The organism is Paenibacillus oryzae (assembly GCF_001675045.1).
GTDB lineage: Bacteria > Bacillota > Bacilli > Paenibacillales > Paenibacillaceae > Pristimantibacillus > Pristimantibacillus oryzae.
On record NZ_LYPA01000064.1, the window covers coordinates 1 to 57671 of the forward strand.

Annotated in this window: 49 protein-coding genes and 1 pseudogene (1 of these 50 running past the window's edge); 14 read left to right on the forward strand and 36 right to left on the reverse strand. The window is 49.8% G+C overall.

What is annotated here, in order from left to right; translation table 11 throughout:
- Nucleotides 1–79: 79 nt before the first annotated feature.
- A pseudogene (locus tag A7K91_RS13840) lies at nucleotides 80–538 on the reverse strand (recombinase family protein); the annotation flags it as partial.
- A gap of 414 nt (nucleotides 539–952) precedes the next feature.
- Between A7K91_RS13840 and A7K91_RS13845 the strand changes: the two are divergent.
- Entirely contained in the window at nucleotides 953–1975 is a 1023-nt protein-coding gene (locus A7K91_RS13845; protein ID WP_068683686.1) for a DUF2332 domain-containing protein, read from the forward strand.
- Nucleotides 1976–2355: 380 nt separating this feature from the next.
- Here the strand turns inward: A7K91_RS13845 and A7K91_RS13850 are convergent, their stop codons facing one another.
- The 3 genes from A7K91_RS13850 to A7K91_RS13860 are packed head-to-tail and all read right to left on the reverse strand — an operon-like array spanning nucleotide 2356 to nucleotide 3454.
- Nucleotides 2356–2925, reverse strand: coding sequence for a manganese catalase family protein (locus tag A7K91_RS13850; protein WP_068683688.1), 570 nt, complete (start codon nucleotides 2923–2925; stop codon nucleotides 2356–2358).
- Nucleotides 2926–2961: 36 nt separating this feature from the next.
- Nucleotides 2962–3225, reverse strand: coding sequence for a spore coat protein CotJB (locus A7K91_RS13855; protein ID WP_068683690.1), 264 nt, complete (start codon nucleotides 3223–3225; stop codon nucleotides 2962–2964).
- A 7-nt stretch (nucleotides 3226–3232) separates the two neighbouring features.
- A complete protein-coding gene (locus A7K91_RS13860) occupies nucleotides 3233–3454 on the reverse strand; it encodes a spore coat associated protein CotJA (protein WP_068683692.1) in 222 nt (73 codons plus the stop codon).
- 150 nt (nucleotides 3455–3604) lie between these two features.
- Between A7K91_RS13860 and ku the strand changes: the two genes are divergently transcribed.
- Nucleotides 3605–4453 (forward strand): non-homologous end joining protein Ku, encoded by an 849-nt coding sequence (gene ku / locus A7K91_RS13865; RefSeq protein WP_068683694.1) that lies wholly within the window; start codon nucleotides 3605–3607, stop codon nucleotides 4451–4453.
- Nucleotides 4454–4652: 199 nt separating this feature from the next.
- A complete protein-coding gene (locus A7K91_RS13870; RefSeq protein ID WP_245697508.1) occupies nucleotides 4653–5144 on the forward strand; it encodes a ferritin-like domain-containing protein in 492 nt (163 codons plus the stop codon).
- Between the two features lie 13 nt (nucleotides 5145–5157).
- Here A7K91_RS13870 and A7K91_RS13875 read toward each other — a convergent pair whose 3' ends face one another.
- Nucleotides 5158–5868, reverse strand: coding sequence for a DUF421 domain-containing protein (locus A7K91_RS13875; RefSeq protein WP_068683697.1), 711 nt, complete (start codon nucleotides 5866–5868; stop codon nucleotides 5158–5160).
- Between the two features lie 164 nt (nucleotides 5869–6032).
- Here A7K91_RS13875 and A7K91_RS13880 point away from each other — a divergent pair, with 164 nt between their 5' ends.
- Nucleotides 6033–6359 carry a translation initiation factor 2 gene (locus tag A7K91_RS13880; protein ID WP_156739555.1) on the forward strand — a complete coding sequence of 109 codons (327 nt, stop codon included), beginning with the start codon at nucleotides 6033–6035 and terminating at the stop codon, nucleotides 6357–6359.
- A gap of 129 nt (nucleotides 6360–6488) precedes the next feature.
- Here A7K91_RS13880 and glnA read toward each other — a convergent pair whose 3' ends face one another.
- The 22 genes from glnA to A7K91_RS13990 all read right to left on the reverse strand — a co-directional run bounded on the left by glnA (nucleotide 6489) and on the right by A7K91_RS13990 (nucleotide 33750).
- Nucleotides 6489–7817 carry a type I glutamate--ammonia ligase gene (gene glnA / locus A7K91_RS13885; protein ID WP_068683698.1) on the reverse strand — a complete coding sequence of 443 codons (1329 nt, stop codon included), beginning with the start codon at nucleotides 7815–7817 and terminating at the stop codon, nucleotides 6489–6491.
- Nucleotides 7818–7898: 81 nt separating this feature from the next.
- Entirely contained in the window at nucleotides 7899–8315 is a 417-nt protein-coding gene (locus A7K91_RS13890; RefSeq protein WP_068683701.1) for a MerR family transcriptional regulator, read from the reverse strand.
- 61 nt (nucleotides 8316–8376) lie between these two features.
- The gene (locus tag A7K91_RS13895) at nucleotides 8377–9627 is read right to left on the reverse strand and encodes a methionine gamma-lyase family protein (RefSeq protein ID WP_068684455.1); all 1251 of its coding nucleotides are present in this window, start codon (nucleotides 9625–9627) and stop codon (nucleotides 8377–8379) included.
- 139 nt (nucleotides 9628–9766) lie between these two features.
- The gene (locus A7K91_RS13900) at nucleotides 9767–10738 is read right to left on the reverse strand and encodes an AAA family ATPase (protein WP_068683705.1); all 972 of its coding nucleotides are present in this window, start codon (nucleotides 10736–10738) and stop codon (nucleotides 9767–9769) included.
- Nucleotides 10739–10840: 102 nt separating this feature from the next.
- A complete protein-coding gene (locus tag A7K91_RS13905; RefSeq protein ID WP_169833414.1) occupies nucleotides 10841–11446 on the reverse strand; it encodes a YdcF family protein in 606 nt (201 codons plus the stop codon).
- 68 nt (nucleotides 11447–11514) lie between these two features.
- Entirely contained in the window at nucleotides 11515–12072 is a 558-nt protein-coding gene (locus A7K91_RS13910; RefSeq protein ID WP_068683709.1) for a ribonuclease FAU-1 family protein, read from the reverse strand.
- Between the two features lie 324 nt (nucleotides 12073–12396).
- Entirely contained in the window at nucleotides 12397–12867 is a 471-nt protein-coding gene (locus A7K91_RS13915; RefSeq protein ID WP_068683711.1) for a VOC family protein, read from the reverse strand.
- 59 nt (nucleotides 12868–12926) lie between these two features.
- Nucleotides 12927–13580, reverse strand: a complete 654-nt coding sequence (locus A7K91_RS13920; RefSeq protein ID WP_245697510.1) for a peptidylprolyl isomerase — start codon at nucleotides 13578–13580, stop codon at nucleotides 12927–12929.
- A 47-nt stretch (nucleotides 13581–13627) separates the two neighbouring features.
- Nucleotides 13628–16102 (reverse strand): transglycosylase domain-containing protein, encoded by a 2475-nt coding sequence (locus tag A7K91_RS13925; protein WP_068683713.1) that lies wholly within the window; start codon nucleotides 16100–16102, stop codon nucleotides 13628–13630.
- Between the two features lie 298 nt (nucleotides 16103–16400).
- Nucleotides 16401–16640 (reverse strand): RNA chaperone Hfq, encoded by a 240-nt coding sequence (gene hfq, locus A7K91_RS13930; RefSeq protein ID WP_068683714.1) that lies wholly within the window; start codon nucleotides 16638–16640, stop codon nucleotides 16401–16403.
- A gap of 6 nt (nucleotides 16641–16646) precedes the next feature.
- Nucleotides 16647–17675 carry a tRNA (adenosine(37)-N6)-dimethylallyltransferase MiaA gene (miaA, locus tag A7K91_RS13935; RefSeq protein ID WP_425415663.1) on the reverse strand — a complete coding sequence of 343 codons (1029 nt, stop codon included), beginning with the start codon at nucleotides 17673–17675 and terminating at the stop codon, nucleotides 16647–16649.
- Nucleotides 17665–18411, reverse strand: a complete 747-nt coding sequence (locus A7K91_RS13940) for a class I SAM-dependent methyltransferase (RefSeq protein WP_245697512.1) — start codon at nucleotides 18409–18411, stop codon at nucleotides 17665–17667. Before A7K91_RS13940 ends, miaA begins: the two co-directional genes overlap by 11 nt.
- A gap of 29 nt (nucleotides 18412–18440) precedes the next feature.
- Nucleotides 18441–20987: a DNA mismatch repair endonuclease MutL gene (gene mutL, locus A7K91_RS13945; RefSeq protein WP_068683719.1), complete on the reverse strand. Its 2547-nt coding sequence runs from the start codon at nucleotides 20985–20987 to the stop codon at nucleotides 18441–18443.
- A 28-nt stretch (nucleotides 20988–21015) separates the two neighbouring features.
- Nucleotides 21016–23892: a DNA mismatch repair protein MutS gene (gene mutS / locus A7K91_RS13950; RefSeq protein ID WP_068683720.1), complete on the reverse strand. Its 2877-nt coding sequence runs from the start codon at nucleotides 23890–23892 to the stop codon at nucleotides 21016–21018.
- A gap of 388 nt (nucleotides 23893–24280) precedes the next feature.
- Nucleotides 24281–25750, reverse strand: coding sequence for a putative amidoligase domain-containing protein (locus A7K91_RS13955; RefSeq protein WP_068683722.1), 1470 nt, complete (start codon nucleotides 25748–25750; stop codon nucleotides 24281–24283).
- A 173-nt stretch (nucleotides 25751–25923) separates the two neighbouring features.
- The gene (locus A7K91_RS13960; RefSeq protein WP_068683724.1) at nucleotides 25924–26493 is read right to left on the reverse strand and encodes an outer spore coat protein CotE; all 570 of its coding nucleotides are present in this window, start codon (nucleotides 26491–26493) and stop codon (nucleotides 25924–25926) included.
- Nucleotides 26494–27185: 692 nt separating this feature from the next.
- Complete coding sequence (locus A7K91_RS13965) at nucleotides 27186–28154, reverse strand: aromatic acid exporter family protein (RefSeq protein WP_068683725.1); 969 nt, start codon at nucleotides 28152–28154, stop codon at nucleotides 27186–27188.
- 42 nt (nucleotides 28155–28196) lie between these two features.
- Complete coding sequence (locus A7K91_RS13970) at nucleotides 28197–28994, reverse strand: ABC transporter permease (RefSeq protein ID WP_156739586.1); 798 nt, start codon at nucleotides 28992–28994, stop codon at nucleotides 28197–28199.
- Nucleotides 28995–29337: 343 nt separating this feature from the next.
- Nucleotides 29338–30129, reverse strand: a complete 792-nt coding sequence (locus tag A7K91_RS13975) for an ABC transporter ATP-binding protein (protein ID WP_068683727.1) — start codon at nucleotides 30127–30129, stop codon at nucleotides 29338–29340.
- Between the two features lie 30 nt (nucleotides 30130–30159).
- Nucleotides 30160–31170, reverse strand: a complete 1011-nt coding sequence (locus A7K91_RS13980) for an ABC transporter substrate-binding protein (protein WP_068683728.1) — start codon at nucleotides 31168–31170, stop codon at nucleotides 30160–30162.
- Nucleotides 31171–31487: 317 nt separating this feature from the next.
- Nucleotides 31488–33002 carry a carboxypeptidase M32 gene (locus A7K91_RS13985; protein WP_068683729.1) on the reverse strand — a complete coding sequence of 505 codons (1515 nt, stop codon included), beginning with the start codon at nucleotides 33000–33002 and terminating at the stop codon, nucleotides 31488–31490.
- A gap of 217 nt (nucleotides 33003–33219) precedes the next feature.
- Complete coding sequence (locus tag A7K91_RS13990; RefSeq protein ID WP_068683731.1) at nucleotides 33220–33750, reverse strand: DUF309 domain-containing protein; 531 nt, start codon at nucleotides 33748–33750, stop codon at nucleotides 33220–33222.
- A 144-nt stretch (nucleotides 33751–33894) separates the two neighbouring features.
- Between A7K91_RS13990 and A7K91_RS13995 the strand changes: the two genes are divergently transcribed.
- The 3 genes from A7K91_RS13995 (at nucleotide 33895) to A7K91_RS14005 (ending at nucleotide 37182) form a co-directional block, all read left to right on the forward strand.
- A complete protein-coding gene (locus A7K91_RS13995) occupies nucleotides 33895–34326 on the forward strand; it encodes a hypothetical protein (RefSeq protein ID WP_068683739.1) in 432 nt (143 codons plus the stop codon).
- A gap of 2 nt (nucleotides 34327–34328) precedes the next feature.
- Nucleotides 34329–34616 (forward strand): YxcD family protein, encoded by a 288-nt coding sequence (locus tag A7K91_RS14000; protein ID WP_068683741.1) that lies wholly within the window; start codon nucleotides 34329–34331, stop codon nucleotides 34614–34616.
- Nucleotides 34617–35196: 580 nt separating this feature from the next.
- Nucleotides 35197–37182 carry a glycosyl hydrolase family 18 protein gene (locus tag A7K91_RS14005; RefSeq protein WP_245697514.1) on the forward strand — a complete coding sequence of 662 codons (1986 nt, stop codon included), beginning with the start codon at nucleotides 35197–35199 and terminating at the stop codon, nucleotides 37180–37182.
- A gap of 119 nt (nucleotides 37183–37301) precedes the next feature.
- Here the strand turns inward: A7K91_RS14005 and A7K91_RS14010 are convergent, their stop codons facing one another.
- Entirely contained in the window at nucleotides 37302–38411 is a 1110-nt protein-coding gene (locus tag A7K91_RS14010) for an HD domain-containing phosphohydrolase (protein WP_068683743.1), read from the reverse strand.
- Between the two features lie 150 nt (nucleotides 38412–38561).
- On the opposite strand from A7K91_RS14010, the gene A7K91_RS14015 reads away from it, so the two are divergent.
- The 4 genes from A7K91_RS14015 (at nucleotide 38562) to A7K91_RS14030 (ending at nucleotide 44591) form a co-directional block, all read left to right on the forward strand.
- A complete protein-coding gene (locus tag A7K91_RS14015; RefSeq protein WP_068683745.1) occupies nucleotides 38562–41669 on the forward strand; it encodes a hybrid sensor histidine kinase/response regulator in 3108 nt (1035 codons plus the stop codon).
- A gap of 173 nt (nucleotides 41670–41842) precedes the next feature.
- Complete coding sequence (locus A7K91_RS14020; protein ID WP_068683747.1) at nucleotides 41843–43117, forward strand: serine hydrolase domain-containing protein; 1275 nt, start codon at nucleotides 41843–41845, stop codon at nucleotides 43115–43117.
- A complete protein-coding gene (locus A7K91_RS14025; protein WP_068683749.1) occupies nucleotides 43114–44199 on the forward strand; it encodes a nitric oxide synthase oxygenase in 1086 nt (361 codons plus the stop codon). Before A7K91_RS14020 ends, A7K91_RS14025 begins: the two co-directional genes overlap by 4 nt.
- Before the next feature lie 110 nt (nucleotides 44200–44309).
- Nucleotides 44310–44591 carry a hypothetical protein gene (locus A7K91_RS14030; RefSeq protein ID WP_156739557.1) on the forward strand — a complete coding sequence of 94 codons (282 nt, stop codon included), beginning with the start codon at nucleotides 44310–44312 and terminating at the stop codon, nucleotides 44589–44591.
- A 107-nt stretch (nucleotides 44592–44698) separates the two neighbouring features.
- On the opposite strand, the gene A7K91_RS14035 is transcribed toward A7K91_RS14030, so the two are convergent.
- Genes A7K91_RS14035 through A7K91_RS14060 form a run of 6 tightly spaced genes read right to left on the reverse strand, consistent with a single transcriptional unit; the run spans nucleotide 44699 to nucleotide 53207 of the window.
- Nucleotides 44699–45550: a GGDEF domain-containing protein gene (locus A7K91_RS14035; RefSeq protein WP_068683753.1), complete on the reverse strand. Its 852-nt coding sequence runs from the start codon at nucleotides 45548–45550 to the stop codon at nucleotides 44699–44701.
- Nucleotides 45543–47642 carry a cellulose biosynthesis cyclic di-GMP-binding regulatory protein BcsB gene (locus tag A7K91_RS14040; RefSeq protein ID WP_245697516.1) on the reverse strand — a complete coding sequence of 700 codons (2100 nt, stop codon included), beginning with the start codon at nucleotides 47640–47642 and terminating at the stop codon, nucleotides 45543–45545. The genes A7K91_RS14035 and A7K91_RS14040 overlap by 8 nt, the downstream gene beginning before the upstream one ends.
- A gap of 13 nt (nucleotides 47643–47655) precedes the next feature.
- Nucleotides 47656–48906 carry a glycosyltransferase family 2 protein gene (locus tag A7K91_RS14045; RefSeq protein ID WP_068683759.1) on the reverse strand — a complete coding sequence of 417 codons (1251 nt, stop codon included), beginning with the start codon at nucleotides 48904–48906 and terminating at the stop codon, nucleotides 47656–47658.
- Between the two features lie 10 nt (nucleotides 48907–48916).
- Nucleotides 48917–50488 (reverse strand): hypothetical protein, encoded by a 1572-nt coding sequence (locus tag A7K91_RS14050; RefSeq protein ID WP_068683760.1) that lies wholly within the window; start codon nucleotides 50486–50488, stop codon nucleotides 48917–48919.
- Nucleotides 50489–50525: 37 nt separating this feature from the next.
- Nucleotides 50526–52028, reverse strand: coding sequence for a glycan biosynthesis hexose transferase WsfD (wsfD, locus tag A7K91_RS14055; protein ID WP_068683761.1), 1503 nt, complete (start codon nucleotides 52026–52028; stop codon nucleotides 50526–50528).
- 24 nt (nucleotides 52029–52052) lie between these two features.
- Nucleotides 52053–53207, reverse strand: coding sequence for a glycosyl hydrolase family 8 (locus A7K91_RS14060; RefSeq protein ID WP_068683763.1), 1155 nt, complete (start codon nucleotides 53205–53207; stop codon nucleotides 52053–52055).
- A 279-nt stretch (nucleotides 53208–53486) separates the two neighbouring features.
- Between A7K91_RS14060 and A7K91_RS14065 the strand changes: the two genes are divergently transcribed.
- The 3 genes from A7K91_RS14065 (at nucleotide 53487) to A7K91_RS14075 (ending at nucleotide 56441) form a co-directional block, all read left to right on the forward strand.
- Nucleotides 53487–54356, forward strand: coding sequence for a class I SAM-dependent methyltransferase (locus tag A7K91_RS14065; protein WP_068683765.1), 870 nt, complete (start codon nucleotides 53487–53489; stop codon nucleotides 54354–54356).
- Nucleotides 54353–55063, forward strand: a complete 711-nt coding sequence (locus A7K91_RS14070; protein WP_068683767.1) for an RluA family pseudouridine synthase — start codon at nucleotides 54353–54355, stop codon at nucleotides 55061–55063. Before A7K91_RS14065 ends, A7K91_RS14070 begins: the two co-directional genes overlap by 4 nt.
- Nucleotides 55064–55202: 139 nt before the next feature.
- Nucleotides 55203–56441, forward strand: coding sequence for a CapA family protein (locus A7K91_RS14075; RefSeq protein WP_245697518.1), 1239 nt, complete (start codon nucleotides 55203–55205; stop codon nucleotides 56439–56441).
- Nucleotides 56442–56599: 158 nt separating this feature from the next.
- Here A7K91_RS14075 and A7K91_RS14080 read toward each other — a convergent pair whose 3' ends face one another.
- Nucleotides 56600–57004 (reverse strand): MarR family winged helix-turn-helix transcriptional regulator, encoded by a 405-nt coding sequence (locus A7K91_RS14080; RefSeq protein WP_068684467.1) that lies wholly within the window; start codon nucleotides 57002–57004, stop codon nucleotides 56600–56602.
- A 280-nt stretch (nucleotides 57005–57284) separates the two neighbouring features.
- Nucleotides 57285–57671, reverse strand: partial view of a DNA gyrase subunit A gene (gene gyrA / locus A7K91_RS14085; protein WP_068683768.1) — the end only. Its footprint extends 2067 nt past the window's final position; the window shows 387 of its 2454 coding nt (coding positions 2068–2454); the start codon falls outside the window, past its right edge; the stop codon is at nucleotides 57285–57287.

A 57671-nucleotide genomic window follows, 5' to 3' on the forward strand; every position in this document is an offset into this window, starting at 1 on the left:
CCTCAATCCCTCATATCTTTTTTGTAGATATATCGACGGGTCAATGGATTACTATTAGTTTGTTGGTTTACAGAGTACTAGGTCGACCAAACTTCACGCCATCTGTACGAGCTACCTCTATCCCTTCAGCATGTCGCTGCCTGTTCTTCTTTCTTTCCTGCTCAGCCACATAAGCCAGCATGCTGAGAAACTGATCCTCAAGCAACTTCCCCAGGTCACCCATTCTTTTGAATTTCCGCGAATCAAACAATGCTTCATTATCCAGACTGCTATCCGCGTTGAGCTCGCGCGTGATGTGCTTCCATTCCGAAATTATTCCATCGTAATCCCGACCCAACCTATCGAGCGCATCCATGTATACCAAATCACCTTCCCGAATCAGCAAACGCATTGCCTGATACTGCGGCCTGTCAAAGTTCTTACCGCTCTGCTTGTCGACAAATACATACCGTTCATCAACTCCCAGCTCCCGGAACTTAACGCGCTGTCGTTCCGGATTCTGATCCTTAGCCGATACACGACCATATGCCAGCTTCAATATAATTCCTCCCGTAAACGTTTCAAAAAGTGGTTGCGTCAGATGATACGTTCCAAATTACAACTTAAGGCATTTTGAAACACTAAAAGTAGGCAAAAAAACCGTCTCAAAAAGCATGCTTTTTGAGACGGGTTTTTTGGTAAGCCTGTTATGATAAATTGGGTATTTGGATTCTCTCCTTCATAGAAATTGAACGTTGCTTCGCTTTATCGTCGAACTGTGCAACAAGCACTCAATCTCTCGATGCAAAAGAATAAATCAATTAAACCAAATAGAAGAAAGCTCCAATCGTATTCATCATATTAGTTGTAGTTCTGTGATAAAGGAACTCTATCGATGAGATAGAAAGTTCAAGGTATTGTTTATTGATTATTCATGATACTATACCACTATATGGAAGGGGTGGTGATTGTGATGGATATCGATGTGCTATCGGAACGATTTAAGATTTTTGCAGAAAGGGAATGTAAAGACTCGAGTAGTCTTTATGAACATCTTGCAGGGCATATTGCAAATGACCTGGATTTGCTTAAAATGGCTGCTCATTCAAAGCCAGAACAACCTGTTCCTAACCTTTTACTTGGGGCGGTTCATTATTTGCTTTTAAGTGGGAGAGAACATGAGTTAACCGCGTACTATCCCAGCATTGTAGAAGAACCAAAGAAACCTTCAGGAGCTATACATTGTTTCAAGGATTTTTGTATACAGAACGAATATGAGATCATTCAGCTTTTAGAAAACAAACTTGTCCAAACTAATGAAGTCAGACGATGTGCATATTTATACCCGAGCTTTTGCCATATTTATAAAATAACTAAGAAGCCGTTAACACTTATAGAAATAGGAACAAGCGCAGGCCTCCAACTCTTGTGGGACAAATATAGTTACTCCTACCAATCCAACCAGAAGTACGGATCGAAGCAAGCGACTTTAGAAATAAGTGCCACAGTTAAAGGAGATAGATTCCCATTATTGTTTGAGCATAGTCCACCCGTCCAACGCAGGATTGGTTTAGATTTACACGTCAATAACCTAAATGATCCCGAAGATTACCTTTGGCTAAAAGCTTTGATATGGCCTGAACATAAGGAGCGTAATTCTTATTTTGAAAAAGCGGCTCATTACCTTAAAAGTCAGCCTTTGGAGCTAATTGAGGGAAATGGAGTATCTATTCTCCCGGAAATAATTCCAACCGTTTCTCACGATTCAACAATTTGTATATTTCATACCCATGTGGCCAATCAGATTCCGGCCGCTGCGAAGAAAAAATTGAGTGAGCAAATTCAATTCTTGGGTAAAGAGCGGGAAGTGTTTCATCTCTATAACAATATGTGGGATTTAGACCTTCATCTTGATTATTACGCCGATGGGAATGAACACAGTGAAACGTTAGCAGAAATAGACGGACATGGTCGTTGGTTTAAGTGGAAATTATAATGCTTGACTCAACTATCTGGGAACGTTAGTTTAACTACGCTGTATATGACTCTATTTTCTAATTCGGAGCTGCTGTCGATTAATTAGGGCCATCCCCCCTTCACTTACTGCACATTATGGATCGGCTGCGCAGCAGCTACGAACTGTTCATTAACCAATTAAGCGAAGTTTCTCATAAGAGTATTTATTTTATTACTAGAGCCTAATAGGTAACATTGAGTTAATTGTGTCCAATTGTAAAAGGCAACATGAACTCGCCCCTTTTCGACCATCAAAAAACTCCCATCATGGAAGCAGTAGAAGTTTGCTTAATCTACTGTCAACTATGATGGGAGTATATCATTCTACCCCACGGGCTCGCTTTTTTCTCCAAACTATAATCAATAAAAAATCCGCTCGTCCCGCTTCTCCTTCAAAATCTCCACCGCCTCGCGGAACCGCATGGAATGCACAATTTCCCGCTCCCGCAGGAACTTCAGGCTGTCCTGCAAATCGACGTCATCCGTCATGTCGATCAGCCATTGGTACGTTGCCCTCGCTTTTTCCTCTGCCGCGATGTCTTCATACAAATCCGCAATGGGATCGCCCTTGGCCTGTATGTAGCTGGCCGTCCATGGCACGCCGGATGCATTTTGGTAAAAGAGCGCTTTGTCATGATTCGCGTAATGATCGCCTAACCCCGCCGCCTTCATCTGCTCCGGCGTTGCGTCCTTTGTCAGCTTGTAGATCATCGTAGCGATCATTTCAAGGTGGGCGAATTCCTCCGTCCCTATATCCGTCAGCAGCCCTACAACCTTATCCGGAATCGTGTAGCGTTGATTCAAATAACGCAGCGCGGCCGCGAGCTCTCCATCCGAGCCACCGTATTGCTCGATCAGAAACTTGGCCATAAGTGGATCGCATTTGCTAACCCTGACGGGATATTGGAGCTTTTTTTCATACACCCACATGAATGCTTTCCTCCGTCTCCATCGTTATTGTTACAATCAAACCTGCCAAGGCCAAGGGGCCTCCTTCCACTGCCATGGGGTTTTGGATAAGCTATGGCCGAAGTGCATCAAGGGGCCGTATTGTGCTTCATATTGCGCCGCAATTCGCTTGCGCAGCTCGGCGTATTGATTATACTGCTGAATGGCTGCTTCATCATCGGGATGGGTATCCAAATATAGATTTAGTTCCACCAGCACAAAATCCGCTGCTTGCAAATCATGAAGCAGCTTATAATAAGCGTCGTCGAGCACAATGGACATGATACGGTCACCTGCCTTCTGTTCCAGTTGATGGATCAGGATATGGTGCAAACAATGCCGGCCACAACGTCCCTTTTTTCAACGCTTCATGAGGCGAAAATTGCGGCCAATTCGGCGGCTGAAATGCAATAAACAGCTGCGGGGGAACATTGTAGCTTTTAATCCTGATCGGCGGACAAGGATCAAGCGGACTAATAAAAGGCTTGTAGTAACGGAATTGATCATCCATTCCACCCACCCTCCTTTCTCACCTATTTCTCCTCATACATGGTATGTGCTGCGGGTTGTACGATATGTGCAGATTATTTTTCAAGCCAAAGAGAATACAAACTTTACCCGGACGGGAAAACTAACGAAAAGATGTGAATGGAGTGAGTGTATGCACACGGTATGGAAAGGCGCAATCAGCTTTGGGCTGGTTCACGTTCCCGTCAAAATGCATTCTGCAACGGAGGATCGGGACGTTCATTTCAGACAGCTGCACAAGGAATGCGGCATGCCGATCAAATATGAAAAAAAATGCCCTCATTGCGACAAAGAGGTTGGTCCTGAGGAAATCGTGAAGGGCTTCCAATATGAGAAGGACAAATACGTCATCATAAAAGAGGAGGAAATAGAAGCGTTAAAGCCAGAGGCGGCGCGTAATATCAAAATATTGGATTTTGTCGACCTTACAGATATTGATCCCATTTATTTCGAAAAGCCTTATTATCTTTCGCCCGATATGGCGGGATCGGGAGCTTATTCCTTGCTGCTGGAGGCGATACGTCAAACCGGGAAAATAGGCATTGCCACCATCAACATCCGGGCAAAAAGCAGCTTGGCCGCTATACGCGTTGTTGATAATTGCCTCTGTCTGGAAACGATGCTGTTCCCTGACGAAATCCGCTCCATCAGCCAGGTTCCCAACTTGCCGGAAGCGCCGTCGATCAATGAAAAGGAGCTGTCTATGGCCAAAACGCTTGTTGAACAGCTAAGCGAGCCGTTTGACCCTGCAAAATATACCGATGAGTACCGCGCCAATCTGCTTGCGCTTATTGAAGACAAGGTAGCGGGCGAAAATCCGGACCTGGTGGCGGCTCCACCAGCAGCCGGCCCAAGTAAGGTCATCGACCTGATGGCTGCCCTTCAAGCCTCGCTTCAGGCCGTACAAAGTCCCGCCGATACCGGTGGCGCCGCGCCCAAAAAGCGAAAACAGCCAAAACAGAAGGCGGCCAAAACTTCCTGATCCATTAAATGAAATAACGAAATAAATGGCAGTAATCAAATGAATCACAATGGCACCGGGTCAAGAAAAAACAGAATCCATTTAAACAAACCACTTGAAACCATTTGTCTTGTCCTGGTTGAACAAAATGACACTTAGGAACCAATATAGGCAACTATGCATATACTTCCAGCAAAAACTGTGTTGGGAGTTGTAGCCGTTGCACCCTACTTATCTGTATTGGCAATATTATGAATATCCGCATATCATGCGAATGCCATTTTCACCGGTATGGAATACAAATTATGATTCTTCATTACAGGGAATTAAGGAAGCTGTTCAGGGAGAAAGAAACGATGAACTATTTTATGATGAATTAATAAAGCTCGCCCCTTCAAGGGAGCAAGCAGAGATTATCGTCAATATTCGAAATGACGAACGGGGCCATAACAAAATGTTCAGAGAGATGTACCGGGCGCTGACGGGACAAGAAATCACAACCGAAGGAAGCGAGCTTTATCAACCGATAAGCTCTTATCGCGAAGGACTGCAGCGTGCGCTGCAAGGGGAACTAGGCGCCGTAGAAAAATATCGCAATATCTGGTTTGGGTTGCCGGCAGGCATTTATAAGGATACGGTATTCGGCGTTATTTTGGATGAGCTGAAGCATGCTTCCAAATACAACAATTTGATTACAATCAATCATCAATAGTCGTAATAGCCGCTTATTCTATATCTATCGGATGGATGATTTTATCATAATATTCATCCACATACAACTGTCCGTTGCTTCCTTTTACTGCATAAAAGATATCTTTGGGCAGCTTTCCACGCGCCTTCAGCTGGGATATCAGCCAGCTTTCGGAAACCTGATTAACCTCCATATTTTTTTGTAAAAGCTGACCGTCAATAATAAGCTCGATGGGATACTGTGGAGCAGCTCCAGGATTCAGCTGAAGGTCCTTTAGAGTGACCGGCTGCAATTCCTTTTTCTTCTGAACGGATAACTTCCCATTAATTTCGAGCAAAGCGTATTCTACATCCTCTATATTAAAAATCTCCTTTTGGCGAAGCTGCTGATTTAATGAATCAAGTGTCATATTATTTTTCTTCAAATTTCCCTCAAGAATCGCCCCGCCTTCAATAAGAACGGTGGGGCTTCCTTCCGTCCATAGCTTAAACCTTCTAAACTTCATAAAAAGCTTGGACAAAACAAATGAAGTCAGCGTAAATACAGACAAGGCTATGATAAGATGCATAACCTCGATCTTTTCATTAAAAGCAAAGTTTGCGGCCATGGCTCCCAATATTACAGCCGTAACAAATTCATGGAAGTTCATATTGGAGAGGGTTTGCTTTCCCAATAATCTTGCTATCAGCATCAGGATGATAAATGCAGAAATACTACGGATCAGAATGATAAGATGGTCGCCCATGATATCAAGCCCCTTTCTTCTTTCTCATCCCTACTATTGCCGCAATCGGGAATGAATAAACACCGTTTATATCTTTTCACTATTCCTCCCCTCACACCCACCGCCCACTGACATATAATGCAATAAAAAAAGCTCACTTTCATCCGGACTGGAAGGAATTGATTATGAATACCAATTCAAACACAAATACAGATACAGATACAGATACAGATACAGATACAGATACAGATACAAATGCATCTAATCAGACATCTATACCTACATCAACCGATATTCTGGTTGCTAAGCTTGTCTTTATCGGCTCTACAATAACGACAATAGGAGATGGAATAACCGCTATTGCCGCTGCTCTTGCATTAGAAGCACTGGAACATCCAAAGGATCAGAGATCAGAAATTCACGGTTATTCCTCTAATCAATTAGACACAACAGAAAAACAACTGGATTTAGTAATGACCGAGTTAGCACAAATCAAAAGCCTCTTTAAATGATATAAATTCAGAAGAAATTAAAAACGGGAGACGTTTGGGGGACGCCCGAAGAAGGAATAAATCCCCCCTCGGTAAAATGTCTCCCCATACAATCTCCCATAAAACGTATTCCTATAAGCTTTTACCCTCTTAGTAATGCGTCAGATATTGATCTCTTTCCCATTGATGCACTTGCGTGCGGTACATATCCCACTCAATTTCCTTCAGTTCGTAGAAGTGAGCCAAAGCGTGGTCGCCAAGCGCGTCGCAGATAACATTGCTGCGCAGCAGCTCGTCCAGCGCTTCCTTCAAGTCGATAGGCAAGCTTGGGATGCCGGCGTCTTCGCGCTCCTCTTCCGACATGATATAGATATTGCGGTCAGTTGCCGCAGGCAGCGTCATTCTGTTCTGGATGCCATCCAATCCGGCCTTCAGCATAACAGCAAGCGCCAGATACGGGTTAGCAGCCGGATCGGGATTGCGCACCTCGACGCGTGTCGAAAGACCGCGCGAAGCCGGAATGCGGATCATAGGCGAACGGTTGCTAGCCGACCATGCTACATAACAAGGCGCCTCGTAGCCTGGAACCAGACGTTTGTAAGAGTTGATGATTGGATTCGTAATAGCCGCCATCGCGCGAGCATGCTTCAATATGCCAGCCATATAGTAGCGAGCCGTATCGCTTAGGCCAAGCTTGTCCTTTTCATCATAAAACACATTTGTATTGCCTTGGAACAACGATTGGTGGCAGTGCATGCCGGAGCCGTTGACGCCAAAGAGCGGTTTTGGCATAAAGGTTGCATGCAGGCCATGTACGCGAGCGATCGTTTTAACAACCAGCTTGAACGTTTGAATCTGGTCAGCCGCTTTAATCGCATCGGCATATTTGAAGTCGATTTCATGCTGGCCCGGAGCCACTTCATGGTGAGAGGCTTCGATTTCAAAGCCCATTTCCTCCAGCGTCAGCACAATTTCACGGCGGCAGTTTTCGCCAAGATCCATCGGAGCCAGGTCGAAGTAGCCTCCCTGGTCGTTAAGCTCCGTTGTTGGTTCGCCGGATTCATCCGTTTTGAACAGGAAAAACTCGGGCTCCGGTCCAACGTTCATCGCGGTGTAGCCCATTTCCTCGGCTTCCTTAAGGACTCGCTTCAGAATGCCGCGCGGATCGCCAGCAAACGGAGTGCCGTCCGGCATATAGACGTCGCAAATCAGACGGGCAACGCGATCCTGGGCAACCCATGGGAAAACAACCCACGTGTCGAGGTCCGGATACAGATACATATCGGATTCTTCAATACGAACGTAGCCTTCAATGGAAGAGCCGTCAAACATCATTTTATTGTCAAGCGCCTTGTCTAGCTGGCTTACCGGAATTTCAACGTTTTTGATCGCGCCTAGCAAATCGGTAAACTGCAACCGGATAAACCGGACATTCTGCTCTTCAGCAATGCGTTTAATATCCTCTTTGGTGTAGCTCATGCCATCATCTCCTTGAATAAGGTTGTACAAAAAAGCCGAATTTGATTACACGTCCTGCCTGCTGCCATAAGTTGCACTTAATTAACGTTTATTATGATTCATAAACCGGCTCAGCTGCCCTTGAATCATGGAGGCGCGTCCCGGTCTCTTCTCCATCAGCTGCTGCTTCAGCAAACGGTGCAGCTGCTGCTCCGACATTTCCCTGCGGGTGACTTCGGATTGCTCGCTAACAATAGTCGCGTCGTCAGACTCTTTAGAAACCGGATTCATAACTTGCTTAATACCAGCGATGTTTACGCCTTTTTCAATCAATGACTTGATTTCCAGCAATCGCTCTACGTCATTAAACGAAAACAGCCGTTGGTTACCCGCTGTTCTGGCCGGAACGATCAGCTCATGCTGCTCGTAATACCGGATTTGCCGGGCCGTCAGGTCCGTCAGCTTCATCACGATGCCGATCGGGAACAAGGCCATATTTCTGCGTATTTCATCAGCCATGTCGCATCAACCTTCCAATAACTCTGTTATAGCTTCATTGTAGCTTCCCTTCACAAACGTGTCAAGTTATGTAAGGTTTAATCACAATTTGACCCTCTAAAACAAGCCTTTCCAGCGCTGTCAAAATTCCGTATTTGGCATGCGCATAAGTCAGTCCGCCCTGCATATAAGCGATATAGGGCTCGCGGATTGGAGCATCGGCCGAGAGCTCCAGGCTGCCCCCCTGGATGAAGGTTCCCGCCGCCATAATAACCGGATTTTCATATCCCGGCATATCCCACGGCTCCGGCACAACATGGGCATCCACCGCCGCCGCCTTTTGAATGCTTTGTACAAAAGCAATTAACGGCTCCGGAGCGCCAAAGCGCACCGCCTGAATAAGGTCCGTACGGGGCTCGTCCCAACGCGGCTTTGTTTCAAAGCCAAGCCGCTGGAACAATGCAGCAGCGAGTACGCTCCCCTTCAAAGCTTGTCCCACCAGAAGAGGGGCAAGGAACAACCCCTGATAAATGGAACGAAGCGTGCCCAGCATCGCGCCGACCTCGGAGCCGATGCCGGGAGCAGTCAGCCGGTAAGAAGCAGCTTCGACGTAAGCCTGCTTGCCCGCAATGTAGCCGCCTGTCTCCGCCAGGCCGCCGCCGGGGTTTTTGATCAGCGAACCCGCCATTAAATCAGCCCCAACCTCCGTTGGCTCCTTCAGCTCCGTAAATTCACCGTAACAGTTATCGACAAAAACAATCAGATCGTTCCGTATAGCCTTAATCCTCTCCACAATCTCCGCAATCTGCGCAATAGTAAACGAAGAGCGCCAATCGTATCCTCTGGAGCGCTGTACGCCTATCACCTTTGTTCGAGCGGTGATAGCGGACGCAATGGACGTCCAGTCCAGCGAGCCGTCAGAAAGCAGCGCCACCTCGGAGCAATGCACCCCCCAGTCGCGCAGAGAGCCCTTGCCGTCGCCGGGTTTGCCAATCACCTTGTGCAGCGTATCGTAAGGGCTGCCCGTTATGTACAACAGCTCGTTGCCGGGGCGCAGCACGCCAAACAGCGCGGTGCTGATCGTATGCGTGCCGGAAGCGAAATGCGGACGTACCAGCGCCGCTTCAGCTCCCATCGCATCGGCATAAACAAGATCCAGCACCTCGCGTCCCCTGTCGTTATAGCCGTATCCCGTCGAACCCGAAAAATGGTAATCGCTGACCTTATGCTTTTTGAAGGCTTCGATCACCTTCCACTGATTGCGCTCTGCCGTCCGGTCGATAGCGCGGAATGCTGAAGCAGCTTCTTCCTCTGCCGCTTCAGCAAGCTCCATCAGCGTTTCCCATAAAGGCGGCTGCTCTGTTTGCTTTTGCTGCTCTGCGTTATTGTGTTGCTGCCTTTCCTTCATTGCTTTTCAAGTCTCCTCTGTCTGTTATCTCCTGTTGAGAGCACTTGCGAGAACGCTCTCCGGGTTACAGCTTCAAGTCCTCGGGCCGAATACTCATCAGCTCGCTTTTGGTCGGAATGGTGCTGGAATATTGCCCGATCAGCCTGACGGCTTGATGGCGCATCGCTTTTTCAAGAATATTGCGTACAAACCGGGCGTTGCTGAATGAAAATAAATCATTGAGCTTTTCCTGAATCAAATGCTGGCGCAGCTTGAACATGCTTTGCGGCAGCAGCACATAATCCCGTTCCTTGACCATCTGCTCGCCAATTTGAAGCAGCTGATCCACCGAATAGTCGGGAAATTCGATTTGAAGCGGAAAGCGCGAAGGAAGCCCAGGATTGGTTGCCAGAAATTGCTCGATTTCAAGCGGATAACCCGCCAAAATAAGCACAAATTGATTGCGGTGATCCTCCATCGCTTTGACTAGCGTGTCGATGGCTTCCTTGCCAAAATCCTTTTCGCCGCCGCGCGCAAGGCTGTAGGCTTCATCTACAAACAATACCCCGCCAAGCGCCTTGCGAACCAGATCCCTTGTTTTTTGGGCGGTATGCCCGATGTATTCGCCTACCAGATCCGCCCGCTCTACCTCGATCAGATGCCCCTTGGACAATACGCCCATTTTTTGAAACAGCTTGGCGACTATGCGGGCAATCGTTGTTTTTCCCGTGCCTGGATTTCCTTTGAAAATCATATGATAGACCTGCGAGCCGCCGGACAGGCCGGCCTCAAGACGCATGCGGCCAATATAGAGCAGCGCATAAATTTCATAGACGAGAGCTTTGACGCTGTCCATGCCGATCATAGGGTCCAATTCCTTCTGAATATCGGCAAAATGATCTACCGCCGGAAGCGGCTTAACCTGCGGGATTGGCTCTGCATCAAGCGCGTGAGCCGCTCCCCCGCTAAACGATTCCTGGCTTCTAAGCACAACATTGATTTGCCGGGAAGGCCTGGCAGAGCTGCTGCCGGTTCCCGAAATCACTCCTCCACTCATCCCGCGCACCGCCCTCCTTCTAACGGAAGCCGCCGAATCTACGGTCTGACATCCGATATACACTACAAGTTTATTCTATCTTGCAGCGCCATATTAGCAGATTCACGGCAGTGTTGGAGGAGAAACAATGCCAAGCTTCATCAAGGCCCAGTCCAGCTTCCACTTGGAATATGCAAGCATTTCCCTCGTATTGTTGTAATAAGGATTCAGGACGTCGGAATGCACGGCCGCCACGGCCATTGTATCCAATCCGGCAAACTGCGCCATTTCCTTCGCTCTGGTAGCATGATAGTCATGTGTAATAATCAAATAGGTGGCGACGCCTTCGCTTTCGCCTACAGAATGGCTGAATACGAGATTCTGATACGTATCGGCCGCCTTGTCCTCCAGCAGCAATGCTTCCCTCGGCACGCCGGCTGCAACGAGATAATTCCTCATTCCTTCAGCCTCAGACAAGCTGGAGTGCCGGCCCCCGTAGCCGCCGGAGAGAATAAGCCGCTTCACTGTCCCTTCCTCGTACAGACGACGGGCCAGCTCCAGACGCTCGCGCAAGGCGGGGCTTGGCCGGTCGTTCCACAGCGCGGCTCCCAGCACGATGCCGGCATCCGCCCCAGGATACTTCTCCGGAATATCATAGCTGCTTACAAGCCACAGCACATACAGGCACCAAATGGCCGTCACCGTAAACGCGGCCAGTATAAAACGCAACAGGAGCCGCCACGGTCGAAAGGCGGTCTTCCGACGACGCGGCTTGCTCCTTTTTTTTGTTGCCTTTTTCATGATTCGCTTAATTCTCCCCTCTGGGCAAGCAAGCTTTTGCGATGCTTGAGACTTAACGTAAAATAACGGAATCTGCCGCTTTTGATGCTGGACAGCAGCTTGCCGGCCGTCTTGCGCGCAAGCGCGGCCTCCTTACCCGTTACATCGCCTTGTCTGAGCGCATCCTCCAGCTCATCCTCGTCCATCAGGTACACCTCGCCGGTTGGCAAAACAACAACGTCCAGATACAAATCGTCAAACCATGGCACTTGCTGGTCGGTAAGTCCCTGTGTTTTGCACACGTCGATATACCACTGCACCACTCGCCCTTTATCGTCAAACATAGTTGTGACAACAAAATGCTCGCCTTTCGGAAAATGCTGCATCCACAAGTAGCCGCGGTCGGCAAGGCATAGCCTTTTTCCGTCGTATTCCTTCCATAACGGCTCACGCAGCTCATGAATGCGGTAAAAGGTAACGAGTCCCTTGAACTCGTCGCCGTCAAGCGCCAGACAGGAATAGCTCCTGCGCGTGATACGGCGCCAATTCGCGCGATCAGAAAATTTTCTTTTCATAAGGAACGTACCTTTCCGTTCATTTAGGAATCCACCCATAGAAAAAGATTACCATATCTTAACGTCCATCTCCAGCGAACCGCAAAAATAAACCGGGCCCCGCCTCATAAAAAAGGGAACTGTCCGAAAAGCCCGTTACGGTGGAATAATGATTCAGCAAAATCGGTCCCTACCGGAGAAGGGTGTCTTGGAAGCTCATGATAAAAGCGGACAAAAAAACTCGCCCACAAGACACCCTTTCCCCTCCGGTCCTCTCTGCTGAATCATTATTCGTTCCGCTTGACTTTTTGGATAGCCCCTCAAAAAGCGGCCATTTCGGCCACATCATTTTTGTGCCGATGACTCCAGCAAAGTCTCCCACTCCTGAATGGAAAGCTTGTCCGTAATATGGCGCAGAGCCTCCGGCACGTCAACAAAGCACATAAGCTCAAGGCTGTTGCCGTCAGGATCGTCAAAATAAACGGAGGCATTGCCCTGATTAGGTCTGACAAAAGGCTCTACGGTTGACCGTCTGCCGAATGGAACGGCATTCACGCCAATGGATGCCAGCCAATGAAGAGACTGCTTCATTTCCTCGTAGCTTGTACGGAACGCGATATGGCGCAGCGAAGGATGATAAGGCGTTTTATGCTCCTCGCCTTCCCATAGGCCAATCCAGCTAATGCCTTTTTCAATCCAGAAAAAAGCGGTGTCTGCATCTCGCCAAGCCATCGTCAAACCCAGCTTTTCATAAAATGGAATGGAAATATCCAGGCTTCGAACAGGCAGATGCGCCTCATACAGTCCTTTAATCATCCACCTCATTCTCCTTCATTTTATAATTGTTTCAACTTATTATTGCATCTACAAGCAGCCTATTGATCCTTGACCTCAATCGTTATGCTTAAAATGGTAACATCCTCAACAGGTTTGCCGTTTTTAGCGGGAACGCCGGCAATGCTCTTGACCACATCCATGCCTTCGTCAATTTCGCCAAAAACAGCATAGTCCGGCTGGCGATTCAAATTGGCAGCGTCAGGACCGGTGCAAATAAAAAACTGGCTGCTGCCGGAATTGGGCACTCCAGTGTTGAACATCGCAACCGTGCCCTCGTGGTAGGTTGCCCCGGCATCCAGCTCGTCGGGAATGCGGTAGCCCGCATTTCCCGTCCCATTGCCAAGCGGATCGCCTGCTTGAATCATAAAGGAATCAATGACATTATGGAAGGTCAAGCCTTCATAAAACCCTTCGTTTGCCAGGAACACAAAATTGTTTACAGTCACCGGCGTGTCTTCCGCCAGCAGCTTGATGCCGAAGGTGCCCATGCTTGTTTTTACGACGGCGCGATAGCTTTTGTCCGGATCAATAGACATTTCCGGCATCTTGCTCCAGCTTGATATTTTCACCTCTCCGGCTCCGTTATCCGGATTTGAGACGCCGACGCTTTCGCCGCCACCTCCACATCCTGACAGTAAAATCAGCAGAAGGAGCACCATTACAGATGCAAACCAATATTTTCTAGCTTTCACTCTTTTCAACCACCCATCTCATGACAAGCCTGCCGCAGCCGTTGACATTAGCCTTGCGTGTCCGCCATGCCCTGCTCTTCTCCCATTTTTCCGGAAGCCTCGGTTGAAAGCGGCGTTTCTATAGGCGCTTCGCCGCCAATGCTTCCATCGTCCGTTGGCGACGGGGTAGCCGCAGGCTCCTCTCCGCCTGTATCAGGAGTTGCTTGCGGCGTTTCCACCGGCAAGGTTTCAACGGGCTCGCTTCCCTCTGGCGGCTCCATCGGAATACCCGGAGTACCCAGGTCGATTTGCGGAATCGCAACGGTAATGGCATTCGAAGGCTCGCTTTTTGCATTGCTGGCCTTGTTGTGCGCAACCACGTAGTAGTCATAGGTGACACCCGGGAAAACGCTCATATCCTCAACAGTTGTACCAGCAACATCATCAACAAACGAAATATAACCGGTGTCGCTTCCTTCCTCTTTACGGAATATTTCATAAGTTACATCCGGTTCTTCGCTTGCGGTCCAGCTCAAAATAACTTTAATGCTCTCTTTTTCGAATACGGCGCTAAGACCGTTAACCGTCGCCAGAGGCTGCGGTTCTTCCTCTTCTTCCTCCTCCGGCGGCTCCGCCGTTTGGAAGCTTCGTTTTGGAATGCCTTTTAATGCGGGCTGCATAACCTTGGCGAACAATGCCGCGGATTGCGCGCTGCCCTTTTGCAAAATATGGTCCACGTCAGTCTTATCGTAGCCCATCCATACGGCTGCTGTCCACTCCGGCGTATAGCCGACAAACCAGGCATCCTTGATGCCGGAGCCATTGTAGCCCGGAATACCATGCTGGGTTGTTCCGGTTTTACCCGCTACCGGACGGTCTATTGCAGCCCTTGTACCTGTACCGCCCTTTTCGATGACTGCTTGCATCATTTGAGTCAAATAAGCTGCGGTTTGGGACGACATCAATTGCTTGCTCTCCGGCGCTGTATAGGTGTAGACATCCTTGCCCTTTTTCTGAATGCGCAAAATCGCATGGGCGTCAACAGACTTCCCGCCGTTAGCCATCACGCTGTACGCAGTCGCCATCTGCATCGGCGAAGCGCCGCGCGTCATGCCGCCAAGCGCCAAAGCCAGGTTCATGTCATCGTCCAGCACCGGAATGCCAAGCTTTTTGGCAAAAGTGGCGCCGGTTTTAACTCCGATTTGATTTAACGTCCAAACGGCCGCCAGATTACGGGAATCCTTCATCGCTTGCGTCATGGAAACCTCGACGGGACCCCAACGGTCGGTTGGGCAATAGTTGCCAAAACATTTTTGATCATTTTTCAAAATAGTTGACGGCGTAAACTTTCCGGTCTCAAGCGCCGGGCCGTACGACACGATTGGTTTGATGGAGGAGCCCGGCTGACGCGGCTTCACCGCACGGTTCCAGCTGCGCTGCGCATAATCCCGGCCGCCTGCAATAGCTTTTACCTCGCCGGTCTGATGATCCATGATGACCATAGCGCCTTGAACAAGCTGATCGTCCTTGCTTTCTTCAAAGTTCGAAGCGTCTGCGAATTCTTTTTCCACAGCTTGCTGAGCCTGAACGCTCAGCGTGGTATGAATTTGCAAGCCGCTGACGCGAAGCTCGGTTTCATCTATTCCCATTTTTTCCATAGCTTCATCAATGACATAGTCAACAAACGCATGGTAGGAGCCCGTTTTTAGCTGATTCTGATTTTCAGGCTGCACATAGGGAACCGCCTTGGCTTCGTTCATCTCTGTTTCCGAAATATAGTTTTCCTGATACATGAGCTGCAGCACCACAGCCCGGCGCTTCATAGACTCTTCGGGGTTGTTGATGGGATTGTACAGATTTGGTCCCTTCGGCATCGCTGCAAGCGTCGCGCTTTGCCAAAGCTCAAGCTTCGACAGCTCTGTGCCAAAATAAAACTGGGCCGCGGCCTTTGCGCCATAAATGCCTTTACCGAAATAAATCCGGTTCAGATACATCGTCAAAATTTCATCCTTCGTCATATCCTGCTCAAGCGCTACGGCAATGGAAGCCTCTGTCGCTTTTCGGAAAAACGTTTTATCCGCCGATAAAAATACGTTTTTCGCCAGCTGCTGGGTGATGGTGCTGCCGCCCTCCACTGCTTTTCTCGCTACGATATCCTTAACAAGCGCGCGTCCGATTGCGAAAAAGTCCAGACCGGAGTGTTCGTAAAACCTTCGGTCCTCCGTCGCTACAATTGCCTCAAGCAATTGCTTCGGAATTTCAGAGAACTCCGCGACCTCGCGATGCTCGTCAAACACGTAAAGCCTTGAAATCTCATTGCCGTCCACATCGTAAACAATGGACGCTTCGCCAAAATCCAGCTTGTTGCCATGCTCGGCAAGCAGCCGCTCGCCATTCAAGATAATAAGCAGATAACCAATAATCGCACAAACTACACCAATTACCATGGTAAAAAAGATCGTATAAAACCAGGCTTGTCCCGACATTCTTTTCTTTTTCTTTTTTGCGGGTCTTGCGGCCCCTTTGGTTTTTTTCTCCGTCATGACGGCTTCCCTCCTGCTCGCTTGTTCGCTTTAACGCGTATGCATTCGCTTCGAGCCTGCACACACGCCTTGATAGACAGCATTGCCTCAAAACGACAAAAGCAACCCGTTAAAGCGGGTTGCTCCTGCATGCCGCTATCTAGTTAAACGAACCTTTCTATAAGAAAGTTTCATGACTTTCCGTTTCAGCGCTTCGGCAATTCTTAATAAATCAACAAATTCTTCACATTTTCCGTCTTCAATCATCCAGCTTTTCGTCTTCTCCAGCCAGAAAAAAGACTTGTCCAGCAGGTCAAAATTAAGCGGTCGGACCGTCCTGCTGCATCAGCGAAACATTGCGTTGAGGCATAAACGTGGACACAGCATGCTTGTACACCATCTGCTGCCGGCCTTCGCTGTCGATAATAATCGTAAAATTATCGAACGCTTTTATAACTCCGCGAATTTGAAAGCCGTTCATCAAAAAAACGGTTACCGGAATGTTCTCTTTGCGCAGCTGGTTCAGAAACGTATCTTGAATATTAATGGACTTGTTCATTGGACGCTAACCCCCGTCTACTAAAGATTGATTAGAATTATATTCAAGATAACCTTGAAACTTTCCTGCTATTATACCATGAATCGCATTCAATTTCTCTTGAATATTTTCATTTGTGTCGAACCAGTGAATTTCGTTCATGTGCCGAAACCAGGATAACTGGCGTTTTGCAAACCTCCGGGTATCCCTTTTCAGAAGCTCTACAGCGGCCTCATAGGACAGCTCGCCCCGCAAATAAGCCGCCAGCTCTTTGTAGCCTAATGCCTGAAGCGGCGTTGGATGAGGCTGAGGAACACGCTTCATCAGCCGCTCCACCTCGGCCTGCAAGCCTTCCGCCAGCATGCCGTCGATTCGCTCCTCGATACGCTGGTACAAAGCCGCACGCTCCATCGTGAGCCCCAGAATGATCAGCTCGTAAGGCGATTCCTTCCGTTGCCCCGCCTGCTGCTTGCTGAAGGGCTCTCCCGTCAGATGATGCACCTCAAGCGCTCTTATGACGCGGCGCAAATCATTGGGATGAAGCCGCTCCGCCGACTCCGGGTCAACCTCCGCCAGACGGCCATGCAGCGCCTCTGCTCCATGCGAGGCGGCATAAGCCTCCTGCCGGGCCCGAAACGCTTCATCGGAGCCCTGCTCTGCAAAGCGGTAATCGTAGCACAATGATTCAATATATAATCCCGTCCCCCCAACGATAAAAGGAAGCTTGCCGCGCGCCGCAATTTCGGCGATGGCGTTTCTTGCGTCATTTTGAAAATCGGCTGCGGAATAAGGCTGGTCAGGATCAACAATATCGATCAGATGATGCCGGATGCCCCGCCGTTCCTCTACCTTGATTTTTGCCGTCCCGATATCCATCTCCCGGTAGACCTGCATGGAATCGCCGGAAATAATTTCGGCGTTCCACTGCTCCGCCAGGCTAAGGCTAAGAGCGGTTTTGCCAACCGCGGTTGGGCCAATCAGCACGAGCAAAGGAATTTTGCCGCCTCCGTCTTCTCCGGGGGGCATTTTCCAGCGCTTCTGGTGTTCAATCAACATGTATCACTCCATACGTAATTTTGGGAACGCCTGGCAGGCACGGCGTAAAGCCTAACCTCTGGAATTCACCGCTTGCTCCGTGCTCCTTCATAATAACCGTTTTTCTTGCCACACGCCGCGCGTGGAAAACAGCCTCCTCCGACAACGCTTCGCCATTAGCGATAGGACGGAATGCCGAAATAGCGGAGGATTCATAAACCGGCTTGCGGAACATGGGATCAAAATAAACGATATCCGCGCTTTTGTCAGGGCGGCTTGCCAAATATTCAAGATGCGCCGCCGTTACAAGCGTGATCCGGCGCATCGCCTCATCGACGTCATGCAATCCCGACTGGTAGGAGGACAAGCCTTCCCGAACAAGCGCGGACAGCACCTCCCCGCTCTCCAGCGCCGTCACCGTTCCGGTCTCCCCGGCCGCATAGGACAAAACAAGGGAATCGCCGGCCATTCCGGCCGTACAGTCAATAATGACATCGCCGGGCTTGCACCTCGACCATTCTACAAGCGGATCGCTTCCGCCGTCTCTTAATCGTTTGACCCGGATAAAGGCCATGCTGGGATGAAAAAACAACGGCTTTGCATCCTCCCCGTCATAAAAGCGGACCTCATGCTCGGTCACGACTATCGCTTGCTTGCCGGGAGCCGCGCCAACCAATTGGCGCACCGTCGCTCCTCTCCGCTGCACAAGTGCTGCCCCGAGGTCTGCCGCCAGCCTGGCGGCTTTCCGCTTGGCCATTTCAGAGGGCCTTGGGGCTGTTGTAACAATCATGACATCACCCGTTTAAACATTTTTTCCAGCTGATACGTGGACAAATGGACGATAATGGGCCGTCCGTGCGGGCATGTATACGGCTGGCTGCAGCCCGCCAGCCTTGCCAGAAGAACATCGCCTTCTTCCCGCGTCATCCGGTCATTGGCTTTGATAGACGCCTTGCAGGCGCACATAATGGCTGCTTTTTCCCTGAGCTTGCCAATATCGATGCTTTTGCGCTCGGCAATGAGCAGCTCCGCCATTTCCTCCAGCACCGCCTTCTCCTCGCCATGAGGCAGCCACTGCGGGTATGCTCGCACAAGAAACGTCTGCGCGCCAAACGGCTCGATGTCAACCCCGGCTTCCCGAAACAGCTCCAGCCGGTCGCGCAGCTGCATCGCTTCTCCCGGCGTAAACTCCAGCGTCAGGGGAACCAGCAGTCCTTGGCTTTCAGCGGCGGGATGCCCGAATTGATAGAGATAATATTCATAATTGATACGCTCATGCGCCGCGTGCTGGTCGATCAGATAAAGCCCGTCATCCGCTTGAGCTACAATATAGGTGCCATGATGCTGGCCGATCCAATGCAGCTCCGGAAAGCCGGATGCAGCAGTAGGGACATCAGCTCCATTAGTAGAGGGCGCGCCGCCGGATTCCGGGTTCTCTGCAACGATTGAGGCCCCTTCGCCATCCAAAGCTTTGCCCGTAGCCAGGTTTGCTTTTTGCTCAAAAGCTGCTTGCTCGTTAAAGAGTTCTCCAGCTTCTGCGGCACCGCCATTCCCAGCTCCAATGACATATGGCTCAGCAGTGTCTAAACCGTACGAAACCTCTTGAAGCTCTTGAACCTCCTTAGCATCTTGAGCCCTTTGAACATCCGGAACATCCTGAACACCTTGAACTTCTTGAATACCTTTAAGGCTTTTATCCGCTCCTTGACTTTGCTCATAGGCCTCTTTGCCTAAAGCCTTCGTAGAGGTGCTGTTGTAGTGTTGATTTTCACGCTGAGCAGGCTCGCTGCCGAAAATATCTCCAGCCTCCATTACTTTGTCGGCTTGATGATCAGCCAAAACAGATTTGGCTGCCAAGCCTTTGTCATCAGCTTGGTCATGTATTCCATTTTGCAAACCCCAGTCCTGGCGTGGCGGAGCATACAGCTTCTCAGTCGCCTGACGGGGAATGTATGGACTCCGCTCTCCAGCATAACTGCTTGCTTGACTGCCTAAGGAGCGGTCACGCCCGTTGCTGCCTGATTGACTGCCAAAGGAGCGGTCGCGCCCGTTGCTGCCCGATTGACTGCCAAAGCGCTCCTGAGTGGTGTTGGTTTCTTGCCGTCTACTTTGACGATCTCCGGCAAAGTCGGTGTTTTGCGCTTCCTGCCGGTATGGGGAGAAACTGCCGCCGCTGATAGCCGCGCCTGGCGCTTTCCCTTCAGCAGCGTCGGCGAAGCTTGCCGGGCCGGGAGGCTTGCCGATGGACTCAAGACGATCTCCGATATGAAACGCAATGGATTCCTGTACATAAAGCGGGCCGGAACGGGGCTGTTTTTTGCCGGAGTCCGGGCCGGGTATGTAGCGCTGCGCTCCCAGAGCAGCCTTGACGGCTTTTTCGATAAGCGCCTTCAGCTCCGCTTCTTTGCTGAAACGAACCTCCATTTTGGATGGATGTACATTCACGTCCAGAAGAGACGGATGCATCTCGACCTCAAGCACTGCCAGCGGGAAGCGATTAATTGGCAGCAGCGTATGGTATGCCTGCTGGAGCGAAGCATTTACAGCAAAGCTGCGAATATAGCGGCCATTCACAACGAGAGTAATCCCGTTGCGGTTCGCTCTTGTCAGCTCAGGCTTGGACACATAACCCGTCAGCTCAAAATCGGGATCAGACGCGGAGATCGGCAGCATCGCCTTAGCCGTGCTGCTTCCATACACAGCTGCTATTACCTGCAAGCGATCGCCGGTGCCGAGCGTCTGAAGCAGCGAGGAGCCGTTATGCTTCAGCGTTACCGCGATGCCGGGATGAGCCAGCGCCACCCGGTTGATATAATCGGAAATATGCCCAAGCTCCGTCTGGATCGACTTCATATATTTCAAGCGGGCGGGAGTATTGTAAAACAAATCCCGCACCGACATTTCCGTTCCTTGCGGCGCATTAGCCGGCTCCTCGGCAACGATGGTCCCGCCTTCAATGACCAGCCTTCTGGCAAGCCCGCTATCGCTATTGGCCGAAATGGCGCTTAAGCGGGAAACCGCCGCAATGCTGGCCAGCGCTTCGCCCCGGAAGCCCAGGCTGGCAATGCGGAACAGATCGCTGCCGGATGAAATTTTGCTGGTGGCATGTCGCGCAAAAGCGGTTGGCAAATCGTCGGGATCAATTCCCCCGCCGTTATCGACCACTCGAATCAGCGTTAAACCGCCTTCCTCGATATAGACGTCAATCGTTGTGCTGCCCGCATCGATCGCATTTTCGACCAGCTCCTTGACTACAGAAGACGGCCGCTCCACCACCTCGCCCGCCGCAATCTGGTTCGCCAGCTTTTCATCTAGCACCTTAATTCTGGACATTCGCATCTCCTCCTCTGTCCCCCGACTGCTACTCTCTCATCTTTCCTTTCATTTCATTCAACCATTGCATCGCCTGCATCGGCGTCATATTGAACAGGTCAAGCTTGCGCAGCTCGTCCGCGAGCTGCTCCGCTTTAGGCGATGCCTTGCGCCGGCCGCTTTCGGCAGCGGCAGCCGGCTCCTCAAACATGGATAGCTGCACCACGCCAGCAGGACTGCCTTTTCGTTCTGCATAGCTGAATTCATCGTTATTCATGTTACTAAAGCTATGCTTTCTACCCATTTCATTAACGTCATTAATTTTATTATTATCATTAATGTTAATGTCGTTAACTTTATTCGCCGCGCTTAAAGTCCCTGCTGCATTCTCTGCTTTTTGGTATTGATCGTTTTTATAGGCAGACGAAGCGGATTCATGCAGCGCAAACGGTCCTTGAGTGGAGCGCAATTGTTCCTCTTGCCTGCTTTCCATGGACAATGCGGGAACGCCGACACGGGCAAGACTCTCTGACGATACAGATTCATGCATGGCGCCCTCAAGCAAGCTATAGGCGCGCTGAATAATGGAATCGGGCAGACCGGCCAGCCTTGCGCAATAAATGCCGTAGCTGGTGCTTGCCGCGCCGGGAACCAGACGGCGCAGGAACGTCACATCCTCCCCGCTTTCCTCTACTGCCATACGGGCATTGCCAAGAGACGGCAGGGACTCCTCCAGATGGGCAAGCTCATGGAAATGCGTCGAAACCAGCGCCTTGCAGCCGATATGATGATGGGCATATTCAATGACAGCCTGGGCAATCGCCATCCCTTCCCCGGTAGAGGTGCCTCTGCCAAGCTCGTCAATGATGACTAGGCTGCTCGGGGTCGCCTTTTCCGTCATGATCTGTATGTCCTTCATTTCCACCATAAACGTGCTTTGTCCGCCGATCAGGTCGTCGGCTGCTCCAATGCGGGTGAAAATGCGGTCGATTAGCGGAATTTCCGCGCTCCGGGCCGGAACGAAGCAGCCGATCTGCGCCATTACGCAAATTAATGCCGTTTGGCGCATGTATGTGCTTTTGCCGGCCATATTGGGGCCTGTAATGAGCAGAATGCGCTGCTCCTCGCTGCTCAGCGCCGTATCATTAGCGATAAAAGGCGTTCCATCCATCATCGCTTCCACCACGGGATGACGCCCTTCTTTTATGGAAAGATCAAAACCTTCCGTCACCTTGGGACGGGTATAGCGGCGCTCTGCGCTCACCGTGGCAAGCGACTGGTAGACGTCCAGCTCGGCTATCATCGCGGCTGCGCGCTGAAGGCGGTGAAGATGAAGCGCAATATGATCGCGCAGCTCGATAAAGCGGGCATACTCCAGATCAACCATTTTGTCCTCGGCTTCCAGAATAAGCCTTTCCTTCTCCTTCAGCTCGGGCGTGACAAACCGCTCGGCATTAGCCAAGGTCTGCTTGCGCTCGTAACGGCCTTCGGGCAGCATGGACAAGTTGGCCTTGGATACCTCCAAATAATAGCCAAACACTTTATTAAAGCCGATTTTGATGGATTTAATGCCCGTCGCTTCCCGTTCCTGGCGCTCGAGCTCTGCGAGCCATTTCTTGCCGTTTGTGCTGGCTTCCCGAAGCTGATCGAGATAGTCGTCGTACCCGCCTTTGATCAAGCCGCCTTCCCGAATGGAAATAGGAGGCTCGTCCACGAGCACGGTGTCGATCATATCCGCAATGTCTCCGCAGTCGTCTGCATCGCGCACAAGCTCCTGCAGCACCGCAGAGCCGGAATCCCGGCAAAGCTCCATCAAAGCGGGGATGCGCAGCAGGGACGCCTTCAGCGCGTTCAGATCGCGCCCGTTGGCGTTGCCGTAGGCTACGCGCCCTACCAGGCGCTCCAGATCATAGATCGGGCTTAGCTGGCCCCGAATATCCTCTCGCAAAATGAGGTTGCGATACAACGTTTCAACCGCATCCAGCCGTTTGCCAATCGCCGCGCTGCTCAGGAGAGGCTTGTCGATCCAGCGGCGAAGCAGCCGCGCTCCCATGGACGTGCCTGTCCGATCCAGCAGCCAGAGCAGTGAACCCCGCTTGCTCCGGTCGCGCACCGTTTCCGTCAGCTCCAGATTTCGGCGCGTATAGTGGTCAAGAATCATATATTGATTGGGCTCGTATGAAGCAATGCTTCGAACATGCCCGAGAGAACGCTTTTGCGTATCCTCCAAATAACCGATCATGACCCCGACAGCCTGAAGGCGGGCCTGCGAGAGACCGGCCAGCTCCGCTTCGCCGAACTGCTCCGCCAATCTTTCCCGCGACACGGAGGAACGTTCAGTCAGCACGGCGGGCGCTCCCCCCGCGGCCGCTTCTCTCAAAGCCTTCAGCAGGCTTTCGCTGCCAACAACCTCGGAAGGACTATAGACATTAAGCTCGTCCATCATGGCTTCGCCTTGCTGCGGGAAGGAGGTAACGTACAGCTCGCCCGTCGTCAAATCGCAAGCAGCCAGTCCAATCATGCCGCCGGCCAGATCCACCGCAGCGATAAAATTGTTGTGCTTGCTCTCCAGCGATTTGGTTTCCATCACGGTGCCCGGCGTCACAATACGGACAATTTCGCGGCGGACGACGCCTTTAGCGGCGGCGGGATCTTCCACTTGCTCGCAAATTGCCACCTTGTAGCCCTTTTCAACAAGCCGTGCTATATAGTTTTCAGCGGAATGGTAGGGAACGCCGCACATCGGGATTTTGGCCGAGCCGCCGCCTTCCCTTCCCGTCAACGTTATCTCCAGCTCCCGCGACGCCTCGATGGCATCGTTAAAAAACATCTCGTAAAAATCACCCAAACGGAAAAACAAAAAGGCGTCCTTCGCCTCTTCCTTGATCGACAAATATTGCTGAATCATCGGAGTATAACCGCTCATTGCTGCTCCTCCTGCTATGTATATAATATGTTATTATACCAAGCGGAACAGATGTGCGCCATAACCACTGCTCTCCTTATTCGGCATCCCCCGTACCGCATGGCAGATTTCGTAGTCAAAATCGGGTCTTTACCTTCCCGAACCTGCAGCCTGCCGGTCATTTATGACCGTTAAAGGCTCAATTAGCCAGATCCAGTCTGAGTAACGGACAGCCGCGTCCTCTAGCGGCAAAAATCGGTGCATTTTGGGAGAAAAAATGAGTTTTACGGCCACAAATGTCTGTTAGAATCTGGATTCCTGCAAAAAGAAGTCCCTTGCAGTCATACATGTCCGTTTCAGAGGGGCGAAGATTTAGGACAGTTTAGAGACAGCTTGGAAACATTCAACATCAATCAGCTTTCGGCAATGGTATTTTCCATTTCAAGCGAAAATCGCTTTTTTCGTCCCAGGTTTTCCCCGCTTTTGCCGCTTGGAATAGCGGTTCAATACAGGGAGCCAGCTCCTCGTATCTGGCACTCCGCGTCACCACGTCCGCGATATCGTCCAGACAAGCCGACAGCTCGCTCCGGTCGCCGGCATAATAAGCGGCGCGGAAACGCTCTTCCGCTGCCGGAATTCTGGGCAGCGTCAACGCTTCCCTTGCGCAAAGCAGCGCCAGCGCAAAAGCGGCCTTGGCCGCTGCCGGAGACACGAGCCAGCTCGGCAGCGTCCGGTATTCGAACCCGCCATGCGGCTGCAGACGAAAGTCCCCGAGACTGCCGTATCGGGGACGGCGGCCGCGCCCGGCGGGGTCCTCCACCATAGCCAGCGGATAGGCCGCGCAGCTGTCCAGCAGGCGGAGCAGGCGGCCGGTGAGCGGAGCTCCGCTGATGTGAATATGCCCGCCGAGCGCTAGCCCCGGCACGGGCATGGCTCCCGCGACCCAGCGCAGCCCGGGGTCGCGCACTTTTGCGGCGGCTGCAAGCATCAGCCGCCTGATGTTGCCGGCCAGCGCGGCGGGGCTCTCCGCCGGCGCGGGCCGCAGCTCGGCGACGGGATAGAGCAGCCGCCGCCCCAGCAATACGGCGTCGGCGCCCGCTGCTCCTCCGGCGCCCGCGCCAAAAAAACGCGATGCCGGCGCCACCTTGCCGGACGGCATCAGCAGCGCAAACTCGGGATCGGCGCCCAGCAAAATGCGCCGCCCCTCGTCAAAAGCCCCCGCCGCGCCAAGCGTAGCGGCGAAGCGCCGCAGCGCGGCCGACTGGCGTGCGCCGTCGCTGAGCAGCGGCCGCACCCCTCTGACGGCGCAGCGGCCATCGCCGGCAAGGGCAACCTCCGCCTCGCCAACATCGAGGCGGAGCGTATACAGCGCGCGCACGGCTACGCGCGCCACCCGGCGCAGCGCGGCATCGCCAGGCCAATCCCCCGCGCGGCTGCTTCTCCATAATGCCGCGCCTCCTTTGGCCTGATTATTCATGCTCCTGCCCTGATCATACAGGTCTTCTCTGTTCTGATATTCCGATATCGTCAACGCCGTTTTCTGCTCCCGCCCTTCATAGATTCGCGCAACAGAAAGCGGCTCCAGATTGCAAACCTCAATAACAAAAAGCCGCTCGTGAGGCAGCCCCTCCGCAACGCTTAGACCCGACATTCGCCAAAGCTCGCGCTGCCGCTCCAAGCTCATCTTCGCCAGCGCCGATGCTCCTTCGTTAAGCTGCCAAATTCCTTCTGGCGCGCAAAAGCCCGGCAACTCCTTCCATGAAAGCGGCAATACGGCATCTCCTTGACGGGGAGCTGTTTTCACCAGCGGCCGGTCATACTCCTCCTCCGGTAAAATAGCTTTATACGCTGCTCCATTCCAAAGAAACAGCTCCCCCATGTACATACCGCCTTTCATCTACAGGCATATCCTCAGCTTCTATCTGCAAGAGCCTGGTAACAGGTATTTTTGACGTCAAAAAAAAGGGAGGGCTTTCGCCCTCGAATTTGCCGCAAAAGCAGCATATAATGCCGTATCCCAAAAAAGAAAAGATGTTATTGCCGGAAAGCGAGTTACAGCTCGTCGTCCAGCAAATCGGAATCCAGATCCTCGAAGTCTCCGTCCTCGTCGCCAAGGCTAAACTCAAAATCCTTGTCATCCTGATCACTGCAGCCGCCTGGAACAACAGCCACGCAGACTTTCGTCTCGGCAATCATTTCGACCGCAAACTCCCGCTCTACGCGAACGACCACGCTTGCGCCGCTGGAGGAAATGTTCGCCTCGATGCAGTTGGGCTCCTGAAGCACCTCGGCAGACACCTCTTCGGTCGCTGCCCTGTGCTTGGGATCAACATACGAGAGGGGAACATTTTCGACGAATTGTACGGATTCCTTGGCTACGTCCGTTTGGGAGTTTTTGTTGTACGAATACCAAATATTGATATCGTAAGTACCGATCACCTCTATACCGTCGCCCGAACGAACCGCTTCATACTGATGGTTGATGATCCATGCGCCCAAAATGCTGGTCGGATGGTGAGGCGGTGTAACGGTATGGGTGACAGTGGAAAACTTACGACCCTTGCCGCAGACAGCTTTTGTAATTATTTCTCTGCACTGTAGCTGTTTATCTGCAATAGTCATTGATTTAACCTCCTCCATACAATCATTCAATTAAAGTGTATGCAGGTCATAGGCGTTTGTTGATTAAACGAGTCTAATCCGAAAAATTTTATTTTGCATGTCTCCTGTCATCTCAAGCGCAGGTCCTACTAGCACGAGAAAACACAAACTGTCGCTTTCGCGCCTGCTTCATTCTATTCACCTCACAGGGGAAATATGAAGGCCGCGTAGCGAAAAAAAGTACTGCGAAAGCGGTCTGCACACCACATATACATACGCTATATAAAATAGAAAGCATGAGGTAAACAAAAGAAAGCATGAGATAAACATAGTAATCATTTTAAAAATACACCTATAAAAAAAGGCCCGTGAATAATTCTCCCAAGCCAAAAATCAGCGCTAACTGCCACCAAAAGAAGCCTCAGCAGCTGCTGGCAACGAGCGCTGTCTAAACGGCAAACCGTTTCTTTACCACCCGATTCACCTTGCGGACATCAATGACCGTCACAGGCTTCTTTTTACAGAAGCCCTGATTTCAACGGACATTTTTGGCCGTTACCGTTCATTTTTGCCCAATATACGCCGCTTTTTTGACGATGGCGGACATCAGTGACCGTTACTCACAAAGCTTTAGCCATAGAAGTACTCTTACGGTCATGAATGACCGCAAGCGCAAGGCTTAGCATCTGGCTCCCTGCCCCGCCACAGTCTCCCTATCCGGCCTGAGCGATCTCTTGCTTCGGCTTCTTTTTCAGCCGTCTGGCAACGGCAAGATAGCGGTCGACTTCGTGCAGCAGGGTCAACAGCTTGGCGCGAACCTCAAATTCCTCGCGCGTTTTTGGCAGCTCCATGCTGCGAAACAGCCCCACCAGCTTATTCGCCAATCGTTCGGCCTCACCTGTATAAACCTCTTTTTTGACATCAATTGCCAATTGGTCCAGCAGATCGGCCAGGTGCTCGCCTTGCGGAACCTTTTCATACACAAGCGACAGCTCCGCCAGCATTTGGCCAATCGACGTAAATTGCTCGCGCCGCATTTGAAAATAGCTTGTCCAATAGGCTTCATGGAGCCATAGCCGGTTTTCCCGGCTGCGCAGCGAACCCGCCTCTCCTTTGGCCATAAGCGCCTCGGCCTCAAGCAGCTGACTGCCCGACCAGACATGGCCGGGATTCCGCAGCGTAAGCGCCATTTCGCAAAAAATGCCGCTGAACGCCTCCTCCAGTCCGCTTTTGAGCAAAGCCAAGCTCCGGTCCTCCTTCGGCATATACATGACATTGATGACGGTCGCCCAGCCAAGGCCCACCAGCAGCAAAAGCACCTCGTTGGCGATGATGCCTGCCGTTACCTCCTTGTAGGCGAACAGATGAAACACGATGACGCAGCTGGTCAAAATGCCGTCTTTCAGCATAAAGCGCGACAGAATAGGAAACGTAAACAAAATAAAAATAGCCACAACCCAATAATGAAAACCAAACAGCGTAAAAATAAGCGACGCGAAAAAAAGACCCAGCACCGAAGCGACAAACCGGATGGCGGCGCTTTTGAGCCCTTTCATCCGGGTCGCCTCAACGCCGAGTATGGCCAGAATGCCTGCAGCAAGCGCAGGCTCAAGCCCCAAGTAAAGTGCCGTATAAATAGCCGCAATCGCAGCGGCTGCCGTTTTGACAACGCGAATGCCCATAGCTTGTATCCCCGAATCCGATGGAATGTGTTACTCCACATCCTACCGCTCTCGCCAGCCCGCCGTCAACCTCTTCTCCAGAGCCGCTACGGCACGGTACATCGCTGTTGCCACAATCCCTATCACAACCAGACTTGACAGCACTAATGTAAAATTGAATACCTGGAAGCCGTAGATGATCTGATAGCCCAGCCCTGTTTTGGCCACTAGAAACTCTCCGACGATTACCCCGATCCAGGCCAGGCCGACATTCACCTTGAGCGTCGAAATAATGACAGGAAACGAACCCGGCAAAATAACAAGCCGAAACAGCTGCATCCGGTTGGCGCCAAACAGCCGCACCACCTTGATATAACCGCCGTCGATTTCCCTGAAGCGGTTGTAAATGTTCAGCGTTGTGATGATGACCGTAACGGACAGCGTAATCGCCAGAATAGACAGAAATCCGGGGCCAAGCCCTACAATAAAGATCGGGCCAAGCGCCACCTTTGGCATGCTGTTCAGAACGACCAGATACGGGTCGAGAACCCGGGAGAGAAACGGGAACCACCACAGCAGCGCGGCAAGAGCCGTGCCAACCAGCGTACCTAGCACAAAACCGGCAACCGTCTCCGACACCGTCACCCCGATATGAGGCCACAAACTGCCGCCGTACAAGCCGTTCCATAATTGGACAGCCATCTTGGAGGGATAGCTGAACAACAGCGGATCAATCCATTTGTTTCGACCCGCAAGCTCCCACAAGCCGCAAAAAAACAGAAGCAAAGCCAGCTGCGTTGCGCCTGCGGCAGCCGATTGTTTCTTTTGGCGTTTGAGATAATTAAAATGAAGCTGCTTCATCAGCCGGTGACGCACTTCTCCAGCCGGTTCCTCATGCCGCTGCTTTTCTATGACACCAGCCAGCTTCCCATCAGCGCCGCTATCAGCCACATCCGGCGCTCCTTCGACCGGCTTCCCATCAGCGCCACAATCAGCCACATCCGGCGCACCTTCAACCGCCTTTCCATCCGCGCCGCTATCAGCCGCTTCCGGATCGCCTTCAGTTGATTTCACATCCCCGTCTTTATCTGCCTCTACGAGCGCACCTCTCGTTACCTGCTCATCCAGCTCATCCTTTTCATCAAAACCAGCCCGTTCCGGCCCATCGCCCGTCATCGCGTCACGAGTACGTTCGCCGGAATCGTCATGCGCCATGGACGCCCTCCTCCTTATCCTCCAGCTCCTCCCACAGTTCCTGGAAAAGCTCGCTGTATTCCGGCAGCCCCCTGGCTTGCAACGGTGTAGCCGCGCGCAGCGCCTCCGGCACAATAATTTCGCGGACGATACGGCCCGGCCCGCGGCCCATGACGATGATCCGGTCGCTCATGGCAACGGCCTCCGCCAAATCATGCGTCACCAGCACTGCCGTTTTACCCAGCCTCCGCAGCGTTTCCTGCACAAGGTCCTCCAGCTGCAGCTTGATTTGCAGATCAAGCGCTGAAAAAGGTTCATCCAGCAGCAGCACCTCCGGCTCGGTAACCAGCGTCCTCACAAGGGCGACACGCTGCCTCATGCCGCCGGATAACTCATGGGGATATCGTCCCCCGCTTCCCTCAAGACCCAGTTCCGCGAGCCATTCCTCTACCCGTCCCATGCCTCGCTGCGTTTTGCGTCCCTGAATTTCTAATCCGACGGCCGCATTGTCCGCAATGGTTCGCCATGGAAACAAGTAGTCCTGCTGCAGCATATACCCCACTTGCGGAGCCGGGCCCGTCACGTCCTTGCCATCCAGCAGCACATGCCCGATAGTTGGTGAAAATAGACCGGCCAGGAGGCTGAGGAGCGTCGTTTTGCCGCAGCCGCTTGGTCCAACAAGACTGACAAATTCGCCACGCGCAACAGCAAGCTGAATGCCCTCCACAGCCAGATAAGCGCCCTTGTCATTGACATAGACATGAGAGACTCCCCGCAGCTCCATCGCCGGCGTATCCTTCATCACATCCTCCTCCTTTTGCGTTCTATCGCCTTATTTGCCCGACTCTGCTATCGCGGCTTCCGCAAATGACGTGTTCACCAGCTCTCCGTGCTCCGCTCTATCGGCCAGCTCGCCGGCCTCCGTCATGACGTCCAGCAGATTATCCCACTCCTCTGTGTCCACAACGGGATTATCCGCAAAAGAGCCCTGCGATTTGTAGCGGTCGATGGAGCTGATCAATCTATCTCTGTCTACATTTTCAAAATAAGGAATAACAACGTCCGCAATTTCCTCCGCGTTATGCTCCGCAACCCATTTCTGCGCCTTGTAAACGGCATTGGTGAACGCCTGGATGTACTCGCTGTTTTTGTCGATGTAGCTTTGCTTCGCCATAAACACGGTGTAAGGCAGATGCCCGCTTTCTACGCCGAATGAAGCCGCAACATACCCTCTGCCTTCTTTTTCAAAAATGGAAGCGGTCGGCTCGAACAACTGAACGTAATCTCCTGTTCCCGAGGAAAAAGCGGCGGCGATGTTGGCAAAATCAATATTCTGGATCATCTCCAGATCTGTTGCTGGATTGATGCCGTTTTTCTTCATGGCGAATTCGCCTGCCATTTGCGGCATGCCGCCTTTTCGTTGACCAAGAAAAACCGATCCTTTAAGCTCCGTCCAGTCAAAGGAGTCTATTTTCTCCCTTGCTACCAGAAAGGTTCCGTCCGTTTGGGTCAGCTGGGCAAAATTGATGACGGGATCATCGGCCCCTTGCTGATGAACGTAGATCGACGTTTCCGAGCCTACCAGCGCAACGTCAATGGAGCCGGAAAGCAAAGCCGTCATCGTTTTGTCCCCGCCAGGCGTAGTCGTAAGCTCGATGTCCAGCCCTTCCTCGTCAAAAAAACCTTTTTCAATCGCGACATATTGCGGCGCGTAAAACAACGAGCGCGTCACTTCGCCGATGACAACATGTTTTTTATCCCCGCTGTCCTTGCCGCATCCCGACAACACGGCCGATGCCGCCAGCAGGACGGCCAGCAGCAATCCAAGCCTGCCTTTTTTCATAGGTCATTCCTCCCGCCAATTGGCAAAAATTAATGTACAACAGCCTATGCAAAACAGACGCCGTAAGTGATAAGCTGACGCGGACTTAACGCCAAAAAGGCCCGCAGAAGGCTCCGTAAACACGGATTTCTGCAGGCCTGGCTAGATACATCAAGAAAATACAACAGGCAAGATTAACTATTCGTTCGATATGCTCGTTTAATTTGGGAAGAAGCTTATCGTCAGATAAGCTAAATTAGATAGACGAACTTATATAAACGAACTGAACTAATGGATAAGCTGAGCTTAATCGTGCAGGCAGGTAGCGCAGCAAGCGGCTACAGCCTATAGATATCGCTGTATTTGGACTTCAAATAGGAAACCAGATATTGCGGATCAAGGCTTTTGCCCGTTACGGAGGTGATCAGCTCGGACGGCGTGCGCATTTTGCCAAAGCGGTGAATACGGTCGCCAAGCCATTCCTTGATGGTTAGCAGCTCGCCGCGGCTGACCTGCTCCCACATATCCGGAATTTCACGCTCCATCGTATCCGTAAATTGAGCGGCGTACATGTTGCCCAGAGAATAAGACGGGAAGTAGCCGAAAGCGCCGCCGGACCAATGCACGTCCTGAAGCACGCCCTCCGAGTCGTTGCCCGGAACCACGCCGAGATATTCCTTGTATTTGCTGTTCCAAAGCTCGGGAAGGTCGGCTGCTTTGACGCCTCCGTTAAAGATCAGCTTCTCCAGCTCATACCGGATAATGATGTGCAGGTTATAAGTGAGCTCGTCGGCCTCTATACGAATCAGTGACGGCTTCACAACGTTGTTGCCGCGGTAAAACTCCTCCCATGACACATTCAGCTGGCCCGGGAACCGTTTCTGAAACTCGCCAAAATAACGCTGCCAGAAGCCGGGGCTTCTGCCGATCACGTTTTCCCAGAAGCGCGACTGCGATTCATGGATACCCATGGAGGTGCCGGTAGCTAACGTTGTGCCAGTCAGCTCGGGGGCAATATTTTGCTCATACAACGCATGTCCGCCCTCATGAATGGTGCCGAACAGGGCAAAGGTTACGTCGTTAGGCAGGTAGCTGGTCGTGATGCGAACATCGCCCGGATTCAGGCCCGTAGCGAACGGATGAACGCTTTCGTCCAGCCTGCCCGCTGCAAAATCGTAGCCCATCTGACCAAGAATATAAAGGCCAAAATCCCTCTGAGCTGCCTTGTCGAACGTTCCGTTAAGGAAGGAGGTGTCGGGCTGGTGCGGCGAAGCCGCTATCGCTTCCGCCAGCGGCACAAGCTCCGCGCGCAGTCCGCCGAAAATGGAGTCCAGCTCGGCCACTGTCATGCCGGGTTCGTATTCGTCAAGCAAAGTATCATAGCGGGTTGCGCCAGGTCCCCACAAATCAATAAACTGATTGGTGTAGCCGATCACCTTTTCCAAATAAGGCTGGAAGCTTGCAAAGTCATTGTCCCGTTTGGCTTCCTCCCATTTGGATTCCGATTGGGATGCCAGCACGGTATATTCCTGAAACAGCTTTGGCGGAATTTTGATGCTGCGGTCATATTGCTTGCGGGTTTCCAGAACAAGCCGCTGATCGATTTCCGACAGCTCCGCAAATGCGGCCTTCTCCTCCAGCGTCTGCAGCCATTCGCCCAGCTCCGGCGCAACGGACAGCTCAAACATAGCGCCGGACAATACGCCAAGCGATTCCGATCTTACATCCATTCCTTTGCGCGGCGCGCCCGTCCGCAAGTCCCAATGCATGAGCGCAAGCGCCTCTCCATAGCTTTGAATCTTATGTATTCTTTCCCTGAAGCTTGCCAAAACGTCCTGCTGTTTTTGCGTCATTGCTTCATTCCGCCTTTCGCCATAACGGCCATTAATATGAGCAGCTCTACCATTATATTAAACCCCGATAGTTACAAACTGCAACTTTCACAAACTGACGCGTTAGCGTCTTCCACGCTTGGCGCTTTTGGCAAATGAATGCTTTGCCGATATCCACTCACACCATTACGCTTAGTTTTTCCTGCTGCTTTCCTTCACCTTGCCCCGTACTGCTATTCTATGAGCGGTTACGATCCTGCCGACGCAGCTTTAACGCATCTGCTCTTGCAGCAATCACGTCGGACCTGTCGCGCAGCTTGTGGCGATGGATCAATTCCGCGTTATCCATCGGACTTGGCGCGCCCCATTCCAGTCCCTGCTCCCCGCAAAGCTTTATGCAAGCCTCAAGCAAGGTTTGATCCGCAAATGGAAGCATCATATCCCGATAGGGCAAAGCCTTCTCAGCCTCTTCCCTCCGTGCCTCAAGCAGCTGAATCAGCTTGCCGGAATCCAGCCCTACCTCGTCAAGTCCGTGCGCCTCCAGCCTGCCCAATGCATGGGAATAGCTCTTGGCTGCGCCGCGCAGATTGCCCCTCCGCTCATGATATTGTCCGACAGCTGTTCCGATAAGAGCTACCCACAGGGCAGAGCGGTTATCTTGAGGGTGTTTTTTCCAATATTCCTCAAGCAGCTCATGACATTCAAAATAATCCCTTGTTGCATGAAATTGAATCAGATAGGAATAATAGGCATCAGGATACTCTCTCATATGTCCACTCCAGTCCCCAACTGTGAGAAAAATCATTTTTTCGTTGAAGTTGTCCTAAAAAAATGAAACCTTGCTTCCATAGTAGCCGTATTCCATTATGTTATCAAATTTCAAACCTTATTTAACAGGAGGAGAAAGAACGCAATGAAAAAAGGGTTCCTGGTTATGATCGCGCTTACGCTTTTGCTTGCAATCGGTTTCCCGCAGGAAGCGGACGCTAGACGCGGCGGCGGCTTCAAATCGCCAAAGCAAAGCTTTACTCAAACCCCGAAAAAAAGCGATAACGTAAGCAAAACCACTACCGATTCCAAGACTGGCGGAGCAACAGCAGGCACAGCTGCCAAAACTGGCGGTTTCTTGGGCGGCGGAGGCGGCTTGATGAAAGGCATGATGCTTGGCGGCTTGGCCGGTCTGATGTTTGGCAGCATGTTTGGTAACATGGGCGCTATGGGTCAATTTTTGGGACTGATGGTCAACCTGCTGGCGATTTTTGCAGTAATTATGCTGATACGCGTCGCTTTTGTTTACTTGCGCAGCAAGAAGGATCAACGCCCTGACCAGCGGAGGCCTTATTAATCGTGAGATTGTATACCGATGAAATCATAAATGCGGTTTGCCTGCATGTCTCCGAACGGCGCGGCATTGCGCCAACTGACGTGGAGGTACAGCTATCCTGGGATGAAGAATACGGCTACACCGCTGAAATTTGGGTAGCTGGCCGCAGCCAATATTTATTGCAGGCCAATTTGCTGGAGGCCATCGAGCAATATCTCTTCTCCCAGCAAAACCTTCGCGTTTTCCGCTCCGACATTACGCTTGGTCTTGATGAAGAGCAAGGCGAATTTTGGGCTGAGTTTCCCGCTTAACGGGTTGTTCAAGATTTTTTCCGGTTAACGGGTTGTTCAAAAAGTACGCTTACTAAACTTTCTGAACTCGCACTTAAACTAATTTTTGTTTTTATCAAGCAGGCTGCCGCGCCAGGCAACCTGCTTTTTTCATTTTCTTTTTTTATTTCCTCTTTTTATTTTCTTTTTTCTTTTTTCTTTCACTTTCTTCTTTCTTCTTTCTTCTTCTTTCGTCTAGCGGTCACTTATGACCGCCAGAGCCGCAAATAGCTATATTTTCTTCTGCCAACGGTCACCCGTGTCCTTTAGACGCTCGAAATTCGCATATAGGGTGAGAATCCAGTCTTTTACGGCCATGGATGTCCTTTAAAATGGGCTTTTGCCCATAAAAAGGTCTCTAATGGACATCGATGTCCGAATGAATGTGGTCCGTTCTTGGCACCCGCAAAACCCCGCTTAGCATTTATAAGTTGCTCGTAGCAATCGCCCCGCCTCTGTCCTGCAGTGGTTTCCCACAATTTACTACACGCCGCTGAAGCAACTCGCCCTCTCCTCTCGCGTCTAATTAACTAGATTAGAAGAGGAGAGTGATGGAAAAATAATGTGGATGAATCCGTTTGCAAGGCCGATTAGTGATAAGCAGCCTCGTTTTAAGACAGCTTTGGCCGTTAAAAAAGCCGTCTTGCTTACAGTAACGGCAATATTGACGGCAGGCTCCATGCTTGCTGCTCCGCCCCGGACTGATGCAGCTAGCGGCAAAATGACGCAATTCCGCGTCTACCAGAACGAAAAAGCATTAAAAGAGTTTGAGTCTCAATCGGAAGCCGTGTATTACGCGAAACAATTCCGCTACAGTCATGTTGAGCAGATTTCCGGTCGACAGTGGGTTTGGGATAACTTTCCAAGATACAAGGTTTATGTAAACGGCGCCTCCGAGGCAGCTTGGGAATACAGAACGTACGCGGACGCTCTTGCATTTGCCAAACGGAATAAAAATGTACATATCCGGGATTTGGAAAACACGGGATGGGCATACTCCTCCTACCCCGCTTATCGTCTTTACCAGGGTGATATCACGTTGCCGGAATGGAATTATGTCACACTTGACGAAGCGAAAAAGGAAGCCAAAAAATGGAGCAACGCCCATGTCATCGAGCTGGCCACGGGAAAATGGATTTGGGACAATCTGACGAAAGAGCAAATCGCGGCGCAAAGTGCAGCAGAGCCCCTCTATCAAATCACTCTGAATGGGGAAGCGGTAGAGGACGCCAAGCTATTTTCTTTTCTGAAAAACGGAATCGCGGCAGCCGAAAAGCTTCCAGGCAGCCAGCTGGTAAACCTGAAAAACGGAAAGGTTGTCCATTCTACGATACCGGCCTACGAGGTCAAGCAAAACGACAAGCTTGTTAAAGCGTTCCGCGGATTGCCGGAGGCGGTCAAGCTGGCCGTTACGCTAGCCAATACGGAGATTGTAAACGATGGCAAGGTGCTTTGGTCCAGCTATCCCTATCTTCAGGTTTATCAAGGCGACCGGAAAATCAAATCCTTTCACAAGCTTTCCTCCGCCCTTTCCTATGCGACATATTACGCTAATGCCTCTATCGTGACATTGGAGGGGCGCAAGCTCTGGACCAATGTCAAACCGCTGGTTATTCTGGGCTGGAATGGGAGCAGCGCCTCCTCTACGATTCAAAGTCATGTAGCCGGAACGCAAGGGCTTGATATGGATTCGCCAACCTGGTTTAAGCTTTCTGACGCTAACGGCACATTGGAGGATACCTCTAATGCAACAAGCGTGGCCATGCTGAAGGAAAGAGGTATTTTGACCGTTCCGCTTGTTCATAATCAATTTGATCGAGGCATGACAAGCCAATTTCTAAAAAATAAAGAAGCGCAGGCCACATTTATTGAGTCATTGGTTGAACGGCTGTCACAGCTTGGCGTTTATGGCGTTAATCTGGACTTCGAGGAGGTTGCGGGAGCTGACCGGGCTGCCTATACCGCTTTTGTAAAGGCATTAACAAACGCTGCCCATGCCAAAAAACTGAAGGTTTCCATCGATTTGCCGCGAGGCAGCGTTAGCTGGAACCATCTGACTGCCTACGATCACGCAGCTTTGTCCGCCATCGTCGATACCGTTATTATTATGGCTTATGACGAGCACTGGAAAGGCAGCGACAAACCGGGCTCCGTAGCCGGGTTAGCCTGGGCGGAGGAAGGAGTCAAGCAATTTCTGGATTATGGCGTTCCCCGCAGCAAGCTTATGCTTGGTATTCCCTTTTACGTAAGGGAATGGCGGCTTGACGCATCGGGAAGCATGGTGGATAACAGAGCTATTTTTATGAAGGAGCTCCCAAGGCTGATTGAGGAGAACAAGGCGACAGGCGTTTTCCATAAAGAATCCGGCCAGTGGAAATATACCTATCAGAAGGATGGCTATACCCATGTTTTTTGGGCTGAGACGCATGAAACTGTATTGAAGCGTATTGCTATCGCCAAAAAATACGACTTGGCAGGAGTGGCGGCATGGCGGTTAGGCTATGAGGACGCCGATCTGTGGACCAAAATGCTGCAGGCCAAATCTTAAAAAATTTCATTGAAGTCAAATAAGTCTCGCAAACAACAAGCTGGCCGGAAACGACATGTCTGACATGCCTCGTTACCGGCCAGCTTTTTAAGTGCCTTTTCCGCATCGCTTGACAGGTCCTAATCACACTCCGCATCGCGAACCTCCAGAATACGGGGCAGCATGTCCATAAAAGCATCAACAACCTTGGGATCAAAATGCTTCCCTTTTTCATCAGCAAGCAGCTTGATGATATCTTCCAGCTCCCATGCCTTCTTATAGGACCGACTGCTGCCAAGCGCGTCAAAAACATCCGCTACGGCAGTAATTCGGCCATAGAGGTGAATGTCCTCCCCCTTTAAACCGTTGGGATAACCGCTTCCGTCCCATTTTTCATGATGCTGGAGGGCAACGATGGAGGCTGCCTGCAGCATTTCTCTTTTGGAATGCCGCAAAAGCTGATGTCCGATCAACGTATGGTTTTTCATCTGCTGGAACTCTTCCTCTGTCAGCTTTCCGGGCTTTAGCAATATGGAATCGGGGATGGCGACCTTGCCGATGTCATGCATGGGCGATACGCTTCGCAGCAAGTCGGCCTCCTTCTCCTCCATGCCGAGGCCAAGCGCCAGCAGATAGGAATACTGCGCAACGCGGCGGACATGATGCCCGGTTTCCCTGGAACGCGTCTCGCCAATTTCGCCCATGACGGAAATGATCTCCTTTTGCGTCTCCAGCATCTCCTCATGCAGCATAACGGCCTCAAGCGCTTTCCCCGTATAAGCAGCGGCAAGCGACAAATGCCGCAGGTCCTGACTTGTAAACACCTCTTCCGCTCCAAGCTTGTTGATCGCCTGATACGCCCCGATTACCTCGCCGGCATTGTTGCGAAAAGGAATACATAAAACCGCCTTGGTCCGGTATCCCGTTTTTTTGTCGCTGTCCGAGCTATGACGCTTGTCCAGATAGGCGTCCTCTATAAGGAGCGGCTCGCCCTTTGCGATGCATGCCCCCACAATTCCGGTTCCTGCCGAAATCCGGATTTCTCCGACGCCATGGGCAATTGCGGTAAATAATTGTCCCGCTTCATGATCAATCAACCATACGGCGCAACGATCCGCCTTTACCATATCACGCCCCATATCAGCCATTAACACTAATACGTGCTTGAGTCTGTTTTCATTGGCAATTCTGGCCGTATAATCAAAAATGACGGCCAGCAATTCTTCAGCATTTCCGGACACTTGATTCATATGGCGCTCCTCATCCCGTTTCTTTTGTCATTTTAATTCGATGCGAAAGCTTTGAATTCCTGCACTTAAGCTGATTTTTCGATGTTTTTCAACATAATTTTGTCGAATAATATCCTCATAAAAGACTCGGGAGAAGGAAGATCGTTATTCATGTCGAACTTAAACAGCATGACAAAACAAAATGGCTCCATACTCATAAAATATAGCTTGATCATGTTGTTATTTTTGGCCTTTCTGCTTTCTTTGCGGCTTCTTTGGGTGCAGTGGAATGCTCCTGCTTCCATCCCAGCTATCGAAAAGGGTTTTATTGATTTAAGCGACTGGGACTTTACCAAAAACAGGCCTTTGGCGCTTAATGGCGAATGGGAATTTTATCCTAACAGCTTCGAGACTGAAGGCGAACCATCGTATGTGCAGGTTCCTGGCAGCTGGCAAGCTGGCAACGCATTTGGCGCCGCTGATAACGCATATGGCTACGGAGTTTATCAATTGACCATTGCCATTCCCGGGCCTGTCAAGGAAGATCCCTATACCTTCTGGATCAAACAGGCCGAAACAGCCTCCATTACAGAAATAAACGGTAAACCGTCTTTTGAATTTGGCGTGCCAGCCGACAACAAAGCCGACTATATTCCAAGACGCGCAGGTTATACGCCGTCATATGAACCTGCCCAAGGCGAAACCTTGCTGGTGCTGAAAATCAAAGCGGCGAATTTCGACAACCCCTATCGGGGCGGTTTAATAAAACCGGTCATGCTAGGTTTGCAGTCATCTGTCGACACCGTTCGCTGGTACTCTATCGGCTTACAATTATCGACCTTTGTCATATTGCTTCTGCACGGGATTTACGCAGCTATACTGTATGTATTGGATCTTACCAAAAAAGCGTTTCTGATCTTTTTCAGCCTCCTGGCTTCAGCCGGGATATCAATCATTGTCTCACATGATTATTTGTTGTTGTATTGGCTGCCCATCAATTATGACTGGACGGTCAAGCTAACCCTATTGTCTTATATCAACTTGACATTCTTTATGCTGCTGCTTACCCGCAACTTTGCAAAGACCACCAGGGACAAGGGATGGTTTCGCTTCTATACCCTCCTGCATTTGCTATATTGCGTATTTACACTTGTGGCTTCAGCGCCGACTGTGCAATATTCGGTGAAATACAAGCTTTTTGATTTCTTTTATATGCTGCCCGTTCTCTGGTTTTTGGCTTTAATTGTATTTATGCTGATAAAGAGACGGCCTGGCGCCATTTTTCTGATGCTTGCGGCAATGAGCATACTCTCCAGCGTGATTTGGGGCGTACTTAGCAGCAGGCAAGTGGTATATGGAGAATATTATCCATTTGATATTTTGATCGCCATCATATCCTTTTCGACATATTGGTTTAAAAGCTATATGAGCAACGCTTCGGAAAACGCCCGCTTAAATGCCAAGCTTAGAGCGGCGGATGAAGTTAAGGACCGCTTTCTGGCCCATACCTCGCATGAGCTGCGAACGCCGCTGCACGGGATTATCAACATTGCTCAAAGCATTGTTTCAAGGGAGCAGGATATGGACAAGCGAAGCATCAAGGACATAGGCCTGCTGCTAAAAATAAGCAAGCGCATGTCGAGCCTGCTGGATGATTTGCTGGAGCTGCTTACGCTGAAGGAAAACGGCATTCGGCTTCACCTCTCCCCTCTCAAGCTGGATGCGGTCGTACCCGGCGTTTTGGATATGCTGGCCTATCTGACTGAAAATAAACCCGTGAAGCTGATTTCCGCTATTCCTGTGAACCTGCCTCCGATCCAGGCTGACGAAAAAAGACTGATTCAAATTTTGTTTAACCTGGTTCACAATGCAATCAAACATACCCGGGAAGGCTCCATTACCGTTTCAGCAGAAGAAGCCGGCGGCGCCATCATTATTAAGGTTACAGATACAGGAGCCGGCATCCGCGAGAATGACCTGAAGGTTATCTTTTTGCCCTATGAGCAGGGTGCTGACGGCGAAGGCGGCGGCTTTGGTCTGGGGCTTAACATTTGCAAACAGCTGGTGGAGCTGCACGGCGGGCAATTGGATGTACGATCTGAACCAGGAAAAGGAACCACCTTCCAGTTTTCGTTGCCTCAGGCAGATTACTCCGTAGCTGCTGCTGACTCTGAGCAAGGGATCGAGCCTGTTAATCCCGTTTTTGTGGAAGGTACGGAGGATAACGCGTGGGAGGAAAGCTGGCGTGCGGCAGGCTCCGGTCAGGAGGGCGAGATCAATCAAGGGCAAATTCTGGCGGTGGATGACGATCCTGTCAATCTGAGGATATTGTCCACTATCCTTGGCAGCGGCCCCTACCAGCTGACACTCGCAACCTCGGGCAAGGAGGCATTACGCCTGCTTCCCACCCGGCAATGGGACCTGGTTATCACTGATGTCATGATGCCATCCATGAATGGATACGAGCTTACAAGAGAAATACGGGAGCGTTACTCTATATCGGAGCTCCCTATTTTGGTGCTGACCGCCCGAAGCCAGCCTGCTGATGTTTATGCCGGCTTTTCAGCTGGGGCTAACGATTATTTGACCAAGCCGGTGGACGGGCTTGAGCTGAAATACCGGGTTTGGTCGCTCACAACGTTAAAGCGGTCCGTTACGGAGCGGCTGCGGATGGAGGCGGCATACCTGCAAGCCCAGATCCATCCCCACTTCCTGTTTAATACGCTAAGCTCCATTCTAGCCTTAAGCGAAATCGACAGCGAAAAAATGAGAAGGCTTGCGGAAGCCTTCACCTCGTATTTGCGAATCAGCTTCCACTTTCTCAATGCAGGAGAGCTTGTTGTTTTATCGCATGAGCTGGAGCTGGTCCGGGCATATCTCTATATTGAAAAGGAGCGTTTCGAGGAGCGGCTACATGTAAACTGGGAGATTCAACAGGAGATTCACCTGTATCTCCCTCCTCTTTCTATCCAGCCTTTGGTTGAAAATGCGGTAAAACACGGCATTATGAGCTTGTCCCGCGGAGGAACCATCACGATAGCCATTCATCGGCAAGATGATGAGGTCGTTATTGACATTCGCGACAACGGCAAAGGTATGACGCAGGACAAGGCGGACAAGCTGCTGAAGAAAGCTTTTGACCGTGAAGGCGGCATTGGCATAGCTAATACACATCGCCGCCTGATTCAGCACTATGGCAAAGGCTTGTTTATCCAAAGCGCCCCGGACCAAGGGACCAGCATTTCATTCCGTATTCCTGACCGGCATGCGCCGAACTAAGCAAACCAAAGAATGGACAAGCAGGCGGCCCATTGCCTTCTCCCAAGGAGAATGACGATGGGCCGCACTTTGCTTAAGAAGCAGCTTCTGACATGGCGTCAGGCGGCGGATGATTAGTTGAACCCGCATAATTCATGCTACAATAGTGGTTATCAACGGAAGGAGCAGCCCGCATGAATACAACGACTACACTAGCGTCATCCCTGCAAAAATATATGGAGCAATACCGGGAAAAATGGCCGTTTAGCGGAACCGTGCTAATTGCCCGTCAAGGAGAAATCATCCATTTGGGAGCATACGGCTCCGCCTCGCTGGAGCACCGCGTCCCCCATCGGCGCAATACCCGCTTCGGCATCTGGTCCATTAGCAAATCCTTTGCCGCCATGGCGATTATGCTGCTGGCCGGACAAAACAAGCTTCAGCTGGATGGCCTTGCATCACAATACATACCTGAAATGAAGGCATTTGGCGACATTACGATCAGACAATTGCTGAACCATCGTTCCGGCTTGCCCAACATGACATCCTTGCCGGAATACAACGGCAACTATAATAAATGGCCGATGGGCAAAGAAGAATTTTTCGAGCTGCTAACGAAACATCTTCCCCATGGCGTTCCGGGGGAAAGGTTCAGCTATAATAATTCCGGCTATTACCTGCTGGGACTTATCGTGGAGGCAGTCAGCGGCTTAAGCTACAGCCAATTTCTGCAAACGTTTATTTTGGGCCCGCTTGAAATGAAAAATACAGGACTTTTGACAGGCCAAGCCGTCATTCAAGATTTGGCTTCCGCCTATCACTCTTCGGGCAATACACCAATCCCTGCCGAATATGTTGATACAAGCTCCGTTGGCGCCGCCGGCGGCATGTATTCAACCGTGGAAGACCTGCTGAAATGGGATCAGTCCTTCTATGAAAGCAGCTTGCTGCCGAAAAGCCAAAATGAAGATATGCTTCGCGATGAGTCAGCGCCTTATGGCTTAGGCTGGTTTCTTGACCGTCGAAACGGACACAGAAGAATGTACCATGGCGGGGCCTATCACGGCTTCCGGACCGAGCTGCATCGATACCCCGAAGAGAAGCTGACGGTTATTGTTTTGAGCAATTACAACTTTATTCCCGTTACTGCAATAGCCGACAGTCTCGCCGATATTGCCTTGGGCCATGCTGCGGTGATCCCGCAATTCCCGCCAGCCTGCAGCCTGCCATCCGGACACTTCCAGCAGCTTGCGGGTACCTATGAGGGATACGGATGCCGGGCGGTTGTTGGCGAAAACGAAAATGGATATTACTTTATTTGGAATAATAAAGAGCTGAATCCGATCTATCCGGTTAGCGATACAGAATTCCATCACTGTCATTTCCTATGGACCTACCATTTCAAGCAAGCCGATGATGGCAAGTGGAGCTTTCTTGGCATGTCAAAAATCGAAGGTGAACATCCATGAGCCAAACAACAGAAAATGCCTCTTTATTAGCCGAAGCTGAACAATTTATTAGAAGATGCTACCAGGAGCTGGAGAAAAGCGCTGTTGAAACGGAGCAACGAATCCAGACCGTTCAAGCTGAAATTAAAAATAGCGGTACTTACTATCACACCACAGAAGAATTAGAGCATGGCGCTCGAATGGCATGGCGCAATAGCAACCGCTGCATCGGCCGGTTATTTTGGGAAAGCTTGAGCGTGACCGACGCCCGTCATGTCCAAACGGCAGAGGCGATGGCTGAAGCGCTGCTGGAGCATATTTCTGCGGCAACAAACGGCGGGACCATACGGCCGTTCATTACTGTATTTCCCGCTGCAGACCAAGACGGATGCGGCCCGCGAATCTGGAATCACCAGCTTATCCGTTATGCGGGTTATGAACGAAACGGAGCCATTGTGGGCGACCCCGCTTCACTCGAATTTACCAAGACTTGTATGGATATGGGCTGGCAGGGCGAAGGAACCCCTTTTGATATTCTTCCGCTTGTTATCAACGCAACAGGAGATAAACCGAAATTATTCCCTCTGCCGCAAGGTATTGTCAAAGAGGTGCCCATTGAGCATCCCCAATATCCCTCGATTGCGGAATTAGGCTTGAAATGGTACGCGGTGCCTATCGTAGCTGATATGCGCCTTGAAATCGGAGGCATTTCCTATCCTGCAGCCCCTTTTAACGGCTGGTATATGGGCACCGAGATTGGCGCGCGCAATTTGACTGACGAGGCGCGTTATAATTTACTCCCCGCAATCGCCGAGAAGCTAGGACTGCAGACGGACCGGAGTTTTACCCTTTGGAAGGACAAGGCGCTTGTCGAGCTCAACATCGCTGTTTTGCATTCCTTCCGAAAACATGGGGTTTCCATCGTCGACCATCATACTGCCGCACAGCAATTTGCCCGTTTTCAAAAAAACGAAGCTGATCGGGGAAGGGAAGCAACAGGACGTTGGTCCTGGCTCATTCCGCCGATGTCGCCTGCCGCCACCTCTATTTTTCATACCGGTTTTAACGATACGGAGCTGACCCCGAATTTTTTTAAATCCTGATTTACAATTATAGGGACATGATGTAATATTCTATATAAAGAACATTTTGTTCTTTATATTAGTGGAAATGTGAGGGGTTTCCCATGTCCATGCTCAAAAGAGTCATGTGTTTGACATTGCTAATGGCTTTGCTGGCATTTCCTGCTTCCGCTTTTGCATCCGGTTTTTCAGTGGAGGACAAAAACAAAAGCTTTATTTCCACCATTGTGTCATTTTTTGGCGGAAGTACAAGCAGCAGCCAATTCAGCTTTGACATCTATGTGCATACAAACAGCTACCCCCCGCCAAAACCAAGCATTTGGAACTGGTTTAACAAAAAGAACTGGTGGGATTTCTGGTGGGACTGCAAGGACGACTCGTACAAAATCTGGGAATATTATTATTGTTATTAGGGCAGTGCGCTAATACAACAAAAAGCCGCTTACACGCCGATGAGCTTCGACCTCTTGCAGGTCGCATTTCACCTTGGCGCAAAGCGGCTTTTCTGTTATTTTACCCCCTACACATCGTACTCCAGCTCTTTTCTGGCTTTGACAATAAATTCAAGCGGAGTTGTGAGGGATTCCTGCTCATATTGAACGGCCCCGATTTTCAGGCTCAATTCAACCTTGTATCTGGCGGAAAATTCGGCCGTATTCATCTCTTTAACCTTTTGTCGCAGCCTGTCAATAACAATATTGGCGCCTGGACGGTCGGTGAACAGCAGCATTCCCCATGTCGGGTTTTCGCTGTTTAACATATAGAGCGCATCATTCGTACGAATACTCGTCTGCCCTACTTTGGACAACTCCAAAATAGCATCGTTCATTTCATCCTCACTGATCATTCTCCGCAGCTCGTCCCAATACTTCACGTTGATGACCAGCAGAGTAAGCGGGATTTGGTAGCGGGTCGATAACGCCATAAAGATGGACGCATCGTTCTGAAAGGAACGGCTATTCCGCAAATTCGTTTTTTCGTCCATCGTTGCGTGACGGTCATTGGTTTTTCTAAGCTGCTCGTTTTCGCTCTGCAGGCGTCTGCTTGCATACGAAAACATCCAGGTAACGACAGTAAACAGCGGAGTCATGAGCAGCCAGAAGTAATTGGCGCTGTTGATCGTGCCTCCCACAACCAGACTTTCGTACAGCGTGTACGTACCGAAGCCGAAAATAAACAGGAGATTCAAAATCAGCCCGGCTGTCACATTCGTGAAGTACGTAATAACCGCGATCAGAAATGCAACATTGAGGAAAATAATATTTTGCAAGTATTGATTGGGATCGCCGGCTGTAAACACAATGGATATAAAGCTAAGCACGATAAGCAGCAGAAACCCGCTGTCCGAAATAATACTGCTTTGATTACGCATTGTTGCGATCCCCCCGTTTTCTATATTTGCGGAACAGGAGAATGAGGGAAACGAGAACTAACATAAGCACAAGCCCTGCGGCTATAGTAAAATAAAGCACGTCCGTTCTCTCTGTAATGCTGCTGATTGCCGACGGCTGATCCTGAACGGCATCCTGCTTAAAGCGGAAGGCATTGATATTGCCGTCGCGGTCTATCGTCGCTCCATCCCCGGATATTCGCCAAGTCATCTGCGAACTGGCAATCAGTTTGGAGGCTAGCTGATAATATTGCGGATCGGCAGCTGTCACCGCTAACAAGCCATGGCCTGCTTCAAACGGAGAATTTAGCAGCTGCAAGCTGCCCAACCGGGTTCCATAATTGGTTTCGATACTCATCTTTTCATTGGACAACAGCCCGTTCCCGGCTGAGTCAAATTTAAAATATAAATGATCATTAATGCTCCGGATCACTTTATTGTTCTGGTAGCTTCCAATTGCAATAACATTATGGATTTTTAATGTTTCCTCTACAACCTCGTCATTATAAAAAACGACATTGCCCGTATTGCCCTCTGCATATTGCCCAAGCAAATTAAACAGATTGGAGACGCTGAGATAGGTATTGGAATCACTTTCCTTTGGAAGTACTACCGCTACCTCATTAAATACGCCGTCTCTCAGAAACGGATAAGGATAATTATTAAATAACAAATCCGTTCTGTCCTTTGTCTTTAATTGAAGCATGGAATCCTTTGTAACAAAGGCCCACGGCATATTGCTCTGATCTTGAAGACAGGCAGCATTTGCTATTTCAAGATCAAAAGCAACCACTACGGAGAAATTCCCCGAAATGTTCATGTTTTTCGGAATCGTTAACGTTAAGGAATCGCCATCGGCCAGTTCATTGCTAAGCTTCTTGCTTCCGATAGGTGTATTGTTTATAAGCACCGTCACCATGGAGCTGTCAAAATCCAGGTTTTTGGCATACCTAAAATCAAGATTGATTTTACTGGCATCTGCGATGGAACGATTGGCCGGCAGCGCAACGAAATAAGCCCTTTCCTGGTGACGCGGACCAGATACTTTATCTCCCGTTTCGCTCAAAACGATATTTTGACCAATTGTTACAGACGGAGTAGCCACATCGGTATTGGCATCCACAATTTTGCTGCTGGTATCCAACTGGCTCACTAGCTGACCATTGGCTAGCAAACGCCCCGCCTTCACAAGCTGTTCATCATCACTGGATGTGACAATCAATACCCATTGATTATCCGATTCAACCAATTGAATCAATGCCTTGCCCTGAAGCTCAGGGTTGCCAATAAGGGCTTGAAGCTTCACGGGAAGGTGATCATACAGCGCAACCGCTGTTACGAACCTTTTGCTTTCAAAATATTCATTGTCAAAAGATATGATGGGAATCTGCTTGTCCTGTTGGCTGTTGGATTTGGCAAAACCGGACAAGGCATAAACTGCGGCTTCCATTTCGGAAGGCGATGCTCCCTCAGGAATCGTAATTGCGTTCAAGCTTTTGTTCATGCTGTCAATACTCGAAAAGCGTTCAGCAAAATCTCGAATTGTACCCTTAAGCGAATCTTCTAAATAACGAAAATTGATGCTGGAGCTGCTGTATAGCTGCAACCAATTATCCCTATCGTCTTCAGGCGCGCAGAGAATATCATCAATAACCGTCATGACATTGCCGATCATTGCAATGGAGTTAGTACCCGCTACTAACAGCTCGGAAGGAATCGAAACCGTTAAACGCTGTTTACCCTCCATCTCCAGATTTGGCCTAAAGGAATACAAGGATACGCCATTAACCTCCAGCGTTATACTGGAGCGATCCTCAAGAGCAAGCTGTGACACCTGATAATCCAGATTCAGCGTAGCTTCTTTGACCTGCCAATGACTTGGTAATTGAAAATATTCCTGCCTTGATGTGTATGCTCCTGATAACGAGGTATCCGAGGACACAATGGATAGCTCATACCGCTCCATTCCCGCTTCCCCTGCTGCGCTAGCAATCATAAAGCTAAACTGCGTCAACTGTCCCACTAACAACGCCAAGCAGATAAGCCCGATTCTGCTCCAAATATTTTTCATCATGCGACCCTCCGCTTTAATAACGTTCGGTTTTGTACCATTTAACTTCTCTTTTGAACAATAAATCTTTGATATAGTTATACAGGCCATAAGCGGCTACAACCACCCACATCTGGCAGTAGGACACATACATCAACATGATGATCCAAACATTGGATAGCCTGAGCTCTCCCTTCTCTGTCGTTAACGTAATAAAGGTTCCTGCAACAAACAAGATGATGGCTAACAGCCACAGGAAGGAGCTGAAGCTTGCAATAGTTGTATGGACAAAACCTAAAGCATTCAGAATAAGCAACAAATCCGATATGATCAATGATGTCACAAGAAGGAAATAAATGGATAGATAATAAATAATATCAAAACGAACCTTAGCCGCTTTTTTGTCAAACAACATAGGAATATTTTTGACGATGACATATATATTGCCCTTCGCCCACCGCGTTCTTTGCTTAAACCAAACCTTGACCGTTTGCGGCTCCTGCTCCCACGTCACCGACTTGGGTTGAAATTTAATGCGATAACCCATTGTATAAATGCGAAAGCTGATCTCTGTATCCTCAGCAATTGCTTTAACATCCCAGCCGCCGATGTCCTCAATAATATGACGGCGCATAATAAAGTTCGTACCGGGAATGGTGCAAAGCTTGAAAAGCTTCCACCTCCCTGCCTGAGCCATCCATTGAAAGGACAAGGTTTCAACGTTAATAAACCGGGTTAGCAGATTTGTATCGCGGTTGCGTGTTCTGAACTTGCCAATAACGGCGCCTAATGTAGGGTCATTTGTAATTTCACCCACAAGATAACGAAGCGCTGTACGCTCTGGCGTATTGTCGGCATCATATATGGCAATCAGCTCGCCTTTGCTGCGCTGGAAACCGATGTTAAGCGCATTGGATTTCCCTTTGCCCCCAGTCACTGCATCCGTGCTGATTATAATGAGGTTGCGATTCTTATGCCGTTGCTGTACACCAGCCAGAAGCTCTGCGCTATTATCTGACGAATTATCATTAATGACGATAATTTCATATCGGTCATGAGGATAATCCAGCTCCAGCAGTGACTCCACCGTTTTGGTAATTACTTTTCCCTCATTATGCGCTGGCACCATAATCGAAACAAATGGAACCTCACCCTTAATCTCAGGCACTTGCTCATTTTCGCTTTGAATATAAAATAAATACCCTGCGATAATAAGCACAACATTAACCAGCAGAAGGGACCAGATGCTAATAACGGCTATTAACATCAAAATATCGGCAATCGTCATAAGCTTCTCCTTATTTCAAGTATTTACGTTTATACAAACGGTAACCTAACACAAACAAAATACCGAACAACAACAGCGCTAGACAAATAATAAATATGAATATCCTGTTTTGAATACTAAACAATTTAGAAAAGCTGACTTCATCCTCCTCAACGTATTGGAAATCTGAATCCACGATTCTTTCAGTGTCGTTCAAAATCTGTCCCTTACCATTAATCATCAACCCATTGCCGGAAACCATCGTAAATCGTTCTGTTATCACTTCATGTCTCGCAAGCTTATAATCTGAAAAAACCAGCCATTGGTCATTTATAAAGCTCACCATATCTTCCAGTTCTTGCTCATTTTCCGGAAAATCAACGGTCAATGCTATATCCGTCGGTATATCTGCCCAGACCTTACGTTGCGACAGGAACGTATTCCATTCCTCTGGGCTTACACTGTAAAGCGCGGATGCAAAAGTCTGGGAAACATTACTCTGGGAGCGATGCATAATTAATTGATTGGGAAAAAGAATTACCGAATCAAAAAAAGCCATGCCATTGTTTACGTATTCTTTATCGTAAGACCAATATAACTCTGCTCCCATGCCAAGGGGCACAACGCCATAATCACCCAAAGCATTAATAAATGATGTTAATTTGTAGCCAAGTATTTCAGTAGTATCTCTGGTTGTAGAAGATATGACTGGCGTATTGATAACAATGCTTCCGTTGCGGGATTGTATATGCTTCAGCGCCTCCATATATCTGAACATAGCCGGATAATCGAAATTGTCCAATACGGGGCGTACACTAGCTATAAACGGAATCCCAGCTTCATACAATTCGTCGGCTGCCTTCGCCAAAAGGTCCAGGTCGGAGAAGGGGTAAATCTCTTTAAAAAGCAAATAAAGTTGTCCGTCGCCAGTTGTCCCAAGCCACTCCTTTAAAACATAAAGCATCGCCAGCTCGCTTAGGTTTCCCTTTTCATATAAAGGCGCATATGCAGCATTATTGTTCTTGACGGCAAACGGCATGTTTTTAGAATCTGAGTTAATAGGGCTTAACGTCCCGTAGCTTTCCACAGACTGACCAGCCTCACGATTCACATGAATATATGCGGCATTCTGAACAGGAGCTACCTCTTCCTGCAGACCACTCATGGCTATGACAACATTTTGCTTGCTTTTGGTAAACTCGACGTCTACAGGCAGCTTCTTCTTCAAAGGGGGCGATAAAACGCCTCCAATCTGCAATAGATGCCCCTCAAACGCCGCAAGATCCCTTTCAAAGCTTTCGTTAATTGTTCTGATTTCAGCAGAATTTTTAATTAGAATGAGCCAATTGAATTGGTCCAGCAGTCCTTTTGAATAAAAGTCCTCAGCTAAAAGGGTTACCTCCATCCCAAAGGAAGCGAGCTGTCTTTGTAACAATTCAACGTTACCTGCTTTGCTTGTGTCATTCGCCATGCTGTCATATAATAACAAAACCTTTTGTGGGGTTAGCTGCTCATTGGAAGCATCAACTCCAGTTAAATTCAGGCTGCTTGTTAACCAATAGAGAAGACTGAGCAAGATGGCTGCAGCCGCTTTGAATTTCATGTATTTTCACCTTCTTATCCTGGCTTGCTGACATATTTCATTCCGGTTCCGAATCCAGCCTGCTGTCTCTTTGCCATAATCTGCGCCTAATGGCATCAGAAATAACAACAAACGTAACAAGATCAAAGGTTACCGTGAATAAAAATTCGTGCTTGGATAAATCTGCATCTCCCGCTCCAATAATGGAAACAAAAATACCCGAAAGCCCCATCAGAATCATTGAAAATATAAATGGGAATCGCAATGCGTTCCGGAAATCCCTTCTTTGTATTGCAGTCACAAACGATGGCATGTATACGCCTGTAACTACAGCTATCCAGATGACAATAAAACCAAATGTTTTTGGCGCTAACGCCTTTTTGAGCAAACTATACCCGGAGAAAAACATGGTTTGTTGTCCAAATGACTTTCCTTCCTCCTTTTCATAGTTGCCCATTGCAGGCGGACGAATCGTAAAAGCGTTTTTTGCAGCAAGATCAAGCATGCTAATGGCCTGTTTGGGATGAGAAACGTAATAGCCAAGAATTTCTCCAAAGCCATATTGACTATAAAAGTACTTTTCCAATATGTGCGAATTGACATCCACCGTTGTAAATGGCTCATAATAGATACTGTTTTTCAAAATAGCATATTGCTTGTTGACACCCATTTTTTCGAGTGCCCGCTCAGGATCGTCTGATCCCAGCAGAATGCCGCGGGTCATTGCATGATATTGATTAATATTGACAAATTCTTTCGGGATTAAGGCATAAGTAGCAATTCCTGAAAAGAAAAGCAGCGACAATGTGGAAAACATAATCACCTTAAATTTTTTCTCCTTGCGAATTAGCAGTAAAAACAGACATGTAGCAGCCAGTATTATGCCGACAGGAGCATTTTGCTGCTTGCTCGTCGTTAGGAGCAGGCCACTTATTGCAAGCACTGCCACCATGGCGTAATCATTGTAACGCCGCCTGTAAAGCAATAATCCTGAGGCAAACGTCAATATGACCATGATGAGAACTATGCTTTCACTGAAAAAAGAGTTAAAAAAGGCGGTATATGCCGTATCCGCAAACATAAATACAGCAAGCACTGCAATTATGTAACCATACAGCGGCTTCATTTTCCATGTGAGACTTTCAACCAGTAAATAGATGGCGACAATAAACAGCAGCGTCAAAATGGCTGATTGCACCCTGACATCAAATATAACGGTGCTTACAAACAGCTTGTTTAGGGCTAGCGCTAATTGAATGAGCAACGACTGTGACGAATAATAGATCGCAACATTTTCGTTATAATATTGTAAAATGCCAAATTCCTTTATAAAGTATCCAAGGTATTGGCTGTCATAGTCGGGTAAATGAAAATACAAACCATTACTGTATAAAACACGGAAAAAGTCGCCATTGTCTGCCATGCCGATATAAGGCGGCGTAAACAAGGCGATGAATGTAATCAATAGCGCCGTCCCTGCAGCAAATCCCGCAGGGGATACATATCGGGCCATAAAAGCCAAAAAGCGCCTTAGCATTAAGCCGGCCCCGGTCTGATTCATCTAAGCGCCCTCTTTTCTGTAGGATTAATATGAATAAGCAAGCAAAGCCATCAAATTATCGAAGGAATAAGCCTGTTTTGCTCCCGCATCGCCAAAGCCGCCCAGCATCCCGCTAGTTTTGTCACTGATTTGGAACTGGTTCATTTTGCTGATGCTTTCATTGTAGAGCGACTGATCACCCAATACCGATCCAATCATAGCCGTGATGGCGTAAATAGCGGTTGAGCGGATATCGGTTTCGGCTTTGCCGCTTGTTGAATAACGGCCAAACAATTCCCCTGCGTTTACCTTCTCTTTAATGAAAGAAATACTTTCAGGCTTATGTTTGCCCACCTCGGCCAAATGCAGTATGGTAAGCAACGATTCCACGGTATTAATAGACTCCGTCGTATACCCTCCATTACCATAGTCGTAACGGGTATGGTAAAAAGGAAATTCATCGGTCAAATATCCGTCTTGTATAATAGTACCCATCTTGCCCACCAGCGTATTCTTTTCTGCCGTGTCAACGGGAAGCAGCTCTAATGTCTTTAAATCAATGTAACATAACGTAATAAAATCATTGGTTACGCCATAATCGGCATCAAAAAAATCGTACAATCGCCCGTTTTTTACGTTTGTCCCATAAAAACGCGCGCCATAACGATCTGCTTCAATTCTGTATTCTTCAGTCTGGAACTCTGCACCCGCTTCATAAAGCGCACGAATGATGCGTAAATCGTCTATTGCAGCATTAACAGAATAACGCTTTTCCAGCTTTGGACTATAGCGGTAGCTAAAAAGCTGATCTGTATCAAACGTTTGACGCGCCACTCCCCATGTCCTGTCAAACCCCGATTTATCTCCAGTCAAGACAGCTTGCCTCATCATAAGCCCGGCTGATTCGCTTAACAGCTCATGTCCCGTCGTTAATTCACTATCCTGGGCTGTATCCAGCAAATTTGTATAAATGCCGCGAGGTCCCGTCATATTTTCGGAAATAAATTGATACAGTTGTTGACGTTTGTCTTTTACATTCGACAAATCGCCAAAATGATGAATAACAGGCGGCGATGACTCCGTCTGGTTTGGCCGAGGCGCAGCTCCCTGCTCCTGTGAGCCGCATGCCGCTAGGAACAGTGCAAGCCCGCCGGTTACGATCACCGATATGACAACCTTATTGCGGTTGTAACGCAACATACGCCATCCCTCCTACTCCGACATGTTAAGCGGAACCTCGACAACATTCTTTTTAGCATCATTAATAATATTACCATCAATTACTGTACAAAATCTAAACACATTTTAAAAAAGCTATTAACCTTGCCTTCCTATAAGGACTTTCATTGATTAGTGCCTTCCGCTTCGTTATAATAGGCGATGATGTCCACATATTACAAGACTTAATGAGGCTGTTCAAACGAGGGCTTTTGGATTTTTGAACACGCATTTAATGAAGTCAAGGAAGGGTTACCTACTATGTACATAGCTGATCAATGGAGAGATTATGAAATTATCGATACGGGCGATGGGGACAAGCTGGAGCGCTGGGGTTCTTATGTGCTGCGCAGACCTGATCCGCAAATTATTTGGCCCATTATGAACGAAACTGCGCAGTGGAAAAAGGCCGACGGCCACTATCACCGAAGCTCTTCCGGCGGAGGCAAATGGGATATGAAGCCAAGCCTGCCGGAGCGCTGGACTATTTCATACGGAGAGCTTTCCTTCCATATTAAGCCGACGAACTTCAAGCATACCGGGTTGTTCCCGGAGCAAGCCGCTAACTGGGATTGGATGATGGACAAAATCAGAAATGCCAACAGGCCCATACGCGTATTGAATCTGTTTGCTTATTCTGGCGGCGCGACCGTAGCGGCTGCTGCGGCCGGTGCAGATGTCTGCCATGTGGACGCAGCCAAAGGCATGGTGCAGTGGGCAAAGGAAAATGCCGCTTTGTCCGGTCTGGAAAATGCGCCTATCCGCTATATAACCGATGACGTATTCAAATTCGTTCAGCGCGAGCAGCGCCGCGGCCGCCAATATGACGCTATCATCATGGACCCTCCATCCTACGGACGCGGGCCAAACGGAGAAACGTGGAAGCTGGAAGAAAATTTATTTCCGTTTCTGCAAACCTGTACAACCATCCTGTCGCCTAATCCGCTGTTTTTGCTCATAAACTCTTATACAACGGGGCTTTCTCCGACAGTGCTGCATCATCTTCTGCATAATACCATGAAGGCCAAATATGGCGGAGAAATCAATTGCGGAGAAATTGGATTGCCAATTACCGCTTCCGGTCTGCACTTGCCATGCGGCATATTGGGCCGCTGGGAGTCCCGTTCATGACGGTAGCCATTTTGTACGAGGACAATCATTTGCTTGTGGTTGTCAAGCCGCCCGGCATTCCTTCGCAGGCTGATGAAACGGGCGATCCAGACATGCTTACCATTTTAAAAGAGGATTTGAAGGTTCGCTACGATAAACCCGGCAACGTGTATCTGGGTTTGGTGCATCGGCTCGACCGCCCGGTTGGCGGAGCAATGGTGTTCGCGAAAACCTCCAAATCGGCCTCCCGGCTTTCTGAAGCCGTCAGAAGCCGCAGCTTCGGCAAAACCTATATGTGCGTTGCGCAAGGCGTTCCGGCCCGCAGCTTTGCAACACTGCGCCATTATATTTCAAAGGATGGAAGCCGGAATAAGGTGACGGTGCTGAACCATGCCGCTCCCGAAGCCAAGGAAGCGATCCTCAGCTATTCCGTTATAGCCAATAACAGCGCCTCATCGCTGGTGGCGGTTTCACTGGAGACAGGACGGCCTCATCAAATACGCGCACAGCTTGCGCATATCGGCCATCCGCTGGCGGGAGATCAAAAATACGGTGATCGGAAGCCCGGCGCTTTATCCAGCATCGCTTTATGGTCAACCTCTGTATCCTTCCCCCATCCCGTAACCAAGGAACGCTTAACCTTTACCTCCTTGCCTGAGCTTGCGGGAGCCTGGAAGCCTTGGAGCCCGGCCCAGCTTGAAGCGGCGGCGCGGCACTTTATTCAATAGTTTTGTGCCCCCAAGGGAGTATTGCCCCGATGCCTTGCCTTTTGCCTCATGAATGGAGCGCTGCATGGCATCGGGGCATTTGTTCTGCTTGACGAACGCAAGCTGCTTCTATGCTTTGCAAGAAAGGATGTATAGGAAGATGAAAAAAAGAAGATGGGTATTGCCCGCCTTTGTGCTGCTGCTTCTGGCAGCTGCCTCCGTTATCTGGGTTTTGAGCGGAATAAAAAGCGGCAGTCCGGCGCCTGCGGACAATAATCCCACACCGATTGCGGTTGAAGCCACTTCCCTGAGCGAAGACCAAAACACACCAGCGCCAACGCCTTCGCCTACACCAGAGCCCGTATTCGCTGAAGCGGTTTGGATCGGCGTCGGCGATATTATGAGTCATGCTCCGCAGCTGCCCGGCGCATTTGACGCGGCAACCAAAAGCTATAATTTTGATTCTTACTTCGAGCCCGTCAAACCCATCCTTCAAAGCGGAGATTGGGTAATGGCCAATCTGGAGACGCCTATTGGAGGCCCGGACTTCGGCTACACGGGATATCCGTCATTTAATGCACCGTTCGAGCTTGCGGAAGCGCTTAAAAACGCCGGCTTTAATATGCTGTCAACGGCCAATAATCATTCGCTCGACAAAGGCGAACGCGGATTGCGCAACACCATTGAGAATCTGAAAGAGCTAGAATTCTCTTTTACAGGGACTGCAGCTTCTCAAGAGGAGGCCGATGCGCCGGTTTTAGTAGAGCGCAATGGGATAACGATGGGGATTTTGTCATATACGTACGGGACTAACGGCATTCCGATTCCTGAGGGAAAACCTTACCTCGTTAATCTGATTTCAGAGGAGGCCATTAAAGCGGATATCAAAAAGCTGCGCGACGCAGGAGCCGACTTAGTCACTGTCGCTCTTCATTTCGGAATTGAATATCAGACGTCGCCTAGCGAAGAACAGAAAAATCTGGCCCGTTCGCTTGCCGCTTCGGGGGCAGATATTATCGCGGGCTCCCACCCCCATGTTGTGCAGCCCTATGAAATGGTGGAATCCTTCGATGAGGACGGAAACCGGAAGGAATGCCTCATCATTTATTCCATGGGGAATTTCATTTCCAATCAGCGTGGAGAATCCAAGGACTACGGGGTAATCTTTAAAGTGTCGGTTTCCAAAAATATGACGGAAGGCGGAACTGTTATCAAAGAGGTAGAAGCTATCCCGACCTGGGTGCACCGGTACAAACCGGATAAACATTTCCGTTATCGCATTTTGCCGGTCGAAGACGTTTTGGCTGCCTCCAATGATGATTTGCTGACGCCAACGGATTATGAAACCTTACAGAGGGATTTGGCTATGCTGAACACAAGACTTGAATCCATGAAGTAGAAGCGTACAGAGCTAGTTTTTTTAAACCACATTCAAACAAAAAGCAAACATCTCAACTTGCCGCAGGTGATAGGATCGGCACTTCAGATGTTTGCTTTTATTTTGACTGGCCGAAGGACTGTTTCGCAGACAGCCCCATTGCGGCGAGGGCTCTAGCCCTATTGATTGGCTACTTTGCCAAGCAGCAGCACAAGCAGCTTTTGATTATATTCCGAAATCTGATCCAGCGACTGCTCTATCAGGGAATGACGGATAGCCTTGCCTCGTTCCGCTTCCGCTGCTCCCTTCTCGGAAACCTTGATCCAGACAATACGCCGGTCCTGATCGTCTCTCGTTCGCACAACCAGCTCGTTTCTCTCCATTCTGTCCAGCAGGGTTGTAACGGCCGCAGGAGTTGTAGACAAATGCTGAATCAGATCGGATGGCTTCATAGGATCTGATTCCAATAGCAGCTCCAGCACATTAAGCTGTCCCTCTGTAAGCGGAGCCAGCGATTGCTCCATGCTGATCCGCCATTCGCGCGAAAGCTTTGTCCAAACTTTCGCAAAATCCTCGGATACCACGACTTCCACCCGCTTTCTGTCCATTTTTAACATGTACGTTTAGCGTTTTCGCGCATCTTGCCTCTCTTCTATTATATCAACTGAAAATGTCGAATAAAAGGTTAATGCAATTAATAGTTTGCGCCTCTAATCGCTATCCTTCAGCCAAAACCGACATAATTGGCGCTTCAACTCCACGAAAAAAGGCCCGTCATGGCGAAAACGCCATAACGGGTCTCTTGATTCCTAGGGCGTTTCTACTTACTCCGAGAGGTCGTGCCGACTTTTCGTCAGACGCATCCTAGCCCTGCAGCTCCGGCGTTGTTCGGATAAAGGAGGCTACGATGACCTCATTTTTCTCCACGGCGAACAATTGCTTGCCGATAGCCTTGCGTTCTTCAATCGGCGCTTTTTCGGAATTGGCAATCAGCTTGCCGCCTCCAGAGGTTATGGCTACAATATCCTGCGGCTCCCTGCAATAATAGGCAGCAGCGATGTACGAGCCGTTAGGGCGCACCCGCTTGCCTTCTTTAAATTCAAAGGTTTGTACGCCTTTGCCTCCTCTGCCCTGAATCGGATAATCCAGCAGCAGCGAGCGCTTGCCGAAGCCGATATCCGATACGACCAGCACTTCGCCTTCGTCGTCAGAGACCCACAGCGCCGCCGCAAGCTCGTCCCCGTCCCGCAG

What these genes read in the sequence shown, in the direction of transcription:
- A7K91_RS13845 (WP_068683686.1), top strand. Translation starts at nt 953, where the DNA reads ATGGATATCGATGTGCTATCGGAACGATTTAAGATTTTTGCAGAAAGG.
- A7K91_RS13850 (WP_068683688.1), bottom strand. Translation starts at nt 2,925, where the DNA reads ATGTGGGTGTATGAAAAAAAGCTCCAATATCCCGTCAGGGTTAGCAAA.
- A7K91_RS13855 (WP_068683690.1), bottom strand. Translation starts at nt 3,225, where the DNA reads ATGTCCATTGTGCTCGACGACGCTTATTATAAGCTGCTTCATGATTTG.
- A7K91_RS13860 (WP_068683692.1), bottom strand. Translation starts at nt 3,454, where the DNA reads ATGGATGATCAATTCCGTTACTACAAGCCTTTTATTAGTCCGCTTGAT.
- ku (WP_068683694.1), top strand. Translation starts at nt 3,605, where the DNA reads ATGCACACGGTATGGAAAGGCGCAATCAGCTTTGGGCTGGTTCACGTT.
- A7K91_RS13875 (WP_068683697.1), bottom strand. Translation starts at nt 5,868, where the DNA reads ATGGGCGACCATCTTATCATTCTGATCCGTAGTATTTCTGCATTTATC.
- A7K91_RS13880 (WP_156739555.1), top strand. Translation starts at nt 6,033, where the DNA reads ATGAATACCAATTCAAACACAAATACAGATACAGATACAGATACAGAT.
- glnA (WP_068683698.1), bottom strand. Translation starts at nt 7,817, where the DNA reads ATGAGCTACACCAAAGAGGATATTAAACGCATTGCTGAAGAGCAGAAT.
- A7K91_RS13890 (WP_068683701.1), bottom strand. Translation starts at nt 8,315, where the DNA reads ATGGCTGATGAAATACGCAGAAATATGGCCTTGTTCCCGATCGGCATC.
- A7K91_RS13895 (WP_068684455.1), bottom strand. Translation starts at nt 9,627, where the DNA reads ATGGAGCTTGCTGAAGCGGCAGAGGAAGAAGCTGCTTCAGCATTCCGC.
- A7K91_RS13900 (WP_068683705.1), bottom strand. Translation starts at nt 10,738, where the DNA reads ATGAGTGGAGGAGTGATTTCGGGAACCGGCAGCAGCTCTGCCAGGCCT.
- A7K91_RS13910 (WP_068683709.1), bottom strand. Translation starts at nt 12,072, where the DNA reads ATGAAAAGAAAATTTTCTGATCGCGCGAATTGGCGCCGTATCACGCGC.
- A7K91_RS13915 (WP_068683711.1), bottom strand. Translation starts at nt 12,867, where the DNA reads ATGATTAAAGGACTGTATGAGGCGCATCTGCCTGTTCGAAGCCTGGAT.
- A7K91_RS13925 (WP_068683713.1), bottom strand. Translation starts at nt 16,102, where the DNA reads ATGACGGAGAAAAAAACCAAAGGGGCCGCAAGACCCGCAAAAAAGAAA.
- hfq (WP_068683714.1), bottom strand. Translation starts at nt 16,640, where the DNA reads ATGAACAAGTCCATTAATATTCAAGATACGTTTCTGAACCAGCTGCGC.
- miaA (WP_425415663.1), bottom strand. Translation starts at nt 17,675, where the DNA reads ATGTTGATTGAACACCAGAAGCGCTGGAAAATGCCCCCCGGAGAAGAC.
- A7K91_RS13940 (WP_245697512.1), bottom strand. Translation starts at nt 18,411, where the DNA reads ATGGCCAAGCGGAAAGCCGCCAGGCTGGCGGCAGACCTCGGGGCAGCA.
- mutL (WP_068683719.1), bottom strand. Translation starts at nt 20,987, where the DNA reads ATGTCCAGAATTAAGGTGCTAGATGAAAAGCTGGCGAACCAGATTGCG.
- mutS (WP_068683720.1), bottom strand. Translation starts at nt 23,892, where the DNA reads ATGAGCGGTTATACTCCGATGATTCAGCAATATTTGTCGATCAAGGAA.
- A7K91_RS13955 (WP_068683722.1), bottom strand. Translation starts at nt 25,750, where the DNA reads ATGGGGGAGCTGTTTCTTTGGAATGGAGCAGCGTATAAAGCTATTTTA.
- A7K91_RS13960 (WP_068683724.1), bottom strand. Translation starts at nt 26,493, where the DNA reads ATGACTATTGCAGATAAACAGCTACAGTGCAGAGAAATAATTACAAAA.
- A7K91_RS13965 (WP_068683725.1), bottom strand. Translation starts at nt 28,154, where the DNA reads ATGGGCATTCGCGTTGTCAAAACGGCAGCCGCTGCGATTGCGGCTATT.
- A7K91_RS13970 (WP_156739586.1), bottom strand. Translation starts at nt 28,994, where the DNA reads ATGAAGCAGCTTCATTTTAATTATCTCAAACGCCAAAAGAAACAATCG.
- A7K91_RS13975 (WP_068683727.1), bottom strand. Translation starts at nt 30,129, where the DNA reads ATGAAGGATACGCCGGCGATGGAGCTGCGGGGAGTCTCTCATGTCTAT.
- A7K91_RS13980 (WP_068683728.1), bottom strand. Translation starts at nt 31,170, where the DNA reads ATGAAAAAAGGCAGGCTTGGATTGCTGCTGGCCGTCCTGCTGGCGGCA.
- A7K91_RS13985 (WP_068683729.1), bottom strand. Translation starts at nt 33,002, where the DNA reads ATGACGCAAAAACAGCAGGACGTTTTGGCAAGCTTCAGGGAAAGAATA.
- A7K91_RS13990 (WP_068683731.1), bottom strand. Translation starts at nt 33,750, where the DNA reads ATGAGAGAGTATCCTGATGCCTATTATTCCTATCTGATTCAATTTCAT.
- A7K91_RS13995 (WP_068683739.1), top strand. Translation starts at nt 33,895, where the DNA reads ATGAAAAAAGGGTTCCTGGTTATGATCGCGCTTACGCTTTTGCTTGCA.
- A7K91_RS14005 (WP_245697514.1), top strand. Translation starts at nt 35,197, where the DNA reads ATGTGGATGAATCCGTTTGCAAGGCCGATTAGTGATAAGCAGCCTCGT.
- A7K91_RS14010 (WP_068683743.1), bottom strand. Translation starts at nt 38,411, where the DNA reads ATGAATCAAGTGTCCGGAAATGCTGAAGAATTGCTGGCCGTCATTTTT.
- A7K91_RS14015 (WP_068683745.1), top strand. Translation starts at nt 38,562, where the DNA reads ATGTCGAACTTAAACAGCATGACAAAACAAAATGGCTCCATACTCATA.
- A7K91_RS14020 (WP_068683747.1), top strand. Translation starts at nt 41,843, where the DNA reads ATGAATACAACGACTACACTAGCGTCATCCCTGCAAAAATATATGGAG.
- A7K91_RS14025 (WP_068683749.1), top strand. Translation starts at nt 43,114, where the DNA reads ATGAGCCAAACAACAGAAAATGCCTCTTTATTAGCCGAAGCTGAACAA.
- A7K91_RS14035 (WP_068683753.1), bottom strand. Translation starts at nt 45,550, where the DNA reads ATGCGTAATCAAAGCAGTATTATTTCGGACAGCGGGTTTCTGCTGCTT.
- A7K91_RS14040 (WP_245697516.1), bottom strand. Translation starts at nt 47,642, where the DNA reads ATGATGAAAAATATTTGGAGCAGAATCGGGCTTATCTGCTTGGCGTTG.
- A7K91_RS14045 (WP_068683759.1), bottom strand. Translation starts at nt 48,906, where the DNA reads ATGACGATTGCCGATATTTTGATGTTAATAGCCGTTATTAGCATCTGG.
- A7K91_RS14050 (WP_068683760.1), bottom strand. Translation starts at nt 50,488, where the DNA reads ATGAAATTCAAAGCGGCTGCAGCCATCTTGCTCAGTCTTCTCTATTGG.
- wsfD (WP_068683761.1), bottom strand. Translation starts at nt 52,028, where the DNA reads ATGAATCAGACCGGGGCCGGCTTAATGCTAAGGCGCTTTTTGGCTTTT.
- A7K91_RS14060 (WP_068683763.1), bottom strand. Translation starts at nt 53,207, where the DNA reads ATGTTGCGTTACAACCGCAATAAGGTTGTCATATCGGTGATCGTAACC.
- A7K91_RS14065 (WP_068683765.1), top strand. Translation starts at nt 53,487, where the DNA reads ATGTACATAGCTGATCAATGGAGAGATTATGAAATTATCGATACGGGC.
- A7K91_RS14070 (WP_068683767.1), top strand. Translation starts at nt 54,353, where the DNA reads ATGACGGTAGCCATTTTGTACGAGGACAATCATTTGCTTGTGGTTGTC.
- A7K91_RS14075 (WP_245697518.1), top strand. Translation starts at nt 55,203, where the DNA reads ATGAAAAAAAGAAGATGGGTATTGCCCGCCTTTGTGCTGCTGCTTCTG.